The 56812-nt window shown below is 66.9% G+C and carries 51 protein-coding genes (2 of these 51 running past the window's edge); 14 read left to right on the top strand and 37 right to left on the bottom strand.

Going from position 1 to position 56812, the window contains the following annotated elements:
* The 3 genes from AC5P7S_RS02600 to AC5P7S_RS02590 all read left to right on the top strand — a co-directional run.
* Window positions 1–230: the 3' end of a glucokinase family protein gene (locus AC5P7S_RS02600; RefSeq protein ID WP_095378296.1), read on the top strand. It extends 787 nt beyond the left edge of the window; 230 of the gene's 1017 nt are visible here — the last part of the coding sequence; the start codon falls outside the window, past its left edge; the stop codon is at window positions 228–230.
* 143 nt (window positions 231–373) lie between these two features.
* Complete coding sequence (locus AC5P7S_RS02595; protein WP_095378295.1) at window positions 374–3037, top strand: TonB-dependent receptor; 2664 nt, start codon at window positions 374–376, stop codon at window positions 3035–3037.
* A 111-nt stretch (window positions 3038–3148) separates the two neighbouring features.
* Window positions 3149–5506 (top strand): family 20 glycosylhydrolase, encoded by a 2358-nt coding sequence (locus AC5P7S_RS02590; protein WP_095378294.1) that lies wholly within the window; start codon window positions 3149–3151, stop codon window positions 5504–5506.
* A 118-nt stretch (window positions 5507–5624) separates the two neighbouring features.
* Here AC5P7S_RS02590 and AC5P7S_RS02585 read toward each other — a convergent pair whose 3' ends face one another.
* Together AC5P7S_RS02585 and AC5P7S_RS02580 are read right to left on the bottom strand one after the other, a co-directional pair.
* Window positions 5625–6017 carry a VanZ family protein gene (locus AC5P7S_RS02585; RefSeq protein WP_069139177.1) on the bottom strand — a complete coding sequence of 131 codons (393 nt, stop codon included), beginning with the start codon at window positions 6015–6017 and terminating at the stop codon, window positions 5625–5627.
* Window positions 6014–7198, bottom strand: a complete 1185-nt coding sequence (locus AC5P7S_RS02580) for a class I SAM-dependent methyltransferase (RefSeq protein ID WP_005419345.1) — start codon at window positions 7196–7198, stop codon at window positions 6014–6016. Before AC5P7S_RS02580 ends, AC5P7S_RS02585 begins: the two co-directional genes overlap by 4 nt.
* Window positions 7199–7257: 59 nt before the next feature.
* On the opposite strand from AC5P7S_RS02580, the gene AC5P7S_RS02575 reads away from it, so the two are divergent.
* Entirely contained in the window at window positions 7258–7995 is a 738-nt protein-coding gene (locus AC5P7S_RS02575) for a pteridine reductase (protein ID WP_005419347.1), read from the top strand.
* A gap of 60 nt (window positions 7996–8055) precedes the next feature.
* On the opposite strand, the gene folK is transcribed toward AC5P7S_RS02575, so the two are convergent.
* Complete coding sequence (gene folK, locus AC5P7S_RS02570; protein WP_053498221.1) at window positions 8056–8541, bottom strand: 2-amino-4-hydroxy-6-hydroxymethyldihydropteridine diphosphokinase; 486 nt, start codon at window positions 8539–8541, stop codon at window positions 8056–8058.
* A gap of 89 nt (window positions 8542–8630) precedes the next feature.
* Between folK and AC5P7S_RS02565 the strand changes: the two genes are divergently transcribed.
* A complete protein-coding gene (locus AC5P7S_RS02565) occupies window positions 8631–9374 on the top strand; it encodes a proteasome-type protease (protein WP_065178043.1) in 744 nt (247 codons plus the stop codon).
* Between the two features lie 74 nt (window positions 9375–9448).
* Here the strand turns inward: AC5P7S_RS02565 and AC5P7S_RS02560 are convergent, their stop codons facing one another.
* The 4 genes from AC5P7S_RS02560 to AC5P7S_RS02545 form a co-directional block, all read right to left on the bottom strand.
* A complete protein-coding gene (locus tag AC5P7S_RS02560) occupies window positions 9449–10960 on the bottom strand; it encodes an ATP-binding response regulator (RefSeq protein ID WP_005419354.1) in 1512 nt (503 codons plus the stop codon).
* Between the two features lie 4 nt (window positions 10961–10964).
* Window positions 10965–11405: a response regulator gene (locus tag AC5P7S_RS02555; protein ID WP_005411057.1), complete on the bottom strand. Its 441-nt coding sequence runs from the start codon at window positions 11403–11405 to the stop codon at window positions 10965–10967.
* Window positions 11402–13225 carry a sensor histidine kinase gene (locus AC5P7S_RS02550; protein WP_095378293.1) on the bottom strand — a complete coding sequence of 608 codons (1824 nt, stop codon included), beginning with the start codon at window positions 13223–13225 and terminating at the stop codon, window positions 11402–11404. The genes AC5P7S_RS02555 and AC5P7S_RS02550 overlap by 4 nt, the downstream gene beginning before the upstream one ends.
* 230 nt (window positions 13226–13455) lie before the next feature.
* On the bottom strand, window positions 13456–13842 hold the full coding sequence (locus AC5P7S_RS02545) for a BON domain-containing protein (protein ID WP_053498227.1): 387 nt from the start codon (window positions 13840–13842) through the stop codon (window positions 13456–13458).
* 171 nt (window positions 13843–14013) lie between these two features.
* Here AC5P7S_RS02545 and AC5P7S_RS02540 point away from each other — a divergent pair, with 171 nt between their 5' ends.
* Window positions 14014–15057 (top strand): oxidoreductase, encoded by a 1044-nt coding sequence (locus AC5P7S_RS02540; RefSeq protein WP_197599270.1) that lies wholly within the window; start codon window positions 14014–14016, stop codon window positions 15055–15057.
* 184 nt (window positions 15058–15241) lie between these two features.
* Here AC5P7S_RS02540 and gnd read toward each other — a convergent pair whose 3' ends face one another.
* The 7 genes from gnd to AC5P7S_RS02505 form a co-directional block, all read right to left on the bottom strand.
* Window positions 15242–16147 carry a phosphogluconate dehydrogenase (NAD(+)-dependent, decarboxylating) gene (gene gnd / locus AC5P7S_RS02535; protein ID WP_095378291.1) on the bottom strand — a complete coding sequence of 302 codons (906 nt, stop codon included), beginning with the start codon at window positions 16145–16147 and terminating at the stop codon, window positions 15242–15244.
* Window positions 16148–16157: 10 nt separating this feature from the next.
* The gene (locus tag AC5P7S_RS02530) at window positions 16158–17396 is read right to left on the bottom strand and encodes a hypothetical protein (protein WP_095378300.1); all 1239 of its coding nucleotides are present in this window, start codon (window positions 17394–17396) and stop codon (window positions 16158–16160) included.
* A gap of 17 nt (window positions 17397–17413) precedes the next feature.
* Entirely contained in the window at window positions 17414–18004 is a 591-nt protein-coding gene (locus tag AC5P7S_RS02525; protein WP_005419366.1) for a DUF2242 domain-containing protein, read from the bottom strand.
* A 234-nt stretch (window positions 18005–18238) separates the two neighbouring features.
* Window positions 18239–20416 (bottom strand): carboxy terminal-processing peptidase, encoded by a 2178-nt coding sequence (locus AC5P7S_RS02520; RefSeq protein WP_005419368.1) that lies wholly within the window; start codon window positions 20414–20416, stop codon window positions 18239–18241.
* A 278-nt stretch (window positions 20417–20694) separates the two neighbouring features.
* On the bottom strand, window positions 20695–21705 hold the full coding sequence (gene lipA / locus AC5P7S_RS02515) for a lipoyl synthase (RefSeq protein WP_005419370.1): 1011 nt from the start codon (window positions 21703–21705) through the stop codon (window positions 20695–20697).
* Between the two features lie 18 nt (window positions 21706–21723).
* A complete protein-coding gene (gene lipB, locus AC5P7S_RS02510) occupies window positions 21724–22434 on the bottom strand; it encodes a lipoyl(octanoyl) transferase LipB (protein WP_095378290.1) in 711 nt (236 codons plus the stop codon).
* The gene (locus tag AC5P7S_RS02505) at window positions 22422–22700 is read right to left on the bottom strand and encodes a YbeD family protein (protein WP_005411067.1); all 279 of its coding nucleotides are present in this window, start codon (window positions 22698–22700) and stop codon (window positions 22422–22424) included. Before AC5P7S_RS02505 ends, lipB begins: the two co-directional genes overlap by 13 nt.
* 351 nt (window positions 22701–23051) lie before the next feature.
* Here AC5P7S_RS02505 and AC5P7S_RS02500 point away from each other — a divergent pair, with 351 nt between their 5' ends.
* A complete protein-coding gene (locus tag AC5P7S_RS02500) occupies window positions 23052–24110 on the top strand; it encodes a lipid A deacylase LpxR family protein (RefSeq protein WP_095378289.1) in 1059 nt (352 codons plus the stop codon).
* A 244-nt stretch (window positions 24111–24354) separates the two neighbouring features.
* On the opposite strand, the gene AC5P7S_RS02495 is transcribed toward AC5P7S_RS02500, so the two are convergent.
* The 9 genes from AC5P7S_RS02495 to AC5P7S_RS02455 form a co-directional block, all read right to left on the bottom strand.
* Window positions 24355–25572: a D-alanyl-D-alanine carboxypeptidase family protein gene (locus AC5P7S_RS02495; RefSeq protein ID WP_053498244.1), complete on the bottom strand. Its 1218-nt coding sequence runs from the start codon at window positions 25570–25572 to the stop codon at window positions 24355–24357.
* A gap of 100 nt (window positions 25573–25672) precedes the next feature.
* The gene (locus tag AC5P7S_RS02490) at window positions 25673–26944 is read right to left on the bottom strand and encodes a septal ring lytic transglycosylase RlpA family protein (RefSeq protein WP_065196486.1); all 1272 of its coding nucleotides are present in this window, start codon (window positions 26942–26944) and stop codon (window positions 25673–25675) included.
* A complete protein-coding gene (gene mltB, locus AC5P7S_RS02485) occupies window positions 26941–28086 on the bottom strand; it encodes a lytic murein transglycosylase B (RefSeq protein ID WP_095378288.1) in 1146 nt (381 codons plus the stop codon). Before mltB ends, AC5P7S_RS02490 begins: the two co-directional genes overlap by 4 nt.
* A 976-nt stretch (window positions 28087–29062) precedes the next feature.
* A complete protein-coding gene (gene rodA, locus AC5P7S_RS02480) occupies window positions 29063–30157 on the bottom strand; it encodes a rod shape-determining protein RodA (RefSeq protein ID WP_095378287.1) in 1095 nt (364 codons plus the stop codon).
* Window positions 30158–30279: 122 nt separating this feature from the next.
* Window positions 30280–31392 carry a rod shape-determining protein RodA gene (gene rodA / locus AC5P7S_RS02475; RefSeq protein WP_005419392.1) on the bottom strand — a complete coding sequence of 371 codons (1113 nt, stop codon included), beginning with the start codon at window positions 31390–31392 and terminating at the stop codon, window positions 30280–30282.
* A complete protein-coding gene (gene mrdA, locus AC5P7S_RS02470) occupies window positions 31389–33467 on the bottom strand; it encodes a penicillin-binding protein 2 (RefSeq protein WP_095378286.1) in 2079 nt (692 codons plus the stop codon). Before mrdA ends, rodA (AC5P7S_RS02475) begins: the two co-directional genes overlap by 4 nt.
* 3 nt (window positions 33468–33470) lie before the next feature.
* Window positions 33471–33956 (bottom strand): rod shape-determining protein MreD, encoded by a 486-nt coding sequence (mreD, locus tag AC5P7S_RS02465; RefSeq protein ID WP_005419400.1) that lies wholly within the window; start codon window positions 33954–33956, stop codon window positions 33471–33473.
* Complete coding sequence (gene mreC / locus AC5P7S_RS02460; protein ID WP_095378285.1) at window positions 33953–35098, bottom strand: rod shape-determining protein MreC; 1146 nt, start codon at window positions 35096–35098, stop codon at window positions 33953–33955. The genes mreD and mreC overlap by 4 nt, the downstream gene beginning before the upstream one ends.
* Window positions 35099–35219: 121 nt before the next feature.
* Window positions 35220–36266: a rod shape-determining protein gene (locus AC5P7S_RS02455; RefSeq protein WP_005419402.1), complete on the bottom strand. Its 1047-nt coding sequence runs from the start codon at window positions 36264–36266 to the stop codon at window positions 35220–35222.
* A gap of 283 nt (window positions 36267–36549) precedes the next feature.
* Between AC5P7S_RS02455 and AC5P7S_RS02450 the strand changes: the two genes are divergently transcribed.
* The gene (locus AC5P7S_RS02450) at window positions 36550–37488 is read left to right on the top strand and encodes a carbohydrate kinase family protein (RefSeq protein WP_005419403.1); all 939 of its coding nucleotides are present in this window, start codon (window positions 36550–36552) and stop codon (window positions 37486–37488) included.
* Between the two features lie 188 nt (window positions 37489–37676).
* Here AC5P7S_RS02450 and AC5P7S_RS02445 read toward each other — a convergent pair whose 3' ends face one another.
* The 4 genes from AC5P7S_RS02445 to ubiE all read right to left on the bottom strand — a co-directional run bounded on the left by AC5P7S_RS02445 (window position 37677) and on the right by ubiE (window position 42029).
* Entirely contained in the window at window positions 37677–38309 is a 633-nt protein-coding gene (locus tag AC5P7S_RS02445) for an HAD family hydrolase (protein WP_095378284.1), read from the bottom strand.
* Window positions 38297–39028 (bottom strand): lipoprotein, encoded by a 732-nt coding sequence (locus AC5P7S_RS02440; RefSeq protein ID WP_049415538.1) that lies wholly within the window; start codon window positions 39026–39028, stop codon window positions 38297–38299. The genes AC5P7S_RS02445 and AC5P7S_RS02440 overlap by 13 nt, the downstream gene beginning before the upstream one ends.
* Window positions 39029–39155: 127 nt before the next feature.
* Window positions 39156–41084, bottom strand: a complete 1929-nt coding sequence (locus AC5P7S_RS02435; RefSeq protein WP_095378283.1) for a M1 family metallopeptidase — start codon at window positions 41082–41084, stop codon at window positions 39156–39158.
* A gap of 183 nt (window positions 41085–41267) precedes the next feature.
* Window positions 41268–42029 carry a bifunctional demethylmenaquinone methyltransferase/2-methoxy-6-polyprenyl-1,4-benzoquinol methylase UbiE gene (gene ubiE / locus AC5P7S_RS02430; protein WP_005419407.1) on the bottom strand — a complete coding sequence of 254 codons (762 nt, stop codon included), beginning with the start codon at window positions 42027–42029 and terminating at the stop codon, window positions 41268–41270.
* 81 nt (window positions 42030–42110) lie between these two features.
* Between ubiE and AC5P7S_RS02425 the strand changes: the two genes are divergently transcribed.
* The 4 genes from AC5P7S_RS02425 to AC5P7S_RS02410 all read left to right on the top strand — a co-directional run bounded on the left by AC5P7S_RS02425 (window position 42111) and on the right by AC5P7S_RS02410 (window position 43927).
* Complete coding sequence (locus tag AC5P7S_RS02425; protein ID WP_005419409.1) at window positions 42111–42563, top strand: nucleoside deaminase; 453 nt, start codon at window positions 42111–42113, stop codon at window positions 42561–42563.
* A 199-nt stretch (window positions 42564–42762) separates the two neighbouring features.
* Window positions 42763–43023: a hypothetical protein gene (locus AC5P7S_RS02420; protein WP_095378282.1), complete on the top strand. Its 261-nt coding sequence runs from the start codon at window positions 42763–42765 to the stop codon at window positions 43021–43023.
* Between the two features lie 75 nt (window positions 43024–43098).
* A complete protein-coding gene (locus AC5P7S_RS02415) occupies window positions 43099–43434 on the top strand; it encodes a hypothetical protein (RefSeq protein ID WP_095378281.1) in 336 nt (111 codons plus the stop codon).
* Window positions 43435–43504: 70 nt separating this feature from the next.
* Window positions 43505–43927 carry a low affinity iron permease family protein gene (locus tag AC5P7S_RS02410; protein ID WP_069139167.1) on the top strand — a complete coding sequence of 141 codons (423 nt, stop codon included), beginning with the start codon at window positions 43505–43507 and terminating at the stop codon, window positions 43925–43927.
* Window positions 43928–44010: 83 nt separating this feature from the next.
* Here the strand turns inward: AC5P7S_RS02410 and smeF are convergent, their stop codons facing one another.
* From smeF to smeD, 3 genes are read right to left on the bottom strand one after another with little or no spacing between them, the layout of a single operon-like run.
* On the bottom strand, window positions 44011–45411 hold the full coding sequence (gene smeF / locus AC5P7S_RS02405) for a multidrug efflux RND transporter outer membrane subunit SmeF (RefSeq protein WP_119706120.1): 1401 nt from the start codon (window positions 45409–45411) through the stop codon (window positions 44011–44013).
* 57 nt (window positions 45412–45468) lie between these two features.
* Complete coding sequence (gene smeE / locus AC5P7S_RS02400; protein ID WP_095378279.1) at window positions 45469–48591, bottom strand: multidrug efflux RND transporter permease subunit SmeE; 3123 nt, start codon at window positions 48589–48591, stop codon at window positions 45469–45471.
* A gap of 12 nt (window positions 48592–48603) precedes the next feature.
* Window positions 48604–49788: a multidrug efflux RND transporter periplasmic adaptor subunit SmeD gene (gene smeD / locus AC5P7S_RS02395; RefSeq protein WP_005419428.1), complete on the bottom strand. Its 1185-nt coding sequence runs from the start codon at window positions 49786–49788 to the stop codon at window positions 48604–48606.
* A gap of 207 nt (window positions 49789–49995) precedes the next feature.
* Here smeD and smeT point away from each other — a divergent pair, with 207 nt between their 5' ends.
* Complete coding sequence (smeT, locus tag AC5P7S_RS02390) at window positions 49996–50655, top strand: efflux transporter SmeDEF transcriptional repressor SmeT (protein ID WP_095378278.1); 660 nt, start codon at window positions 49996–49998, stop codon at window positions 50653–50655.
* Between the two features lie 45 nt (window positions 50656–50700).
* Complete coding sequence (locus tag AC5P7S_RS02385; protein WP_095378277.1) at window positions 50701–51693, top strand: Gfo/Idh/MocA family protein; 993 nt, start codon at window positions 50701–50703, stop codon at window positions 51691–51693.
* A gap of 96 nt (window positions 51694–51789) precedes the next feature.
* Here AC5P7S_RS02385 and hslU read toward each other — a convergent pair whose 3' ends face one another.
* From hslU to AC5P7S_RS02350, 7 genes are all read right to left on the bottom strand, one after another.
* On the bottom strand, window positions 51790–53163 hold the full coding sequence (gene hslU / locus AC5P7S_RS02380; RefSeq protein ID WP_095378276.1) for an ATP-dependent protease ATPase subunit HslU: 1374 nt from the start codon (window positions 53161–53163) through the stop codon (window positions 51790–51792).
* A gap of 102 nt (window positions 53164–53265) precedes the next feature.
* The gene (hslV, locus tag AC5P7S_RS02375; protein WP_005411093.1) at window positions 53266–53817 is read right to left on the bottom strand and encodes an ATP-dependent protease subunit HslV; all 552 of its coding nucleotides are present in this window, start codon (window positions 53815–53817) and stop codon (window positions 53266–53268) included.
* A gap of 85 nt (window positions 53818–53902) precedes the next feature.
* Complete coding sequence (xerC, locus tag AC5P7S_RS02370) at window positions 53903–54799, bottom strand: tyrosine recombinase XerC (protein ID WP_005419436.1); 897 nt, start codon at window positions 54797–54799, stop codon at window positions 53903–53905.
* Between the two features lie 16 nt (window positions 54800–54815).
* Window positions 54816–55490 (bottom strand): DUF484 family protein, encoded by a 675-nt coding sequence (locus AC5P7S_RS02365; protein ID WP_005419445.1) that lies wholly within the window; start codon window positions 55488–55490, stop codon window positions 54816–54818.
* Window positions 55487–56338: a diaminopimelate epimerase gene (gene dapF, locus AC5P7S_RS02360; RefSeq protein ID WP_095378275.1), complete on the bottom strand. Its 852-nt coding sequence runs from the start codon at window positions 56336–56338 to the stop codon at window positions 55487–55489. Before dapF ends, AC5P7S_RS02365 begins: the two co-directional genes overlap by 4 nt.
* The gene (gene lptM / locus AC5P7S_RS02355; protein WP_019337667.1) at window positions 56331–56603 is read right to left on the bottom strand and encodes an LPS translocon maturation chaperone LptM; all 273 of its coding nucleotides are present in this window, start codon (window positions 56601–56603) and stop codon (window positions 56331–56333) included. Before lptM ends, dapF begins: the two co-directional genes overlap by 8 nt.
* Before the next feature lie 82 nt (window positions 56604–56685).
* On the bottom strand, window positions 56686–56812 hold the 3' portion of the coding sequence (locus AC5P7S_RS02350) for a YbaN family protein (RefSeq protein ID WP_095378274.1). It continues 299 nt past the right edge of the window; 127 of the gene's 426 nt are visible here — the last part of the coding sequence; its start codon lies off the right edge, out of view — the gene reads right to left on this strand; it ends in the stop codon at window positions 56686–56688.

Here is a 56812-nt window from a genome sequence, read left to right as displayed (position 1 = left end):
CCATCGGCGACATGGCGCTGTTCTACGGCGCCCACGGTGGTGTCTACCTGGCCGGCGGCATCCTGCCGCAGATCCGCGAATACCTGCACGCCAGCACCTTCGTCGAACGCTACCTGCAGAAGGGGCCGATGGGCGAAGCGCTGGCACGCATCCCGGTAAAGGTCGTCGAGCACGGCCAGCTGGGCGTGGTTGGCGCTGCCAGCTGGTACCTGCAGCAGTCGGCCGCCTGACACCGCAACAGGCTTCAACGCAATCGCAGCACGCAGTACGTGGCACGCCAACGCACGGGACTTCGCCGCCGCCCCGCGCATGTCATCGCAACCGTAACCGAACACCGCCGCCGGCACCCAATCGAGTGATGAGGAGAGACATCATGAACACCCGCAAGACCCTGCTTTCGGCCGCCATCGTCAGCTGCATCGCCTTCGGTGCGCACGCGCAGCAGGCGGCCCCGACCGCCACCGATCTGGACACCGTGACCGTTACCGGCATCCGTGGCTCGATGGAGAAGTCGCTGGACACCAAGCGCGAAGCCAATGCGCGCGTGGAAGTGGTCACCGCCGAAGACGTGGGCAAGCTGCCCGCGCACAACGTTGCCGATACCCTGCAGCGCCTGCCCGGCGTGAACATCAGCTCGTCCAGCGCCGACGAAGGTGGCTTCGATGAAGCCGACCGTGTCAGCCTGCGCGGCACCAGCCCGAGCCTGACCCAGACCCTGATCAACGGCCACACCGTCGGCTCGGCCGACTGGTTCGTGCTCAGCCAGGGCAACAACGTCGGCCGCAGCGTCAGCTACTCGCTGCTGCCGTCGGAACTGGTCAGCTCGGTGGAAGTGAACAAGTCCTCGCAGGCCAAGCTGCAGGACGGCGGTACCACCGGTACCGTCAACATCATCACCCGCAAGCCGCTGGAGTTCTCCAAGCCGTTCACCGCGGAAGGCTCGATCGGCATGGTGCGCTCGGACCAGGCCAAGTCGAACGACCCGCAGTACTCGGCACTGTTCAACTACAAGAACGAGGAAGGCACCTTCGGCGTGATGGTGCAGGGCTTCAGCCAGAAGCGCGAGCTGCGCCGTGAAGCACAGGAAATCCCGGGCGGCTTCTTCAAGATCGGCGCAAACGATCCGGTCGCCAAGACCAATCCGGACCTGATCGGCGTCAACGTTCCGGGCCTGCTGGGTTCGACCCTGTTCGAACAGACCCGCGAGCGCAAGGGCGGCCTGGTCTCGCTGCAGTTCAAGCCGAGCGACAGCCTCACCCTCGGCCTCAATGGTTTCAGCTCCGAGCTGAAGGCGAACAACTACAACCGCAACTTCATGATGTTCGGCAACAGCTTCGCCAAGTCGCAGGCGCCGGATCCGGGCTATGTGGTCAAGGACGGCGTGCTGACCAACGCCAACTACAAGGGCGTGCCCGGCACCGACTATGCGGTGTACGACATGATCTACCGCGAGTCGAAGGCCAAGTCGAGCTATGTCACCTTCGATGCCGACTGGCAGATCAGCGACAGCCTGACCGCCAAGTTCCAGGCCGGCAGCACCAAGGGTACCGGCGAGACGCCGCGCCAGTACATCGCCGAGGTCACCCTGGCCAACGGCGGCGGCGCCAGCTGGGCTACCCACGGCAATGGCTCGCCGATCGACTGGAACGTCGGCGGCGACATCTCGCCCAACGGCGTGACCAGCTTCGGCACCTGGGGCAACCAGCAGGTCACCGCTGAAGACAAGGAGAAGTGGGCCACGCTCGATTTCAACCAGTACTTCAACGATGGCGGCGTGCTGAGCTCGATCGACTTCGGCCTGCGTTTCGCCGACCACAAGCGCGAAGCGCTGTCGCCGGAAGGTGCAACCCCGGGTGACATCTGGAGCGCGCTGAAGAACGGCGCGACGGCCAACTATCCCAGCGGCTTTGCCGGTGACATCGGCGGCACCTTCCCGCGCAACCTCTGGTACTTCACCCCGGGCGCGCTGAAGGACGCGGTGACCAACAACTCCACCTGGCTGGCCGGCAATGATGGCCCGACCGGTCGCCACAACTATGGCGCCGAGTGGAAGGTGAAGGAAAAGAACTTCGCCGGCTACGTGCAGGCCAACTTCCGCGGCGACTGGTGGAGCGGCAACGTCGGCCTGCGCTACGTCAACATCAAGCAGGACATCGACACCTACAACGCCGTCAGCAAGGCCGCCGATGCCGATGTCAGCAGCCTGTTCGGCATGTGGGAGCGCCTGGCCTTCCAGAACAAGCGCAACCGCGTATTGCCCAGCGCCAACATCAAGTTCGACCTGGACGACTCGCTGGTGCTGCGCGTCGCCGCCTCGCAGACCCAGACCCTGCCGGACTACTCGGCACTGGGTGCCTCCTCGTACGGTTCGGACCTGAACCGCACCGGCGGCGGTGGCAATCCGAACCTCAAGCCGACCCTGTCGACCAACCTGGACGCCAACCTGGAGTGGTACTTCATGCCGCGCGGCCTGCTGTCGGTGGGCGCGTACCACATGAACCTGAAGGACTACATCGCCTTCGACGTGGTCTCGCGCCAGCTGTACAGCGAACTGACCAACCAGCTTGAGACCTACCAGATCTCCACCCCGATCAATGCCGACGGCAAGGTCACCGGCGTGGAAGTGGCCTACGAACAGCCGATCGGCGAGTACTTCGGCGTCAATGCCAATTACACCTACGCCAACGGCACCACCTCGCACACCTGGTCGGACGGCTCGCACAATCTGCTGGGCACCTCGAAGAACACCTACAACGTGGGTGCCTACTTCGAGAACGAGCGCTTTGGCGCCCGCGTCAGCTATACCCGCCGTTCCTCGTTCCTGATCAGCCTGTCGGGCACCAATCCGTACTACCAGGATGACTTCGGCACGCTGTCGGCGTCGCTGAGCTACAAGGCCACCGACTGGCTGAGCATCACCCTGGATGGCCTGAACCTCAACAACCCGACCTACAAGTACTACCAGACCGCGGCCATCCCGACCTCGTTCTACAGCAACGGTCGCCAGTACTACCTCAACTTCCGCTTCAAGTACTGATCCAGCGGCGGCAACATCGCCGAGTCGTGCACGCACGCCGGGCCTGGGTCATTCCGGGCCCGGCGTTTTTCATGTATAGCGTTCATCGCACCGTTCCAAGGAGTCGTTCCGATGGTCAAGCCTTCCCGCGCCCGGATGCGCAGCGCAGTGCTGCTGGGCAGCCTGCTCGCCCTGTTGCCGGCACTGCCCGCACTCGCCGCTGATCCCACGCCGGCCGCTGAAGCACCGGGTCCGCAGCTGCGTGCCGGCAGCCTGATGCTGATTCCCGCCCCGGCCACGGTGCAGCCCGGCCAGGGTAGCGGCATCACCGTACGCGCCGATACCGCGCTGCAGGCCGAAGGCGAGGCCGCACAGCGGGTCGCCACCCAGTTCGCCGATCTGCTGGCCCGCAGTGGTGGCCCGCGCCTGGCGCTGGCCAAGGGCAAGACGGCGGCCAGGACCGGTGGCATCCGCTTCCAGATCGTGCCCACCTTCCGCGACAGCGGTGAGAGCTACACGCTGGAAAGCACCGCACAGGGCGTGCTGGTGCAGGCCGGCAACGAAACCGGCCTGTTCTATGGCGCGACCACGCTCGCCCAGCTCGCCACCGGCGGCAGCAACGGCGTGCTGCCGGCGGTGCAGATCCAGGACGCGCCGCGCTTCAGCTGGCGCGGCTTCATGCTCGACTCGGCGCGGCACTTCCAGAGCCTGGATGAGATCAAGCGCGTGCTCGATGCGATGGCCGCGCACAAGCTCAATACCTTCCATTGGCACCTCACCGATGACCAGGGCTGGCGCATGGAGATCAAGCGCTACCCGAAGCTGACCGAGGTGGGCAGCTGCCGCCTGCCGGCCGGCGACGGCGGCATCGACCCGGCCAGTGGCCAGCAGCATCCGTACTGCGGCTTCTACACGCAGGAGCAGATCCGCGAAGTGATCGCCTATGCCGCCAGGCTGCATATCCAGGTGATTCCAGAAATCGATGTGCCCGGCCATGCCACCGCGGCGATCGCCGCGTACCCGGAACTGGGTTCGATCAACACCCCGCTGAAGCCGATCAGCGAATGGGGCGTGTTCCCGAACCTGTTCAACGTGGAAGACAGCACCGTCACCTTCCTCGAGAACGTGCTGGAAGAAGTGATCGCGCTGTTCCCGGCCAAGTACGTGCACGTGGGCGGCGACGAGGCGGTCAAGGACCAGTGGGAAGCCTCGAAACAGGTGCAGCAGCGCATGCGTGCACTGGGCATCAAGAATGAAATGGCCATGCAGAGCCACATCATCAAGCGCCTGGAGACGTTCCTGGAGGAACACGACCGGCGCCTGATCGGCTGGGATGAGATCCTCGAAGGTGGGTTGCCGCCACAGGCCACGGTGATGTCGTGGCAGGGCACCGAAGGTGGCCTGGCCGCTGCCAGTGCCGGCCATGACGTGGTCATGTCGCCGGTGGGATACCTGTACCTGGATTACCTGCAGACCGCCTCGCCGAACGAGCCACCGGGTCGCCCGGCCCAGGTCAACCTCGGCAAGCTGTACAACTTCGAGCCGGTGCCGGCCGAGCTGGCGGCCGACAAGCGCCAGCACATTCTCGGCCTGCAGGCCAACATGTTTACCGAGCACACGCGCACCTACGCGCGCCTGCAGCACAACCTGTTCCCGCGCCTGGCCGCCGTGGCCGAGACCGGCTGGAGTACGCCGGAACATCGCGACTTCCGCGATTTCCTCGCGCGCCTGCCCGCGCAGCTGCAGCGCTACCGTGCCTGGGGCCTGGCCTACGCTCAGACCCCGTTCGAAGTGGGCGTGGACTACACCGATGATCGCGCGAAAAACTCCGTGACCCTATCGCTGGCCAATCCGCTGGGTTATGAAGTGCGCTACAGCACCGATGGCCAGCCGGTGACCGCGCAGTCGCCGCTGTACCAGCAGCCGCTGACCGGGACGCTGCCGACCACCGTGCAGGCCGCCGCGTTCTACCAGGGCCAGATGCTGGCCGCGAAGCCGACCATCGCCACGTTCACCGCGCAGTCGCTGCTCAGCCGCCGCAGCGATGCGCTGCTCAGCTGTGTGGGCAACAAGGGGCTGGTGCTGCGCCTGGAAGACGATGGCCCGCGCGAGGGAGCGCGTGCGGTGTTCAACGTCGACATCTTCCAGCCGTGCTGGCGCTGGCCGCAGGCACAGCTGGACGGCATCGGCAGTGTGGAGGTCCGCGCGGGCCGCATTCCGTACTACTTCCAGCTGGCCCACGATGAACCCAAGCGTCGCTTCGAAAAGGCCCGGAGCGCACACGGCGAAATGCTGATCCGCCGCGGTGATTGCACGGGCAAGGTGCTGGCTCAGGTACCGCTGCCGGCCACGCCCGATGCCGATGGCTTCGTGACCCTGCGTGCGGCGCTGCCGAAGGGCACGCAGGGCACGGGTGACCTGTGCATCAACTTCACCGGCGATACGCGCCCGGCGATGTGGGTGCTGGATGAGGTCACGCTGAAGAAGTAACCGCAGGCCTGTCCTGGCGCAATCCATCCACGCATGGCGTGGATCTACTGTAGAGCCGAGCCCATGCTCGGCTGCCTTTCGGGAGGGAGCCGAGCACGGGCTCGGCTCTACAGGAACCTCAGCCCCGCCAGCGCATCAGCAGATCGCGCAACGGGGTCAGCGCCGTGGCCATGCCGGCCAGCACGCCGATCGTGTTGGCAATGGCGTCCATCGGGTCGGCAGTGCGGTTGCTGGTCAGCGCGCCCTGCGCGAACTCGATGCCGACGCCCATCAGCACCAGCCCCACGCCCACCCACAGCAGCGGGCGCCCCGGCCGGAACAGCTGCACCGCGCTGCCGGCCAGGATAAAGTAGGCGAGGAAGTGCTCGCCCTTGTCGCTGTTTTCCGGCAGTGGAATCGGCGGCGGTGGGATCAGGCAGACCACGACCACCAGCAGTACCGCCAGCACCCACAGCACAGTCCACAGCCGCGGCCGCCGCAGCGGCTTGATCAGCGGCAACGCACTGCTCACAAGCGCCAGCTCAGGTCGCCCAGTTCGAACGCCGGCTCGAAATCGACACCACGCTGCAGGCCGATGGCCTGGAAGCGCTCACCCATCTCGGTCGGTAGGGTCAGCTTCTTCACCTGGTCACGCAGCTGGATACGGCCGACCTCATCCGTGCGCTCTTCGGCCAGCAGCAGCACCTGGTCCAGGCCGTTGCCGAGCAGGAAACTGGCCTGGCTGCAGTACCCCGCCAGTTCGAAACCACCGTGCATGCCCGCCTCGGCCATCGCAGTGAAATCCACCGACGCGGTGATGTCCTGCAGGCCCGGCCAACGATGCACGTCGTTGTGCACGTGGTGGCGGTAGAACGCGCGGACCGTACCATCGTCGCGGTCGTGCTGGTAGAACTCGCTGCGGCTGTAACCGTAATCGACAAACAGCATCGCACCACGCTGCAGGCCGCCAGCCACTGCCTGCAGCCAGTACGGCAGCTGCGGCAGCACCTCGGAGCGGTAACCGTCGGCAAAGGGCTTTTCCAGGTAACGCTCGATGTGGCGCACCGCACCGTTGAGCAGGATGTCAGCGGGCTGCGCGCCACGGATGAAGTTGCCTTCGCCATCAAGCTCGACGGTTTCCTCGTAGACCTCGCCGTCCCGGATCAGGAAGCGCGGGGTCGGCAGCGCGTCGATCACCTCGTTGGCGAACACCACGCCCTCCCACTCCTCCTCGAACGGGCGGTCGATCCAGTCCACGCGCGCGGCCAACTCGGCCGGCAGGTTCTGCTGCAGGCGCTGCTGCTGGCGCTCGCGCAGGTCGGCGCTGGGTTCGAGGATGGCGTAGCGCGACGGCAGCGCGTCCAGTTCGGCCAGGCGCAGCAGCACGGCCTCGGCGAATGCGCCGGTACCGCCCCCCAGTTCCAGCATGCGGGCCTGCGCGCCCAGCTGCGCGAACACCGGCGCCAGCGCATTGGCCACGCTGCCGGCGAACAGGCTGCCGAGCTCGGGTGCGGTGGTGAAGTCGCCGCTGCCACCGAACTTGCTGGCGCCGGCGCTGTAGTAGCCCCAGCCGGGGGTGTACAGGCACAGCTCCATGAAGCGCGAGAACGGCATCGCCCCGCCCTGCGCAAGGATTTCGGCACGCAGGGCGGCCGCCAGCTGGTCGCTGTGGGCCAGGGCATCGGCTTCGGGCAGGGGGAAGGTGGGCTGCATGGCGTCTTCGAATGCGGTGACAATGGTGCACAGGATAGCCGAGCCTTGGAGGACCCTCGATGAGCGATACCCACCCCGTGGTCCTGATCACCGGCAGCGCGCGCCGGATCGGTGCGGCCATCGCCCGCCAGTTCCACGCCTGTGGCTGGTCGGTGGTACTGCATGCCAACACCTCCAGCGCCGAACTGCAGCAGGCCGCGTTCGATTTCGACAATGTGCGGCCGGGCAGCGTGCTTGCGCTGCAGGCCGACCTGCGTGACGCCGACGCCCTGCCCGACCTGGTGGAACAGGCCGTTACCCACTTCGGCCGCCTGGACGCGCTGGTCAACAACGCCTCCAACTTCTATGCCACCCCGCTCGGCCAGGTCACGGCCGAGGCGATGGACGAGCTGTATGCGGTCAACGCGCGCGCGCCGCTGCTGCTGTCACAGGCCGCCGCGCCCTACCTGCGCCGCCAGCAGGGCTGCATCGTCAACCTGACCGACCTGCACGGCACCGATCCGATGCGCGACCACATCGCCTACACGATGGCCAAGGCCGCGCTGGAGATGGCCACCCGTTCGTTGGCGCTGGAGCTGGCGCCGAAAGTGCGGGTCAATGCGGTGGCGCCCGGCGCGATCCTGTGGCCCGAACAGGGCAAGGACGATTTCGCCCGCGAGGCGCTGCTGGCGCGCACGCCTTTGGCGCGGATCGGTACGGTCGAGGAGATTGCCGAAGCGGTGTACTGGCTGGTGGCCGAAGCCAGCTTCGTCACCGGCCACACATTGCGCGTGGATGGCGGGCGCACGGTCAGCTGAGAGGCTGCCGGCCAGCGGCCGGCACTGCCGGTAGTGCCGGCCGCTGGCCGGCAACCTCCATCAATCCAGGTCAACCACCTCGAACGCCTCGCCAAACTGCGCGTGCGCGCGCCACAGCGTGGCCAGGTCCAGCCCGCTGACCGGATCGATGAAGTCGGGCGCGATATCGGCCAGCGGCTTCAGCACGAAGGCATGCTTCAGTTCGGGACGGGGAATGCGCAGGTGGCCGGGACCTTCCACCACCAGGTCGCCGTAGAACACCACGTCGATATCCAGGGTCCGGTCGGAGAAGCGCGGCCCGCTGCGGTCGCGGCCGTGCGCGTCTTCCAGCGCATGCAGCCAGTCGTCCAGTTCCTGCAGCGGCAAGTCCGTCTCGATCGCCACCGCGTTGTTGAGGAAGGCCGGGCCGTCGAAGCCGACCGCGGCGGTACGGTAGGCCGGCGAGACCTGCAGCGCGCCGAAGCGCTCGCGCAGGGCCGCCACCGCGGCGTGGAGGTAGCGGCGGGGCTGGACATTGCTGCCCAGGCTCAGGAGCACGGTCGTCATGCGGTTCAGGTGGCAGCGATGGGGGCGTGGACATGCCGTCGTCACGGCGGCCTGCCTACAATCCGGGACGCACATGATAGGGCACCGACATGACCTATTGCGTTGGAATCGAGGTGGACGAGGGCCTGGTCTTCGCTGCCGACACCCGGACCAATGCCTCGCTGGACGATGTACGCGTGCATCGCAAGCTGCACGTGTTCGAATATCCCGGCCAGGCAGCCTACGTGCTGATGGCGGCTGGCAACCTGGCCACCACCCAGTTGCTGGTGTCGCGCCTGGGGCGCGATGCCGACGAACGGCGCTCACCCAACCTGCGCGACATGACTCACCTTTTCGAGGCCGCCGCGTACGTTGGCCAGTTGCTGGTGGACAGCCAGGTGCACAGCAGCCACAGTGAACATGGCCACGATGGGGTCAATACCCAGGCCACGCTGATCTTCGGCGGCCAGATTGCCGGTGAGCGGCCTGGGCTGTACATGATCTACCCGCTCGGCAACGCCATCGCCGCCTCACCGGAGACGCCCTACCTGCAGATCGGTGAATCCAAGTACGGCAAGCCGATCCTCGACCGCATCCTCAGCCCCGCCACGCGCCTGGAGGATGCCGCCCGCACGGCGATCGTCTCGTTGGACTCCACCATCCGTTCCAATCTGTCGGTAGGCCTGCCGATCGACCTGGCGCTGCTGCGCGACGGTGAACTGCGCATCGGCCAGCAACTGCGGCTGGGCGCGGATTCAGCGCTGTACGCCGATATCCACCAGAACTGGTCACGGCGCCTGGAACAGGCGGTGGACGCCCTGCCGCGGTTCCCCTGGGAAACGCTGGACCGGTAGTGCCGGCCGCTGGCCGGCAACCGCAATGATCCCACCGCACGGGGATGCCGGCCAGCGGCCGGCACTACCCTTTGTCAGCCCAGCGCCTCGGCCACTGCGCGGAACACCTGTTGCATCTGCAGCGGCTTGCGCAGTACATGGACGTCCACGCCGGCCGGGAAGGCATCGGCAGGCACCGCCACCGCCGCGTCCTCCAGCACCAGCGCCGGGCCGCGATAGCCCAGCGCAGCCATCTCGCCCAGCAGCTGGCTGGCCGGCAGCAGCTTTGAGCCGGCGTCTGCAATCACCAGCGCCGGCATCGCCTCCTGCTGCATCCAGCGCAGCGCCGCCGGGCCATCGGAGGCCAGCTGCAGCTGATACCCCTGGCTGGACAGCGCGTTGCCGAGCAGCGACAGGCGCGTAGCTTCGCCGTCGACCACCAGGATCGACTGGCCACTGCCCAGGGCCACCAGCTGCTCGATCGGCTCGCTGCCGTCGCTGGCTTCGTGCATCGGCAAGCGCAGCTCGAAGCAGGTGCCCTGCCCCGGCTGGCTGCTGACATGGATGCTGCCGCCGGCGCCTTCGACGATGCGCTTGCAGGAAATCAGACCCAGGCCGGTGCCATCGGCCTTGGTGGTGAAGAACGGATTGAACAGGTGCGACAGCGTGTCCGCATCCATGCCGATGCCTTCGTCGGACACGCAGATCTGCATCCAGTCCACGCCATCGCGCTGCCCGGCATGGCTGGCGGTCAGGCTCAGGCGGCCACCGTTGGGCATCGCCTGGATCGCGTTGAGCGCCAGGTTCAGCATTACCTGCTGCAGTTCGGTGTAGTTGGCGTCGACCACCAGGCCTTCGTCCAGCACCTGCAGTTCCAGGCGCACGGCATCGGGCACGTTGCTGCGCAACAGCAGCGCCACCGCGTCGAACAGGCCGTCGATCTCGATGCGCTCGCTCGGCTTGCGCGAACCACGCACGAACGACAGCATCGACTCGGCCATCTCATGGCCGCGGCGGCCACACTCGGCGATGACGTCGGCCAGGTGGTGCAGCTGCGGATCCTCGGTGCGGGCCTTCAGCAGGTCCGGCATGATCAGCAACGGCTGCAGGATGTTGCGCAGGTCGTGGCTGAGCCCGGCGGCAAGCAGGGACAGGCTTTCCAGGCGCTGCGCACGCATCAGTTCGGTTTCCACGCGTGCGCGCTCGACCGCACTGCGTGCATCGCGGATCGCACGCGCGACCGCCGAAGGCAGGCGCGCAGGCTGGTGCTTGATGATGTAGTCGTTGGCGCCCTTCTGCAGCGCCGCTACCGCATTCTCCTCACCCATCGTGCCGGAGACGAAGATGAAGGGCACCTCCGGTGAGGTCTCGCGCACGATGCGCAGCGCGTCGTCACCGGAGAACCCCGGCATGCTCAGGTCGGACAGCACGATGTCCGGCTGGAACACAGCCAGTGCCTGGCGCAGTTCCGCCTCGCTCTCCACACGCTCGAAGCGGGCCTCCAGGCCCGCGTCGAGCATCTGTTCGGACATCAGCTCGGCATCTTCCGGTGAGTCTTCCACCAGCAGGATGCGCAGCGCCCCCAGGGCGGGACCGGTCAGGGGCATGGGCTCACTCGAGTTCCGGTGCCTGGTTGATCAATGCCCAGAACTTGCCCAGGGTCTGCACCGCGCCGAAGAACTGGTCCACGTCCACCGGCTTGACCACGTAGGCGTTCACGCCCATGTCCCAGCTGCGGGCCAGGTCACTTTCCTCGCGCGAAGACGACAGGATCACCACCGGCAGGCGCTTGAGTTCTTCGTGCTCGCGGATCTGCCGCAGCACTTCCAGGCCATCCATGCGCGGCATCTTGATGTCCAGCAGCAGCACCGCCGGCAAGCCTTCCTCGCGGTTGGCGAAGGCGCCGCGGCGCAGCAGGTAGTCCATCACTTCCACGCCGTCCTCGACGTGCACGATGGGATTGGCCAGACGCGCTTCTTCCAGGGCGTCGATCGCCATTTCGGCATCCGCCGGGCTGTCTTCGGCGAGAAGAATGGTGCGCAGAGTCGTCATGCAGAGGGACCTTGTTTGTCCGCGTCGGTCGCGGGGGGCAGGTAGAAGTGGAAAGCAGCGCCGACGTCCGGTTCGGCCTCGGCCCAGATACGGCCACCATGGCGGGTCAGCACGCGGCGCACGCTGGCCAGGCCGATGCCGGTCCCCGGGTAGTCACTGGCCTTGTGCAGGCGCTGGAACACACCGAACAGCTTGCCGGCGTAGGCCATGTCAAAGCCTGCACCATTGTCGCTGACCGTGAACTGATGGCCGCCGTCGGGCTGCTGCTGGTAGTCAACGCGGATCTTCGCCGGTTCGCGGTTGCCCGAGTACTTCACTGCGTTGCCGAGCAGGTTGAGCCAGACCTGGCGGATCATGTTTTCGTCGCCCACCACGATCGGCAGCGGCGCGATGCTCCACTCCACCTGGTGCGCATGGCCGCCGTTCTCGGCCTCGGCCTCGGCCTGCAGGTTGGAATCGAGCATGGCGCGGGTGTCGGCCACCAGCGACTGCATGTCCACCGCCTGCTGCCGCATCGCCGCGCGGCCAAGTCGCGAGTAGACCAGCAGGTCGTCAATCAACGCTGCCATGCGCCGGGCCGAACTGGAAATCACGTCCAGATAGTGGCGGCTCTTGTCATCAGCCTGGTCGCCGAGGTGGCGCGACAGCTTGTCGGAGAATCCTGCCACGTGGCGCAGCGGTGCACGCAGGTCATGCGAGACCGAATAGCTGAAGGCCTCCAGCTCGCGGTTGACCTCGGACACCTGCGCAACCTTTCCTTCCAGCTGGCGGTTCAGCTCTTCCACGCGCAGCTGCACTGCGCGCTGCATGGTGACGTCGCTGATGGTCAGCAGCACCACCTCGTCATCGCTGTCGGGCAGCGGCATGCGCCGCGCGTTGAGCAGCATGTAGCGCACCATGCCGTCGGCGGTGCGCTGCTCGTGCTCGAAGTCCCACAGTTCGCGACCGCGCGACAGTACGTCGGCCAGGCGCTGCCGGACCACCGGGTCCTGCCATGCGTTGTCGCCAACGTTTTCCAGCAGCAGGCCGTCGGCGCGCTCGTCTTGCAGGCCGTACAGTTCAGCGAATGCTGGATTGTGCAGCTGCACGCGCAGGTCGCGGTCGAGCAGCACGATCGGTTCGCGCACGGTCTGCAGCACCGACGCCGCACGTGCAGCCGAGCGCAGCGATTGCCGCTCCGCATGCAGGCGACGGCCGATCTGCCGCTGCAGCAGCCACAGCACCAGGCCGAGCAGCGCCAGCTGGATCACCAGCGAACTCCACGACACCAGTTCGGTCTGCTTGCGCTGGCGTGCCGCCTGCTCGGCGCGCAGCGCCAGCAGCTTCTGCTCGCTGGCCTGCAGTTCTTCCACCAGCCCGCGGATGGGATAGCGCGTACTCAGGTCCTGCACCAGCTCGCGCTGGTCGCTGTTCGGTTCGGACCTGGCCAACTCGCGGGCAAGTGCCATGCGGCCTTCCAGCATCGATTCGATCCGACCGATGCGGATCAGCTGCTCGGGATTGTCGCGGGTCATCCGGCCCAGTTCGGCCAGGCGCCCGGGAATTTCATCGGCCCGGGCCATGCGTTCGCGCAGGCCGGGGGCATCCACGCCCTTGGACAGGGTCAACGCGGCCGATTCAACATCGCGCACATCGGCCTGCAGTTGCTGCAGTGCCACGCCCACAGCCTGGGTGTGGTTGACCCAGGCCATCGCTTGTTCGCTGTCCTGCTGCAGTTTACGCAGGGTCAACCACGGCACCACGATGATCGCGGCGGCGGCCAGCGCCAAGGCCGGCAACCGCCAGCGGTCCCAGATGTCGTCACTGAAAACCAGCGCCATAGTTCCTCGTCAGCTCTGCCGCGACGCGTTGGCCGGGCCGAACCCGGTTGCGGCGGAACCGGCAATATAGCGCAGGCGGTCACAACTCTGGAATTTCCAGCGCGGTCGGCTGAACGGGTTGGCAATCAGACCTGTAGGGCCAAGCCCATGCTCGGCTGCCTTGGAGTGCCAGCCGAGCATGGCTCGGGTCTACAGGTCAGCGTGCGCCCCACGCGGGGCGCCCAACCGGTTCAGCGCTTGGCGGCAGCGCTGACCTTCAATGCGGCGGCATCGACGCGGGTCACGCCCTTGATGCCCTTGGCGGTGGTGACCGCCTTGTCCTTCTCGGCCTGGGTGGCCACGGTGCCGCTCAGGCTGACCACGCCGTTCACCGTTTCCACCTTGATCTCGGTGCCCGGGACGTTGCTGCTGGTCAGCAGGTCCGCCTTCACCTTGGTGGTGATCCAGCTGTCGGTCACCGGTTCGTTGGAATCATGGCGATCCGCGTGGGTAGCCGGATGTGCGCTGGTGGTCGGCGGGCTCTTCGCGGCCGGGTCCTTGGCGAATGCGGCCGAGGAGGACAGTGCCAGGCCCAGCGTCAGGGCAGAAGCAATCAGCGTGCGAGTGGTATTGCTCATCGTGTCGTTCTCCTTCGGGATGTGCTGCCAGTCTGGACAAGCGCACGTGGAGCAGGCGTGGCGTCGTGGTCATGCCGCCGTGAATCGAAGCGTTTCCAACGGCAACGGTTCAGTTTTGGGCTGTCCGCATCTGTCGTTTACCCTGCCCTTCCCCCCTGCCGGAGCTCTGCCATGCGCCCCGACCTGCACCTGGCCCTGATCGGCTACGGCCTCGCCGGCCGCGTCTTCCATGCGCCGCTGATCCAGCACACGCCCGGCCTGGCCCTGCACAGCATCGTCAGCTCGCAGCGCGACACGTTGCTGCGCACGTTCAGCAACGTACACGTGCGTGCAACGCCACAGGACGTGTTCGACGATCCAGCGGTGGATGCGGTGGTGATCGCCACGCCGAACGAACAGCACGCGCCGCTGGCGATGGCCGCGCTGGCCGCCGGCAAGCACGTGCTGGTCGACAAACCCTTTGCGCTGGATGTGGCCGAAGCGGAAACGGTACTGGCCACGGCACGCGACGCCGGCCGCATCGCCACCGTGTTCCAGAACCGGCGCTTCGATGCCGACTTCCTCACGCTGCAGGCGCTGCTGTCCGAAGGCACGCTGGGCGAGGTGGCCGAATGCCATGCGCATTTCGACCGCTACCGGCCGCAGGTGCGCGACCGTTGGCGCGAACAGGACGGGCCAGGCAGTGGCCTGTGGTACGACCTCGGCCCGCACCTGCTGGACCAGATGCTGGTGCTGTTCGGCTGGCCGTACGCCATCGATGCGGATCTGGCCGTGCAGCGCCAAGGTGGCGCCGGCATCGACTACTTCCACGCCGTACTGCACTACCCGCGGCATCGCGCCATCGTGCATGCCGGTTCGCTGGTGGCTGCCCCTGCCCCGCACTTCAGCGTGCATGGCAGCAAGGCCAGCTGGATCAAGTACGGCCTGGATGTGCAGGAGGCCCAGCTGCGCCGCGGCGTAGCGCCGGGTGCGCCCGGATGGGGCATCGATCCCCGGCATGGCGAACTGGTGCACTGTGATGCAGAAGACAATGTTCTGCGCAGCACCGTCGACAACCTGCCCGGCGACTATCGTCGGTTGTATGCGCAGTTCGCAGCGGCGATGCACGGCGACGGCGAAGCGACGGTCAGCCCGATGCAGGCATTGCAGTTGATGCGGCTGCTGCAGGCCGGCATGGACAGCGCGCGCGAAGGGCGGCGGATCGCGTTGGACTGACCAGTAGATCCACGCCATGCGTGGATGACGTGGCAACGATCGGAGACGGCTTTTGTAGAGTCGAGCCATGCTCGACTGGCTGCATGGGGTCAGAACCCTTTCCTACGGAAAGGGATCCGACCCTGATCTGCCCGGGGTCGGATCCCTTCGGCAACGCCGAAGGGCTCTGACCCCACCGCAGTGCTTACGACTTCCTGATGGCGTGGCCGCCGAATTCATTGCGCATCGCCGACAGCAGGCGGTCGGTGAACGAATTCGATTCCCGCGAACGCAGGCGTTCCAGCAGCGACAACGTGATCACCGGTGCCGGCACGTCCAGCGCGATGGCTTCGGCCACGGTCCAGCGGCCTTCGCCGGAATCCTCCACGTATGGCGCGATGCCATCCAGCGACGGATTGCGCTTGAGTGCTTCGGTGCTCAGGTCCAGCAGCCACGAGCGCACCACGCTGCCGTGACGCCACACCTCGGCTACCTGGGCCAGGTCCAGCGCCATCTCCTGCTTGCGCTCCATCAGCGCGAAGCCTTCGGCATAGGCCTGCATCATTCCGTATTCGATGCCGTTGTGGACCATCTTGGTGAAATGGCCGGCGCCGGATGGACCAACACGCGCCCAGCCACGATCTTCAGCCGGTGCCAGCGTGCGCAGCAGCGGTGCGATCTGCTCCACCACCGATGCTTCGCCACCGACCATCAGGCTGTAGCCTTCCTGCAGGCCCCACACGCCGCCGCTGGTGCCACAGTCGACGTAGCCCAGATCGTCCTCCGCCAGCGCCTTGGCGCGACGGATCGAGTCCTGGTAGTTGGAGTTGCCGCCGTCGATGACGATGTCACCCTCAGCCAGGTGCGGGGTCAGCTGTCCCAGCGTCTGGTCGACGGTTTCACCCGCCGGCACCATCAGCCACACCACGCGCGGCACCGGCAGCGCGGCCACGGCGGCGGCCAGCGAATCAACCACCTCCAGGCCGGCCTCTGCAGCACGCTGGCGCGCACTTTCGCCCGGGTCGTAGCCGACCACGCGGTGGCCGCCGCGATGCAGGCGCTGGGCCATGTTGGCGCCCATGCGGCCGAGGCCGATCATTGCAATATCCATTGTTTCACCTTCACTTGGGGTCTAGGGTCAGGCTGCCTGGCCTGCCGGTAGCCGCGCAGTGGCGCAGCTGCGCCTCGCGCCAACGCCGGTAGAGCGTGGTATGCAGATTGTGCACCGCCAGGTCGATCGAAAACGGCGTTCTCGGGTTCCGATCGAGCAGGCGGACGATGTGGTAGCCGATAGGACGTATACCGCGCGGATGCACGTAGATCACGAACTGCTGGTAGAACGGATCGTCCAGCAGCTGATCCATGCGCACCAGAGCCGCGTGGTAGCGCGGTGCCAGGCGCGCGCGCAGCTGTGGATCGCGCTCGAACAGCAGGCGCTCGAAATAGCGCTGGCCGATGCGCGGGATGTCCTGCGCCAGTTTCCAGAGCTCGGCATTGCGCTGGTCGTACCAGGCCAGGCCAGCGTGCAGTGCCAGCGCCTGCGCAGCGCCCTCGCCCACCTCGACCACCACGAAGTTCTCGGCCTGGTTACTCAGGTCGTCCAGCGTGCCTTTGTCGTACACATGTTCGATGAAACCGGGCACGCCCACGAACGCCTGCCGCCCCATCGCCGAGGTGCGCACCGCCTTGCCATCGGCGAAGAAGTCACCCGCATGCGCGCCGAGCAGGATGCTGTCGGTGTCGTGCAGCGCGAGGAAGGTGCCGATCGACAGCTCCTCCGCTGCGAACCCAGTGTCGAACGCAGCATCGCCATACAGCTCGCGCTGGGTGGCCAGCTGTGCGACCTGGCGGCCGACACCGCATTCGGCACGCACGGCACCGCTGTAGAACGCCTGCAGCGCATGGCTGTTGCCCGCGCGGGGCACGAAGCCACGACCGAAACTGCGTGTACGCTGCCAACCCTGTGCCGGTGCGCCCTGCAATCCGAAGCCGATCCATCCCAGCTGCGGGCCGGAGAAGCGGAACGTGGGATTGCCCTGCAATGCCGAAGTCGCGCGCCGCGTGGCCGCCCCCAGCTCAAAGGCATAGGCGCAGACGGTGGCGGGGTCATCCAGCAGCTGCTGCAGCAGTGCCTGCCGAGCGGCAGCGGGCAGCGCCGCCGGCCACCGCACCTGCAGGTCGCCGGCCGCTTGTGAATCAGCCAGCGAGGCACGCGTACATACGGGACCACCGCGCACCTGCGGCGCGGTGAGGGACGCTTCTTCGAAGCGCCACCCCAACCGCTGCAGCAGGCCCTGCGTACAGTCCGGGGATGGCGCTGCCACGACCCACGCGGGCGCCAGCAGCAGGGCTGCAATCAGCCACCTGCCGCGCACTCTCAGCCCTGGTCCGTAACCGCCGGTGCGGGTTCCGGCGCCGCGGCCGGCGATGGCGATGGCGTGCCCGCCGCGGCCGGCAAATACTGCTGCAGGCGCTGGAAGAAGCGACGATAGAACTCGGCATCCGTGACCGTGCTGCTGGCCACCTTCACCAGCGAGTCGTCGTTGCTGCCGAACGGCAGCGACACCGAGCCCAGCGCACCCACACCGACACTGGCCGAGGTCGGACTCTTCTTCAGCGCGTAGCGGTCCTGCACGGCACTGACGAACACCAGCGTCTGGCTGCCGCGCGGGGCGCAGGAGATGCGCAGCACCAGCTGCTCATGGTCATCCTCGCGCGGCTGGAAGTTCTTGTTGCCCTCCACCTGCGCATCATCGGAACGGGCGATGGCATAGCCTTGGCTGAGCAGCGTGCGGCGCGCGGCCTCGCAGGCTTCGCCGGGGCGTCCCTCAACGGTGCGCGAGAAGGTATCGCCGGAATCGAAAGACTCGCGCAGCACGGTGCTGTCGGCGGCGCGGCCACCACAGGCCGAAAGGATCAAGGCGCTGGCGCACGCCACGGCAGCGCTGGAAAGACGGGAGGCCCGCATGGGTACTCCTGCGAGAACGGAAGCACCAAGGGTAGTCCCGCCCCCGTGTGCGGCAGGTCGATATGGCCCCCCACGTTGCTCCCGGTTCATGCACGTAAAAGGGGACGGAGGGGATTAAGTCGTTTGCGGCACTTCACTGGCCCGGGCATGGCCCGGCGCGACCGGGAGTGGGCTTCCCAAACAAGAAGGGGCCGGCAATGCCGGCCCCTGCGAATGTCGCGCGCCGTCTCCGGCTCAGTCCGCCCAACGCCCCGCGCCGGTGGACTGCGGCAGCACCTGGGCCGACAGCGGACGGTCATTGGCCAGCAGGTTCACCGCGTCGGCCAGGATCGAGGCCGACTCGCGCAGCAGCGGGTCCGGACGCTTTTCGGCGGCCTTTTCGCGGGCGGCATCCTTCACGATGTCGCGCTCGTTGCCGGTCAGGCCATCATCACTGCTGTCATCGGCCAGCGGGTCCAAGGCCAGGCCCAGCTCCTTGCGCTGCAGCTGGCGTTCCTTGCGCTGGGCGTCCTGGCGCTCGCGTTCGGCGCGACGGGTGGCCTCGTTGAGCGAGATGTACTTCTTCGCCGCCTCGGTTCGGAACTGCTGCACGTCCTCGTTCCACCACTGGAATTCCTTGTCGGTAGCGATTCGCGCGTCGTGGCGGGCCTCCAGCTTCGGCAGCAGCGGCGCGAAGTTGCCGTACTGGGTGTGCGGCACGGCGGCGATGCGGGTCCACGGCAGGGCGTTATCGTAGGTGCTCTCGCCGAACTCGGTGGCATCGACGCTGGCCGGGAAGGCCAGGTCCGGCACCACGCCCTTGTGCTGGGTGCTGCTGCCGCTGATGCGGAAGAACTGGGCGATGGTCAGCTTGACCTGGCCGAAGCGCTGGGTCTCGCCACTCGGCCAGCGGTCGAGGTCGACGATGTTCTGCACGGTGCCCTTGCCGAAGCTGGTTTCACCGATCACCAGGCCACGACCGTAATCCTGGATCGCACCGGCGAAGATCTCCGAGGCCGAGGCCGAACCGCGGTTGATCAGCACCGCCAGCGGGCCATCCCACGCCACACCCTGGTTGCGGTCGCTGTTGACGGTGACGCGGCCACCGGACTCACGCACCTGCACCACCGGGCCCTGCTCGATGAACAGGCCGGTCAGTTCGATGGCTTCATCCAGCGAACCGCCGCCGTTGTTGCGCAGGTCCAGCACCACGCCGTCCAGCTTGTCGTTCTTGAAACCAGCCAGCAGCTTGGCCACGTCGCGGGTGGCCGAGGCATAGTCGGCGGCGTTGCGGCGGCGGCCTTCGAAATCCTGGTAGAAGGTCGGCAGCTTGATCACACCAATCTTCCGTGCCGGCTCGCCGTTGGCGGCCGGAATGGTCATGGTCTCGCCCTTGGCGGCCTGTTCGGCCAGGCGCACCTTCTGCCGGGTCAGCACCAGGGTGTGGTGCTTGCCATCGGCACCTTCGGCAGCCGGAATGAACTCCAGCTTGACCTGGGTGTCCTTGGCGCCGCGGATCTTGGCCACCACATCGTCGATGCGCCAGCCGATCACGTCCTCGACCTGGCCAGACTTGCCCTGGCCAACGCCGACGATGCGGTCACCCGGCTTCAGCGTGCCGTCCACCGCAGCCGGGCCGCCGGCGATGATCTCGCGGATCACTACCACGTCGTCCTGGCGCTGCAGCTGCGCACCGATGCCTTCCAGCGACAGCGACATCGCCTGGTTGAAGTTCTCGGCCGTGCGCGGGGTGAAGTAATCGGTGTGCGGATCAACCGCGCTGGTGTACGAATTCATGAAGAACTGGAAGACGTCTTCGCCCTTGAGCTCATTGACCGACTTCTCCAGCGTCGCGTAGCGCTTGTCCAGCGTCTTGCGGATATCGTCCGGCTTCTTGCCCGCCAGCTTCAGGCGCAGCCAGTCGTTCTTCACCGACTTGCGCCACAGCTCATCCAGCTCGGCGCTGCTGGCCGCCCACGGCACCTTCTTGCGGTCGTACTCGAAGCGCTCGTCGGTGGTGAAGTCCGGCTCCTGCTTGAGCAGCTTGCGCGCAAAGGCCACACGTTCGCCGACACGCTGCTTGTAGACCGCGAACACCTGGAACGCCGGCTCCAGTTCGCCGCCACGGATTGCCGAGGAGATGTTGGCTTCGAAGGGCGCGAAGCGCGCCACGTCGGCCTGGGTGAAGTACTGCTTGGCGCCGTCCAGCGTCTCCAGATAGCGCTTGAACACGTCCTTGGAGGTGGCCTCGTCCAGCGCACGCGGGCGGTAGGCGTAACGACTGTCGGACAACAGGCCATACACCAGCTTGGAGGTGGTCACCTGATCGGCGGTTGCCGCAGCGGGCAAGGCAGGCGAGTCGGCCTTGGCCGCCAGCGCCAGCGGCGCGACCAGCGCCAGGGCCATCAGGAATGCGGGGGCTTTGAATTTCATTGACGTGCTCGAAGGCGCCTTGCCAAGGGGGAGACTGCAGGGTGTTCAGACACCCCGACAGTGCCGAAAGTTGCCGGGTTTGTCACCCGGCCGCGCTCGGTGGAAAACCAGCCTAGCGGGGCCGGTGTAGCAAATTGTGAATGCATGTAGAGCCGAGCCCATGCTCGGCTGGCCGGCAGCAAGCAGCCGAGCATGGGCTCGGCTCTACCGCAGGCAGAGGTGTGCGGACCAACGGTCCGCACCCACGGGAGAAGCAACTCCCACCCACCGGGAGGGTGTCAGGAAACCCCTGCGCCCTTGGCCTGAACGTCGGCGTGGTACGACGAGCGCACCATCGGGCCGGACGCCACGTGGCTGAAGCCCAGCTCGTAACCGTAGTCTTCCAGTGCCTTGTAGTCGTCGGGGGTCCAGTACTTCAGCACCGGGTGATGGTGCGCGGTCGGCTGCAGGTACTGTCCGATGGTGATCATGTCCACATCGTGCGCGCGCAGGTCACGCATCGTGGCCTTGATCTGTTCGAAGTCTTCGCCCAGGCCCAGCATGATGCCGCTCTTGGTCGGCACGTCCGGGTGCTGCGCCTTGAAGTTCTTCAGCAGGTTCAGCGACCACTGGTAGTCCGCACCCGGGCGCACGTTGCGGTACAGGTCCGGCACGGTCTCGATGTTGTGGTTGAACACATCCGGCGGGTTCTGCGCCAGGATCTCCAGCGCACGTTCCATGCGGCCCTTGCCGCGGAAGTCCGGGGTCAGCACTTCGATGCGGGTACCCGGCGACTTTTCGCGGATGGCGGTGATGCAGTCGACGAAGTGCTGGGCACCGCCGTCGCGCAGGTCATCGCGGTCGACGCTGGTCACCACCACGTACTTCAGGCCCATGTCGGCCACGGTCTGGCCGAGGCTGGCCGGCTCGTTGGCATCCGGCGGCTTCGGGCGGCCATGGGCCACGTCGCAGAACGAGCAGCGCCGGGTGCAGACCTCACCGAGGATCATGAAGGTGGCGGTGCCATGACCGAAGCACTCGTGGATGTTCGGGCAGCTGGCTTCCTCGCATACCGTCACCAGGCGGTTCTCGCGCAGCTTGGCCTTCAGGTTCTGCACGGCATTGCCCGAAGGAATGCGCACGCGGATCCAGGACGGCTTGCGCAGTACCGGCGCGTCGGCGAACTGCACCGGCGAACGGTTGATCTTGTCACCGCCCAGCTGCTTGACCCCGGCCTGCAACGGCGCGGTGGACGGAGAATCGCCCTGCACGATCTGCAGGGGAATGGAACGGGCGGTGGTTTCAGTCATGGCAGTTCCGGGGGGCGGTCAGGCGGCCGCAGAAAGATCGGGCAGTTCGGGCGTGTGCTGCAGCAGCAGGCCAAACTGGCGGGCCAGGTGGTCCAGCAGCACCGGCTTGACGGCCTCCATCCCGGAGGGGCCGCCCAAGTCCAGCACCGAGGTCACCTGCAACCCCTGATAGCCACAGGGATTGATGCGGTGGAAGGGTTCCAGGTCCATGGCCACGTTGAAGGCCAGCCCATGGAAGGTGCAGCCCCGGCGCACGCGGATGCCGAGTGCGGCGATCTTGGCACCACCGACGTAGACGCCCGGGGCGCCCTCGCGGCGTTCGGCGCCGATGTTCCACTCGGCCAGGGTATCGATGAGCGCCTGCTCGATGCGGCACACGTAGTCGCGCACGCCGATACCCAGTCGTGGCAGGCGCAGCAACGGATAGATCACGATCTGGCCGGGACCGTGATAGGTCACCTGGCCGCCGCGGTCCACGTGCAGCACGGGGATGTCGCCCGGCGCCAGCACATGCTCGTCCTTGCCGGCCTGGCCCAGGGTGAACACCGGATCGTGCTCGACCACCCACAGCTCGTCGGCATCGGCGTCGCTGCGCTGGTCGGTGAAGCGCTGCATGGCGCGCCACACCGGTTCATACGGCTGGCGGCCGAGGTCACGGACCAGCGCCGGACGCGGCGAACGCTCCTCCGGGGCGGCTTCGGCCGGGCAGGAGTCGGCTACAGCGTCCACTTCACTTCCGGGTGGTCACGCAGCGCCTGGTGCGCCAGGTCGTACTGTTCGCGGCTCTCGGCCTTGAACACGATGCGGACGGACACGTACTTGCCGTTGGAGGAGTGCTTCCAGCTGATGCGTTCGTTCACCACATCGATGCCGGCGGCCAGCAACAGGCGGGGAAGCTCATGCTCCAGGCCGCGGTTGGCCGGGCCCATGGCGCTGAGCTCGAACTGGCCGGGGAACTGGAAGCCGTGGTCGGGGTTGTCGGACTTGATTTCCATGGCCCCATTATCGGGCCGCAGGGCAACAAACCCAAGAGTATTCATCAACGCCAGGACCGCACCGGCGGTCTGCTGCGTTGCAGGCGGCCCAAAGGGACGGGCCTGAGGCCCAACGGCAGCTGACTGCAATCTCCTGACCATCACCAGCGCGAACATCGTACGGGCGGCCCGCGACCGCCTTCACGCCCGGCCTGCGGCGCGTACGCGGGTAACAAATTGTGCCCGCCGGACAATGTTGTTTTCGGAACAGACAAGTGATCTGGACGTGCTCGTTCCGACGCGCGGGCACGAGTACCGTAGCGTTGCAGAAAACGACTGAAAACCGCCCCCTTCCCCATGAGCATTCCATCCATGCGTAGTGTCGCAGCTCTCGGGCTCGCCGGCCTGCTGGCCTCTGCCCTCCCCCTTGCCGCCCAGGCGGCCGAACAATGTGGCCCGGACGCCATGCGCGACCACCCGCCGCAGGTCAATTTCCGCGTCGACAACGACCTGTTCGGCGGCCGCCACCAGGACCAGGGCTATACCAACGGTGCGCTGTTGACCCTGGTCTCCCCCAATCTGGTCGATTACACCGACGACCCCTGCCTGCCGCGCATGGCGCGCTGGGTGAACCGGTACCTGGAAGGGCTGCATCCGGGCAAGTTCGAACAGCAGAACATGATCTTCAGCATCGGCCAGGGGATCTTCACCCCGACCGATTTCACTCGCAAGGACCTGATCGAGGACGACCGCCCTTACGCCGGCGTGCTGATCGCGAACTTCGGTTTCAATGCGCGCAGCGGCGACCGCCTGCAGACCACCCAGCTGACACTGGGCGTGGTCGGCCCCTGGGCACAGGGCAAGCAGGTGCAGAATGCCGTGCACGACGTGCTGGGCGACGAAAAATTCAAGGGTTGGGACAACCAGCTGCACAACGAACCACTGTTCATGCTGACCCATGAGCGCATGCGCCGCTGGCCGGGCGATGCCAGTGTCAATGCCGACGGTTGGGGCTGGGACGCGATCAGCCACTACGGCGGGTCGATCGGCAACCTGGAAACCAAGGCCAATTTCGGCGGTGAAGTGCGCTTTGGCTGGAAGCTGCCGGACGACTTCGGCAGCACGCCGTTGCGCCCGGCCGGTGAGAACACGGCGCCGACCCGCAGCGGCCGCCCCGGTGGGTGGTCCTGGCACCTGTTCGCGACCTCGGACGCTGCCTGGGTGATCCGCGATATCACCCTGGATGGCAACACCTTCCGCAACAGTCACAGCGTGGACAAGCGCCATGTGGTGGCCTACGGCGGGTACGGCGTGGCGGTGATGTACGGCCGCTGGAAGTTCGCTGCCGCGCGCTACCACAGCACGCGCGAATTCAACGGCCAGCGCGAGGCGCCGGTGTTCGGCAGCTTCACCATCAGTCGTGCGCTGTAGGCGAGGGGCTGATGGTGAAGCGGGTAGGTGCCGACCGTTGGTCGGCACACCGGTTATTGCATCGCTCGCTGTAAGCGAGCGGCTGAGGGTAGTGCCGGCCGCTGGCCGGCTGTTGGCACATCCGGATGGGTTCAAGCGGAGCCGGCCAGCGGCCGGCACTACCCGCATCCGCACGCAACCGGCATCCCGAAACAGAAAAGGCCGGCATTTGCCGGCCTTTTCGTTCACCACGCCGGGGCGTGGATCATTCCGATTCCCACCACATCCAGAAGCTGTCCCACAGGCGCTTGAAGAAGCCGGCCTGCTCAACGGCGGCCACGGCCACCAGCGGCGCTTCGGCGACGACCTTGCCATCCAGGGTGACCTTCACGGTGCCGATCTGCTGGCCGGCGGTGAACGGTGCTTCCAGGGTCTTGGGCACATCGATGCTCGGCTTCAGGTCGTTGTAGCGGCCGCGCGGCACGCTCACCAGCATCGGCTGGGCCACGCCCAGCTGCACCTTGTCGGTGGTGCCCTTCCAGACCTTGTGCTCGGCCACGGCCTTGCCCGGCTCGTACAGGCGGTGGGTCTCGAAGAAGCGGAAGCCCCAGTTCAGCAGGGCCAGGCTGTCATCGGCACGCTGCTTTTCCGACGCACCGCCCAACACCACGGCGATCAGGCGCTGGTCGCCACGCTGCGCCGAACTCATCAGGCAGTAGCCCGCTTCGGAGGTGTGGCCGGTCTTGATGCCGTCCACGCTGCCGTCGCGCCACAACAGCAGGTTGCGGTTCGGTTGCTTGATGTTGCCGACCTGGAATTCCTTGATCTTGTTGTACGCGTAGGTTTCCGGGTAATCACGCACCATCGCGCGGCCCAGCAGCGCCAGGTCGTAGGCGGTGCTGTGGTGGCCTTCGGCGGTCAGGCCGTGGGCGTTGACGAAGTGGGAGTTCTTCATGCCGATCTTGGCGGCGTAGCTGTTCATCAGCGACGCAAAGGCTTCTTCGCTGCCGGCCACGTGCTCGGCCAGGGCGATCGCGGCGTCATTGCCGGACTGGATCGCCATGCCCTTTTCCATGTCTTCCAGGCGTGCGGTCTGGTTGACCGGGAAGCCGCTGTAGCTGCCGTCGGTACCCGCGCCGCCTTCGCGCCAGGCGCGTTCGCTCATCATCACCTGGTCATCCGCACGGACCTTGCCGTTCTTGACCTCGGCGGCGATCACGTAGGACGTCATCACCTTGGTGATGCTGGCCGGGGCCAGCTGCTCGTGGATGTTCTCGCCGGCCAGCACCTGGCCGGTGGCGTAGTCCATCAGCACCCAGGCCTTGGATACGCTCGGCACCGGCGCCGGCGGGGTGGCAACGGTGGCCGGGGCGGCAGCGGCGGCGGGCGCCGGCGTGGCCGGGGTCGGCAGCGGGGTCTGGGCGGAAGCCAGGCCCACCACCAGGGTGGCGGCCAGGGCGGTGGCGGCGGAACGGAAATTCATTGGACAGCAGGCTCCAGGGGACGGCCAGGAATGGAGGGTGGAACGTAGTGGCCATTGTAAGGCCGGGGCAGCATGGGCCGGCAGCACCGGCCCGGGTGGGTCAATCCTTGACGATCTGCGGCGAACCCAGGCCCAGACCGGCAATGCGGCCGACAAGTTCCGCGGCACTGGCATGGTCGCTGGCGGGAACGCGCAGGCGGAACAGGGTGCGGCCACCGGCGGCGATGTCGCTGATGGTCGCGCCGACGATGCCGGCGGCGTTGAGCTGGCCCATTGCGCGGTTGGCATTGTCGCGGCTGGAGAAGCTGGCGACCTGCACCATCACCGCGCCCACTACCTGCTGCGACAGGCTGGGGGCGGTCGGTGTGGCCGGCGTCGTACGCGCCGGCGCCGGCGTGACCGCGCGCGGCGCGGCGCTGGCGACGGCAACCGGTGCCACAGGGGCGCTGCGCGCCGGCGGTGCGCTCGGCGGCAGGCTGCTGACCGCCACGTCCGGCACGGCGCTGGCCACGCCCTGGGTGGTGGCCGGCTGGCCACGCGCAGGCATGGCGTCGGCCGGCAGGCGCTTGACCAGGCGATCAATGTCGCTGTCGGCGGTGGCACGCGCAGCCGTTACCGGGCGCGTACTGGCCGCCGCGACAGCCGTTTCGGCGGCACGGCGCTCGCGGCGCGACGGCTTTTGGGCCAGCAGGTTGCTCTCGCCCGGTTGCAGCGCACGCACTTCCACGTTGCCGGTACCGCGCTGGGTGATGCCCAGCCGCACCGCGGCGGCATAACTGAGGTCGACCACGCGGCCATCATGGAACGGGCCACGGTCGTTGACGCGCACGATCACCGACTCGCCGTTGTCCAGGTTGGTGACGCGGGCGAAGCTGGGCAGCGGCAGCGTCTTGTGCGCGGCGGTGAACTGGTACATGTCGTAGACCTCGCGGTTGGAGGTCAGGCGGCCGTGGAACTTGGCGCCGTAGTACGAGGCCGTACCGCGCTCGACATAGTTGCGGGTGTCGTCGAGCACCTTGTACGACTTGCCCAGCACCACGTACGGCGACTTGTTGCCGATGGCCGAACGCTCTTCGGCGGTCACTTCCGGCTCGGGAATGCAGGCGACGTTGGGAATGTAGTCCGGGGTGCTGTCACGCACGCCTGGCTTGTACAGCCCCCCGGCGGTGTAGTTGCCGCGCGTGTTCGGGTCTTCCTTGGCCGCAGCATAGGGCGAGCCCTCCGGGCAATGCGCCGGGCGCGAACCGCGACCCTGCACCACCGTGCCGCTGGGCTTGCCACCGTGGCCGGTCGTGGCCGGCTTCTTCGGCGCACTGCTGCAGGCAGCCAGCGCGAGGACGATCAAGCTCGGGACCAGCCATCTGATGTTCATGCCGGGGGCAGCTCCTGTCCGGCGATGGCCTGCGACAACTGGAACACGGCCATCGCGTACATCTTCGAGAGGTTGTAGCGGGTGATCGCGTAGTAATTCTGGAAGCCCAGCCAGTACTGCTTGCCGGTGCTGCCCTCAAGCGTGATCGGCGTTGCGGTGGCGCCCGGCTGCACCGCAGCGCTGGGCTGGTAGCCGCGCTGCGCCAGGTCGGCCAGCGACCAGGTCGGCATCCATTCGGTCGGGTTGAACTCCTCGCGACCCGGCGCCAGCGTGGCCGGTACGGCCACCTGGCCACCACGGACCCAGCCGCCCTTCTTCACGAAATAATTGGCGATGGACGAGAACACATCGTCGTAGCTGGTGAACAGGTCGCGACGGCCATCGCCATTACCGTCCACGGCGTAATCGAGATAGCTGGACGGCATGAACTGGCCCATGCCCATCGCACCGGCATAGCTGCCCTTGAGCGTGGTGATGTCCAGCTTTTCCTCACGGCCCAGCTCGAACAGCTTGGCCAGCTCATCGCGGAAGAACAGCTCGCGGCGCACTTCGCGTTCCAGCTTGGCCGGGTCGCCACTGCGCGGGTAGTAGAACGCCAGCGTGTACAGCGCATCGAGCACGCGGTGGTTGCCGGCATTTTTCCCGTAACTGGTCTCCACGCCGATGATCGCCACGATCACTTCGGCCGGCACGCCGGTGCGCTGCTGCACGCGATCCAGTTCGGCACGATGCTGGGCCAGGAACGCGCGGCCGCCATCAATGCGTGCCTTGCTGATGAACATCGGCCGGTATTCGTTCCACGGTTTGACCCGTTCGGCCGGGCGCGACATGGCGGCGATGATCGGCTGGCGCACCTGCGCCTGATCGAGCACGCTGCTGATCTGCTCCGGCTTCAGCCGATAGCGCTTGGCCGTATCGGCAACAAAGCGGGCCCGTGCGACCTCGAACGGCACCGGAGTGAGATCGACCGGCGGCGCTGTAGCAGCGGCCGCTTCGGGCGCGGCTTCGGCCGGGCCGTGGGCCTTGGTGGCGGGCTGGCGCGGCGTACTGCTGGCCTGGGGCGAAGACGGTGGGGACTTCGGCTGGGTCGCGCAGGCGACCAGGCCGAGGGTGAGCATGCAGGCCAGAGTGCGTCGAATCATCGTCGCAGGTTAGCAGGTCATGGATGAATTAAAACCCCTAACACCATGAATCACAACGATTTGCCCGCGTTCAGCGGGAAATGTGAAGACGTCGTGATCGAGCTTCCCCATTCAGATAGAGGTGGCCGGTTGCGTCCCCATCCCCGCAGACGCAACCGGCGACCGGATCCGGTCGGTACCTGCGCGGCTGCCGCTCCCCAGTGGCAGTTCCCCGCGCTCCCTGTACCCGTTGGATCAGTACTGCTCCCGCCCGACGCCCCCTCGCGCTGCATCGATTGACGGCGCGCCGTGCCGAACGGGCCGCCATTGTGCAGGCCGATTACGACAAGTCCATTGATCAAGATCAACGCGGTGTAAAAATGTGAACCAGATAACGTTTTTTGCGGACTTTGGTCGGAGAGCGTGTTGCGTCGCATTGTTGTGAGAACGCTTCCACAACGGGCATTGCGCAGCGCCAGGAAGTCTCCGGCCAACGGCGCAGCCCCTCGTGGGTCGCCGCGAAAAGCAGTTCACGGGTGAGGCCAGGTAGATGGGCTGCGCAGGGGCCGCTGCAAGTACGTCCATGTAAGCTCGGTCGCCGCATCCATGCGGCTCACGCCCCTGCGCAGCCCATCTACCCGGCCACGGACAGGTTCCGTGCGCGTCTACCCACGGAGAAGAAAGAGAAGATCAAAAGCGGGTCGCGGCGCTGCGCTTGCTCATAAGCCGAGCACGGCTCGGCTCTACACAAGGCAATGAAGCGACCCGCCAGGCTGCATTTGCTTTTGCTCTTCTCTTTCTTCTCCGTGGGTAGACGCGCCCGAAAACTATCAGGGGGCGGGCGCGGTGGGTTCGCGGGACCGTTGGCGCCATGGATGGCGCCATCGAGCCCCCAGGGACGGGTTTACGGCGTGTCCCGCGAACCCACCGCACCCGCCCCACACATGAGCCGCGTTGCGCGACCACCCACGAGGGGCTGCGCCGTTGGCTGGAAACGCTATCCCCCGTGCACGGGCCGATGCCCGCGTACCGCCATCACCAGCCCGATGCCGGCCAACAGCGATACCGCCGAGGTCCCGCCATAACTGATCAGCGGCATCGGAATGCCCACCACCGGCAGCAGGCCGGAAATCATTCCGCCGTTCACCAGCACGTAGACGAAGAACGCCAGCCCCAGGCTACCGGCCAGCAATCGCGCGTGCGTGTCGCGCGCGTGCACCGCAATCCACAGGCAACGCCCCACCACGAACAGGTACAGCGCAAACAGCGTCGCCACGCCGATCCAGCCAAACTCTTCGGCCAGCACCGAGAACGCAAAGTCGGTGGTGTACTCGGGCAGGAAATCGAGCGTGGCCTGTGTGCCCTGCCCCCAGCCACGTCCTTGCCAGCCCCCGGAACCGATCGCGATGCGCGATTGCAGGATGTTCCAGCCGGTACCAAGCGGGTCGGCCGCCGGGTCGAGGAAGGTCAGCACACGATCCTTCTGGTATTGCCGCAGCAAGCCGAACCACGCCAGGGGTGCAGCCACTGCCAGCCCTGCCGCCCCGGTCGCCAACCAGCCCCAGTGCAAGCCAGCCAGCAACAACGCGAACACGCCACTGGCAGTGACCAACGTGGCGGTGCCGAGGTTGGGCTGCATGAGGATCAACACCGCCGGCACGCCGATCAGCAGCGCGGCGGTCAATACCGTGCGCGGCGAGGGCGGCAGTGGTTGCCGATGCAGGTACCACGCCATCATCAGCGGCAGGCTGAGCTTGAGCAGCTCGGACGGCTGCAGGTAGAACACGCCGAGGTTCAGCCAGCGCTGCCCGTACTTGCCGGTGCCGATGACGTACACCGCCATCAGCGGCAGCATCGACAGCGCGTAGATCGCAGGGGTCCACGCACGCAATCGCAGCAGCGAAACACGCGACAGCAGCCACATCGCCAACAGCCCACCGCCAAAGCGTGCCGCCTGCCCGGCCACCGGGCCGGACACGCTGTGCAGCACCGCCAGGCCGGCGCCCATCAGGATCAACAACGCGCCCAGCAACGGCAGATCGATCGTGCGCAGCGCCTCACGGCAGCCGCCAAGCAGTCGTTTCCATTTCACGCGGACACGGTAGCAACGGGTGCTTGCGTGAAGCTGTCAGGGTGCTCCTGCTCTCCGTAGCCGAGTTGCGGGGTCAGATCCCTTTTTCCTGTGGAAAAAGGGATCTGACCCCGACGCCGGACTCAACCGTAGCCGCCGTGCACCGGGTTGTGGCTGCGCACCGCCATTACCAGGCCGAAACCGGCCAGCAGCGACACCGCCGAAGTACCACCGTAGCTGATCAGCGGCATCGGCACGCCTACCACCGGCAGCAGGCCGGAAATCATCCCGCCATTCACCAGCACGTAGACGAAGAACGCCAGGCCGGTGGCACCCGCCAGCAGGCGCGAATAGGAATCGCGTGACTGGCTGGCGATCCACAGGCAACGCCCGATCACCACCAGGTACAGCGCCAGCACGGTGGCCACGCCGATCCAGCCGAATTCCTCGCTCAGCACCGAGAACGCGAAGTCGGTGGTCTGCTCGGGAATGAAGTTCAGGTGCGACTGCGAGCCTTCGCCCCAGCCCTTGCCATCGAAGCCGCCGGAACCGATGGCGATCTTCGACTGGATGATGTTCCAGCCGGCGCCAAGCGCGTCCATCTCCGGGTCCAGGAACATCATGATGCGGTCCTTCTGGTACGGCCGCAGCAACCAGAACCACGCCACCGGCGCGACCGCAGCCACGCCGCCCACGCCCAGCCCAACCCACCACCACGGCAGGCCCGCCAGCAGCAGCACGAACACGCCGCTGGCGGCGATCAGCACGCCAGTACCGAAGTCCGGCTGCAGCATCACCAGGCCGGTGGGTACGCCGATGATGATCAAGGCCACGAGCACGGTATTGAAGCGCGGCGGCAGCGGCATCTTGTGCAGGTACCACGCCACCATCATCGGCAGGCTCACCTTCAGCAGCTCGGCCGGCTGCAGGTAGAAGAATTTCAGGTCCAGCCACTGCCGGCCATATTTGCCGGTGCCCAGCACGAACACCGCCAGCAGCGGGATCATCGAGATCGCGTAGATCATCGGCGTGGCCGAGCGGATGCGCAGGATCGGCACCCGCGAGATGCCCCACAGTGCGGCCATGCCCACCGCGAAACGCGCGCCCTGCGCCATCACCAGGCTGTCGCCACCAGCGCTCTTCAGGGTCGCCAGGCCAATCACCATCAGCGCGCCCAGGGCCAGGCACAGCACCCAGTCCAGCGTGCTGAAAAAGCGGCGCAGCATGTCGCCGGCCCAGCGCAGGAATACTCTCATCGTGCAGGCTCCGCAGGGGCCGGGCGCGGCGTGGCTGGCAGCGCGGCGGCCTGCGCACCCGGCTGCGGCGCAGGCGCAGGCGCGGGCTCCGGCGTGGGTGCACCGATCAGCACCGGGTGCTCTCCCACCTGTGCAGCGGCGAGGTCACCGGCCTGGCGCGCGCCCGCGTCCTCGTTGTCGAACGCGGTGGCGCCGATGGCGGTGGTGCCGCGCTCGCTGTCCAGCGGCTGCATGCCTTCGGGCATCTTGCCCAACAGGTAAGCGTCGAACACCTTGCGTGCGATCGGCGCCGCGGCCGAACCACCATAGCCACCACCTTCCACTGCCACCGCAATTGCGATGACCGGGTTGTCCGCCGGCGCAAAGCCGACGAACAGTGCGCGGTGACGCAGATGCATCGGCAGGCTCTTCGGATTCATGGCGGCGGTGCCCTTGCGGCTGATGACCTGTGCGGTACCGGTCTTGCCGGCCATCACGTACGGCGCACCGACGGCCACGCGCCAGCCGCTGCCGCCGGGCCGCATGGTTGCCATCATGCCCTCGCGCACGGCCTGCACGTTGTTGGGATTGGGGCTGACCGGCTTGCTCTCGCCGGGCGGCATCGCCGTCCAGTCGCTGTCGAAGCCTTCGCGCTGCTGGATCACCAGGTGCGGGGTGCGCAGCTGGCCGTCGGCCAGGCCGCTGACGCCGCGCGCCAGCTGCAGCGGGGTGACCTTCCAGTCACCCTGGCCGATGCTGATGTTGACCGTATCGCCGGGATACCAGGCTTCCTTGCGGCTCTTCCGCTTGTAGGCGGGCGACGGCAGGATGCCGCCGATCTCGCCGGTGAGGTCGATGCCGGTCGGCTGGCCGAAGCCGTAGTACTCCATGTAATGGTCGAAGCGCTCGATGCCCAGGTCCAGCGCCAGCTTGTAGTAATAGGTGTTGACCGACTCGGCGATGGACTTGCGCAGATCAGTCCAGCCGTGGCCGCCACGGTGGGCGTCACCCCAGCCGCGCGAGGTGCCCGGCAGGTAGAACATGCCGGTGGAGAGCACCTTGTCTTCCGGGCGGCGCACGCCGGAGTCCAGTCCCGCCAGGCCGATCAGCGGCTTCAGCGTGGAACCGGGAGCGACGCCACCGAGCACCAGGCGGTTGAACTGTGGCCGCGACGGGTTTTCGTTCAAGGCCTTGAAGTCGGCATGGGAAATGCCGTTGACGAACAGGTTGGGGTCGTAGGACGGCAGGCTGACCATCGCCAGCACTTCGCCAGTGCGCGGATCCATCGCCACCGCCGACCCCTCCTGGTCGCCGAACGCGGCCACCATCGCGCGCTGCAGGTCGGCGTCGATCGACAGCCGCAGGTCGGCGCCGGACTGCGCGGCGACGCGGCCGATGGTGCGGATCGCGCGGCCCTGCACGTTGGTCTCGACCTGCTCGTAGCCGACCTTGCCGCGCAGCTGCTGCTCGTAATAGCGTTCCAGGCCGGACTTGCCGATGTGGGTCAGCGCGGCATTGCCTTCGCCGAGGACCTCCAGATCCTTGTCATCAACGCGGCCGACGTAGCCGATGATGTGCGCGAACAGATCGCCATAGGGATAGCGCCGGGTCAGGTAGGGTTCCAGCTCGACCCCCGGGAAACGCCAGCGGTCGACGGCAAAGCGCGCCATCTCCTCGTCGCTCATGCGCAGCTTCAGCGTGACCGGCAGGAACTTGCGGCGCGCCTTGCGCGACCTGTTGAATGCTTCCAGCTCTTCCGGGCTGATGCTGATGATCTTCGCCAGCCCTTCCAGGGTGGCATCCATGTCCTTGACCTTGTCCGGAGTGACGTCCAGGCGGAAGGCCGGCACGTTTTCGGCCAGCAGGCGGCCGTTGCGGTCGTAGATCATGCCGCGCCCTGGCACCACCGGCCGCGGCTTGATGCGGTTGGCTTCCGAGCGCGTGGCGTAGACGTCGTGGTCCAGCACCTGCAGCTTGAAGTACCAGCCGCCCAGGCCCAGCAGGCAGACCAGCACGCCCAGGAAACCCAGCGCCGCACGGCGGCGGAACTGTTCGGCTTCGGCGTGCGGGTTCTTGACCTGGCGGCGCGGGATCATGGCTCAGCGCCCGCGCTTGCCGAAGCGCACCGCGTCCAGCAGCACGAACACCAGCGGCCACAGGCCCATGCCCAGCAGAGGCGCCCACCAGTACGACCAGGGCAACGTTGGCTCATCCACCACGATGTGGACCAGCGCGCTGACGATGCGATCGTTGAACAGCAGGCCGCCAATGGCCAGCATCTGCTGGGACATCGGGAAAAAGCGGATGCGGGCACGGAAGCGCTGCAGGATGAAGGCCAGCATCACCAGCCGCAGTGCCTGTTCGCCCAGCACGCCGCCGTACAGCAGGTCGGCCACCACGCCGCTGGCGAAAGCGATGCCCAGGCCGACGCGCTCGGGGGCTTCGATCACCCAGTACGCCAGCACCAGCGCCAGCCAGTACGGGCGCAGCGGCTGCAGCAGCGCCGGCAGCGGCAGCAGGCCCAGCAGCAGCGCCACCACCAGGCTGGCCGGCAGCACCCACGGGTTGTCGCGCAGGCGGCTCATCGCTGGGCCTCCGGCGTGGTCGGTTGCCGACCAGCGGCCGGCACTACCGTGGATCCAGCTAGGGGAGAGCCCCCCTCTTGTTGAGTGGGGGGCGCCGAAGGCGCGGGGGTAAGGGAGGATGCGGGGGCAACAGTCCTCGTCTGCGACGAGGGCTGTTGCCGGCCAGCGACCGGCGCTACCGGGGAGCTGACCGGAGCTGGCGTCGTTGCCGCTGGCGCGGCTCCCGCAGACACGCTGGCGCCGGTGGCCGGCCCCCCCGGGGCGGTTTCTTCCAGCTGCAGGCGCAGCTCCGGCGGAATGCGGATCGCCGCGCCCGGGCGCAGCAGCAGCACGTCGCGGCCGCGGTCGAGCTGGGCCGCCGGCTTCAGTTCACCGACCAGGAAGGCGTGGGTGTCGTCCGGGCGCAGGCCGGTGATAGTGCCGACCGGGAAGCCGGCCGGGAAGCGCCCGCCGAGGCCGGAGGTGACGATCTCATCGCCCACTTCCACGCCGGCGCTGAGCGGGATGTCGCGCAGTTCCAGCGTGTCGCCGCGGCCATAGACGATCAGGCGCACGCCGTTGCGGGCCACGGTGACCGGCACCGCGTGGTCGGGATCGGTCAGCAGCAGCACGGTGGAGGTGCCACCGGTGACGCTGATCACCTGCCCCATCAAGCCGCCGGCGTCGATCACCGCCTGGCCGACGTGCACGCCCTCGCGGCTGCCTGCGTCGAGCACCAGGCGCTGCTTAACCGGGTCCAGGTCGATGTCCAGGATCGGCGCCAGCTGCACGTCCAGGCCACTGCGCTCGGCCACGTTCAGCAGTTCGCGCAGCTGGGCGTTGTCCAGCGCGGCGGTCTGCAGGCGAGTCAGGCGCGCGTTGGCCAGCAGCAGCTGGTTGCGCAGTTCACGGTTTTCGGTGACCAGCTGGGTATGGCTGGCGGCGGAATCCTTGACCTGGTTGCCGAGCTTGCCGGGCAGGCCAGCCAGTGCCCACACCGGCTGTACCAGGCTGTTGGCCTGCTCGCGCAGGCGTGCCAGCCAGCCAGCCTGGTCATCGAGCACGATCAGGGTGATGGCCAACGCGAGATAGGCCAGCAACCGCAGGGGGCTGGCGGCATCACCGGATCGGGAGGCGACGGGAGGACCGGCGTAGGGCGGCACGGCAACGATTCAACTGGCAGAAGGCGGAAGGGAAACACGCGGGCGCCCCGCCGGTGCCGGCCCGCCATCACGGCGGGCCGCACCCCGGAAGGGCGCGGCGGGCAGGAACGGCCGGGACGGCTTATTCCGGCGCAAAGAACTCGTTGCCGTGCATGTCCACCAGCTCCAGCGCACGACCGCCACCGCGCGCCACGCAGGTCAGCGGGTCGTCGGCCACCTGCACGTGCAGGCCGGTCTCCTCGGAGATCAGGCGGTCCAGGTCGCGCAGCAGGGCGCCACCGCCGGTCAGCACGATGCCGCGCTCGGCGACGTCGGCGCACAGTTCCGGCGGCGTCTGCTCCAGCGCCAGCTTGACCGCGCTGACGATGCCCGACAGCGGTTCGTGCAGGGCCTCGAGCACTTCGTTGGAGCTGATCTTGATCATCTTCGGCACGCCCTCGGCGAGGTTGCGGCCGGAGATTTCCATCTCGATCACTTCCGCCTGCGGGTAGGCGCAGCCCAGCTCGACCTTGATGCGCTCGGCGGTGGCTTCACCGATCAGCATGCCGTGGTTGCGGCGCACGTAGTTGGTGATGGACTCGTCGAAGCGGTCGCCGCCGATGCGGACCGAGGCCGAATAGACGATGCCGTTGAGCGAGATGACCGCCACTTCGGTGGTGCCACCGCCGATGTCGATGACCATCGAGCCACGGGCTTCGGTGACCGGCATGCCGGCGCCGATCGCGGCGGCCATCGGTTCTTCGATCAGGAACACGTCACGGGCACCGGCTTCCTCGGCCGATTCCTTGATCGCGCGGCGCTCGACCTGGGTCGAGCCGGCCGGCACGCAGACCAGGACGCGCGGGCTCGGGCGCAGCACGCGCGACTTGTGCACCTTCTTGATGAAGTGCTTGAGCATCGCCTCGGTATAGGTGAAGTCGGCAATGACGCCGTCCTTCATCGGGCGGATGGTGGTGATGTGGCCCGGGGTACGGCCCAGCATCTGCTTGGCTTCGGCGCCAACGGCTGCCACCGAGCGGGTGCCACCGATGGCACGGTCCTGGCGCACGGCCACGACCGACGGCTCGTTCAGCACGATCCCCTGCCCGCGCACGTAGATGAGGGTGTTGGCCGTGCCCAGGTCGATGGACAGGTCGTTGGAGAACATGCCACGGAGTTTCTTGAACATCTGAGGAAGGAGTCCTGAGGGGTGTCGTGCCCGCCGCGGGATGGCGAAAAAATGGGCAGAAATCGAGGCCGACAAGCCTAGCAACCCGCCTGCCGCCGAGCAAGGAAAAAACTAGCTGAACCCGCGTCTTCACAGGCTTTCGGCCTGATCGGGTCTCACCCGGTTCTGGCCCTGAGCGGCACCAGCGGGTAACCTTTGCGCCGTCGGGCGCCCAAGGGCGCCGTTTGCTTGCCCGCTGAACCGGGCCGGCCCACCCCAAAATTCACCGCATAGGCTTACATCGATGTCCGCTCTGATCTGTGGTTCTCTTGCCTTCGACACCATCATGGTGTTCCCGGACCAGTTCAAGAATCACATCCTGCCGGACAAGGTGCACATCCTGAACGTGTCCTTCCTGGTGCCGCGCATGCGCCGCGAGTTCGGCGGCTGCGCAGGCAACATCGCCTACAACCTGCACCTGCTGGGCGGCCAGCCGATCCCGATGGGCACCGTGGGCTCGGACTTCGGCCCGTACCGCGAATACTTCGAAGGCCTGGGCATCGACCTGTCGCGCGTGCGCGTGATCGATGAGCTGTTCACCCCGCAGGCATTCATCACCACCGACCACGACAACAACCAGATCACCGCCTTCCACCCGGGCGCGATGATGCGTTCCTACGAGAACCACGTGCGTGGGGTGCCGGGCGTCACCCTGGGCCTGGTCGGCCCGGACGGCCGCGAAGGCATGATCCAGAACGCGCAGGAATTCCACGAAGACGGCATCCCGTTCATCTTCGACCCGGGCCAGGCCATGCCGCTGTTCAACGGCCCGGAACTGCGCGCCTTCATCGAGCAGGCCGACTACGTGGTGGTGAACGACTACGAGTCGAACCTGCTGCAGGAGCGCACCGGCTGGGACGAGAAGGAGATCGTCAGCCGGGTCAAGGCCTACATCACCACCCGTGGCCCGAAGGGCGCGGTCATCCACACTCCGGAAAAGAGCTACGACATCCCGCCGGCGCACGAGCGCCGCGTGGTCGACCCGACCGGCTGTGGCGACGCCTTCCGCGCAGGCCTGATCTACGGCATCCAGAAGGGCTACGACTGGCTGACCATCGGCCGCATGGGCAACCTGATGGGCGCACTGAAGGTCGAGCATCCGGGCACGCAGAACCAGCGTTTCACCTTCGATGAGTTCAACGAGCAGTTCAAGCAGCAGTTCGGTTACGCGCTGGGCGCGTAAGCCGAACTGCCCGCACATCTGATCGGTGGGTGTCGACCTTGGTCGACACTGCCGGCCAGCAGCCGGCACTACCGGAACTTCCGACCGACACGTTGCCTGCTCTCTGTAGAGCCGAGCCCATGCTCGGCTTGCGCGCGCCAGCACGATCTGACCGCAGAGCAGCCGAGCGTGGGCTCGGCTCTACACGGTCATGCGGCCTGCCAGGCGGCCAACAGCGCGCTGCAATCGGCGAAATGCCAGTCGGCACGGCCCGGCCAAAGGTTCTCTGGCAGGTTGACCAGCACGGTATGCGTGCCGGCCGCACGGCCGCACTCCAGGTCGTAGGCGTGGTCACCCACCATCACCGCCTGCGCAGGCCCGATGCCCCATCGCCGCAGATGCTGCTGCAGGCCCTCCGGCGAGGGCTTGGGCACCGCTTCATCGCGACCAATGATGTCGGCATCGTCGAACAACGCCCCGACCCCGATCGCCTCCAGCGTCAGCTTCGCCAGCGCATGATCATTGCGGGTCAGGATGCCCAGCCGGCAGCCTGCCGCCGCCAGCGCGCGCAGCAGCTTCACCGCACCCGGCGCGGGCAGCGCGTCCTCGGCCAGCGCGCGTTCGTGATCCAGCAACCACTCACGCTTGGCCTGCGCCGGTGCGTCGGGCAACGCCGCGATATGGTCGAGGATGTCTTCCTCGGCGGCGATCTGCAGCGCGCGGCGGATTGCGGCGAAATCATGCACGGCGACGGTCAGCGTGCCGTCCATGTCGAACACCCAGTGCCGGATCGCGGACAACGCGTGCACCGCGCTGCCCGCCGCACCCGTCACTGCCACCACTGCGGCATGCGGCTGGCGTCGACGCCGCCGGTTTCGAACACCGCCGTGCGGGTGCCGCCGGCCTTGACCGGGAACTCGATGCTGATCGACCTGCCCTTGCGCGCCAGCTTCCACAGTGCCTTCTGGTCGGTGATGAACAGGGCGATGGCCTCATCGGTCTTCGGGCGCCAGGCGGCCATCGACACCGGCTTGCCGTCGTCCACGGTCACTTTCACCGTGCACTGCGGGCAGCGGAAATCACCGGCCTGCAGCACCAGGTAAGCGTGCCGCTTCCACTCCGGGTGATCGCGGAACACCAGCTGCACCGGCTTGGCACCGCTGCCATCCACGTCCACCCGTTCCTTGCTGTAGATCTGCGCCGAAACCTGGTTGCCCTTGTTGCCCACCGGGATCTGGTTGTACTGCCACAGCGCCTGCATGCGGCGCAGGTCGCGCGCGGCATCGCCCTTGGCCTTGACCTCGTCGAAGCCTGCGGCGATGCGCTCGGCGGCGGCGGTGTCCTTGTACTGGTCCAGCAGCGAGGCGCCATGCAGGCGCGCGCGTTCCCAGTCCTGCGCGGCCACGGCCATGTCGTACTGCTTGGCCACGTCTTCGGCCTTAGCCTCCTTCTGCGCCTGCACGGCGGCTGCGGCGGCTTCCTGCGCCTTGCGTTCTTCCTCGGGGTTGCTGCAGGCGGCCAGCGCCAGGGTGCAGGCGGTGAGCAGGATCAGTCGTTTCATGGCGGAGGTCCTTTGCGAGTGCATCCCGATTCTATCGGCAGCGAAAAGCGGATACACCAACGGCGGGTTTCCCCGCCGTTGGTGGTGAAGCAGTGACCGGTTGCCGGCCAGCAGCCGGCCCTACCGCTTACTTGGCTTCAGCCTTGGCCAGCATGTCCTGCACCGAGGCAGTGGTGATCGGGTGGTAGCCCGGCTTGGCCTTTTCGAAGGCCTGCTTGGCCAGCTCCAGTCCCTTCGGGGTCTTCACCAGTTCGGCGTAGATCGGCAGGATCAGCTTGCGACGGCCGACGCGCTCGATGAATGCCGCCGCGCCTTCATTGGCCTGCTCGTAGCCGCTGCGGATCGCCAGCGGGTACCAGCGCATGGCGATCTCGCCATTCGGGGTGCCGGTGAAGTGGAAGGCCTTGTCCAGCGTGGCCAGCTTGTCCAGCGGCTGGGTCGCGCCCAGGCCATCGATGAAGCGCACCCATTCCTGCGTGCTCCAGTCGGCGATGACCTGGCTGCTCGGCACGGTGCCGGCGCTGGCGAAGGCGATGCGCGCGGTATCGACGCTGCTGAAGTTGCGCGACTGCGCCTTGGCCGCGAACGCCGGGATACCCGGCTCGTCCAGCCATGCCTTCAGTTCGGCCTCGGTCACTGCCGACGGATTCTTCGGCAGCAGGTTCTTCTTCATGTAGTCGACGAACTGGTCGGTGTTCGCGCTCTGGAAGGCATGGTCATCGAACCAGCCACGCAGGAACGGATCGAAGGTCTCGCGGCCGAAGCGCTGTTCCAGGAACTCCAGGAACCACGAACCCTTGACGTAGGCCACCTGGCTGAGGGCTTCGTCGGGATCACGCTCGTTCAGCGGCGGCAGCGCCAGCGCCTGGTCGGCCGGGCTCATGTCCTTCACTTCGGCCAGCAGGTCGGTCTGGTCGATCTGCTTCTCCATCTCGGCCATTTCCTTGCCGTACAGAGCTTCGGTGATGCGGCCCTGGACGTAGGTGGTGAAGCCTTCATTGAGCCAGATGTCCTTCCAGCTGGCGTTGGTCACCAGGTTGCCCGACCAGCTGTGCGCCAGTTCGTGGGCGACCAGCGAGACCAGCGACTTGTCGCCGACGATCACGGTCGGGGTGGCGAAGGTCAGGCGCGGGTTCTCCATTCCACCGAACGGGAACGACGGCGGCAGCACCAGCATGTCGTAGCGGCCCCAGCGGTATTCGCCGTACAGCTTCTCGGCGGCACCGATCATCTTCTCGGTGTCTTCGAATTCCTTGGCGGCCTTGTTGACCATGGTCGGCTCGGCCCAGACGCCGGAGCGGCCGGAGATCGGCTCGAACACCAGGTCGCCGGCGGCGATGGCCAGCAGGTAGGACGGAATCGGCTGCGGCATCTTGAAGGTGTAGTCACCATCACGCGCGGCCTTCGGATCGTTGTCGGCGCTCATCAGCACCATCACGTCCGGGCGCGAGACCACGTGCGCGCTGTAGGTGAAGCGCACGCTCGGGGTATCCTGCAGCGGCACCCAGGAACGGGCATGGATGGCCTGCGACTGGCTGAACATGAAGGGCAGCTTCTTGCCCTCGGTCATCGACGGCGCCAGCCACTGCAGGCCCGAGGCGGTCGGTGCGGTGTGGTAGGTCACTTCCACCTTGGCCGGCTGCTCCGCAGCCTCGATGGTCAGCTTGCTGCCGAACACCTTGTCGGCCGGGGCCAGTTCGAACTTCAGCGGGCTGCGCGCGCCGTCGGCGGCAACGGCCTCGACCTTGGACACGGTCAGCTCGCGGGTGTCGAGCACCAGCTGCCTGGCGTCCTTCTGTTTCCATTCCAGGGTGTAGGTGGCGGTACCGCCGATCTGCTTCTGGTCGAAGTCCAGCTTCAGATCCAGCGAGATGTCCTTGATGACGACCTTGTCCGGCTCGGCGTACGAGCTCTCGTCGTGGCTGCGGTTCTCGGCGTTCACGGGGGCGGCAGGGGCCTTTGCGGCAGTCGGGGCGGCGGCGGGCGCGGCCGCCTCCTGGGAGCAGCCGGCGGCCAGGGCCACGGCCAGCGGAAGGAGCATCAGCGGATTACGCATGAATCGGGACCGTTACGGGGATCAAACCCCAATGGTACCTCCCTCGGGCCCGGCAGGCGTTGCGCGGTGCGGGGTAATGGCAGGCACAGCGCCGGTAGTGCCGGCCGCTGGCCGGCAACCCCGTCGCCCGGTGGTTGCCCGCGCAGGTGCCGGCCAGCGGCCGGCACTACCGGAACACCGGGCTTACAGCTTGTAGCCGGAGTGGATCGAGACGATGCCGCCGGTCAGGTTCTTGTAGTGGCAGCGCTCGAAGCCGGCCTGCCCCATCATCGCCTTCAGTTCGTCCTGCGGCGGATGCTTGCGGATGCTCTCGGCCAGGTACTGGTAGCTGTCCGAATCGTTGGCGAACAACTTGCCCAGCCTGGGCAGGATCTTGAACGAGTGGAAGTCGTAGATCGGCTTGAACCAGTCGGCAGTGACTTCGGAGAACTCCAGCACGCGGGCCTGGCCGCCCACCTTCAGCACGCGGTACATCTCGCGCAGGCCGGCGTCCTTGTCGGTCACGTTGCGCAGGCCGAAGGCAATGGTGACCAGGTCGAAGCTGTTGTCCGGGAACGGCAGGGCTTCGGCGTTGCACTGCACGTAGTCCAGGCCAAGCACCAGGCCGCGGTTGGTCAGGCGGTCGCGGCCGACCGACAGCATGCCGGCGTTGATGTCGCCCAGCACCACCGAGCCCTCGGCGCCGACGCGTTCCTTCAGCAGGGCGGCGATGTCGCCGGTGCCGCCGGCCAGATCGAGCACGCGGTCGCCCGGCTTCACCTGCGCGGTCGCCACGTAGTAGCGCTTCCACGCCCGGTGCACGCCCAGGCTCATCAGGTCGTTCATCAGGTCGTAGTTGCGCGCGACCGAGGTGAACACCTGGCCGACCAGCTTCTGCTTGTCCTTGGCGGCGACGTCGCGGAACCCGAAATGGGTGGTACCGGCTTTGTAGGGGGATTCGCTCATGGCCCCGATTATCGCACCGCCGGGGGCCAGCGGCACCCCCTGCCCGTATCATGGCGGGCCACGACTGACCGGAGCCCCCGCATGATCACCACGCCCGACTACCAGGCCCTGCTGCAGACCGCCATCGCCGAAGCCCGCCAGGGCCTGGCCGAGGGCGGCGTGCCGATCGGCGCGGCGCTGTACCACAACGACGGCCGCCTGCTCGGCTGCGGCCACAACCGCCGTGTGCAGGAAGGCGACCCGTCGGTGCACGGCGAAACCGACGCCTTCCGCAAGGCCGGCCGCCAGCGCCGCTACCAGGACACCATCATGGTCACCACCCTGGCCCCGTGCTGGTACTGCTCGGGCCTGGTGCGCCAGTTCAACATCGGCACCGTGGTGGTGGGCGAATCGCGCACGTTCCAGGGCGGCATCGACTGGCTGCGCGAAAACGGCGTCAACGTGATCGACCTCGACAATCAGGAATGCGTGGACCTGCTGGGCGATTTCATCAGCCGTCATCCCGACATCTGGAACGAGGACATCGGCGAATGAGCCACACGCACTCGTCTCTGCAACACATTTAATGAACGCTTCAGCGCCGGTGCGCCCTTGTGCCAGCGGCCTTTGCGGGCAACGGCGTGACCCCGTGCACAGTCAGCCAGGTCACGCGCACACGCTGCGGTAACACCCCACGCGGCTGACACGCCTACGGTGGGGTCACCGGGGCACCCTTTCCCCGGCGGAGCCAGCCATGTGCGCGCACGCCGTACGCCCTACGACAGACCCGATCCTCGATCCGATCCGCGAACGCTTGCAGCAGCAATATGCACTGCACCGGCGCGGCGCGCTGTTCTGGACTGCCTATCAGCACATGCAACTGGAGCTGGTCCGCCGCCACCCGCTCGACCAGGAGCGCCTGTGCAATGCGATGGCCGACATGGCCGAGGACCTCGGTGCGGTCGAGCATGCGCAATTGATCGGCAATCGCCACGCCGGCTCCACATCCCGCTGACGCTGCATGCACCGCCACATACGCCACACTCCGATGAACCCCCACTCCCTTTCCACTCAACCGAACTGGATTGTCATGCACGCTGAAGTCCCCACCATTCCTCCGGTCATCAACGTAGACGCCGAGCTTGACCACTGGCGCCGCCAACATGCCGAAGGCGCACTGCCGCACAACTCGTTCGGCTCGTACGTGCCGTGGATCAAGTTCGCCTGTGATTCGCTGATCACCCAGCCGCGCGCCAGCGAGGCCGAACGTGATGAGATGTTCCAGACCCAGTACGCCCTGCAGATCATGCCGCGGCTGAGCGAAGCCCAGGCCCGTGAGTTCGTCGACCGTTGCTGGCAGCACGTCTACCAGAGCAGCCCGGTGCGCAGCCTGCAGGCGCCACGACTGCAGCGCCTGCGCGCCTGACCGGCGCTGCACGGCGCCTGCACGGGTCACTGCCGATCATCCTCGTCACCTGAGTGGGAACACGACGACGATGAAAGCGCGCAACCTGTTCAATACGATCGCCAAGAAGGCCGCGACAGCCACCGGCTCACCGTGGACCTTCCTGGCCGCGGTAGGGATCGTGGTGATCTGGGGCATCAGTGGTCCGGTGTTCGGTTTCAACGACACCTGGCAGCTGGTGATCAACACCGGCACCACCATCATCACCTTCCTGATGGTGTTCCTGATCCAGCACACGCAGAACGCGGACACCGCCGCGATGCAGATCAAGCTGGACGAGCTGATCCGGGCGACGGCCGAAGCCAACAACGAACTGCTGGATCTGGAAGAACTGGACGAAGCGCGCCTGGAAGAGATCCGTGCCGAGTACGAGCAGATGGCCCGCGAAGCAGGCGATGCGTTGGCGCGCGTTCGCGCCTGCCATGCGGCGCGGCGCGACGATGAAGCGGTGTAGCGGGCCCCGGAATGACAATGCCGGCCAGCGGCCGGCACTACCAACGATCGTCCAGGTAGAGTCGGCCGCTGGCCGGCTTTCTCTCAGCCGCGCTCGTGCCAGCCACCACCCAGCACCTTGTACAGGGTGATGCGGTTGGCCTGCTGGGCCAACTGCGCCTGCAACTGGGTCTGCTGCGCGTTGTAGGCAGTACGTCGTGCGTCCAGCAGGGTCACGAAGCTGTCCAGGCCGGCGTCGTAGCGTGCCTGCGACAGGCGGTTGGCCTGTTCGGCCGCTTCCACCAGGCGCTGCTGTGAACTCACCTGTTCATCCAGGCTGACATTCAACGCCAGCGCATCGGCGGTTTCGCGGAAGCCCACCTGGATCGACTTCTCGTACTGCGCCAGTGCGACATCACGATCAGCGTTGGCGACGGCCAGGTTGGCGCGCAGCTTGCCGCCCTGGAAGATCGGCAGGGTGATCTTCGGCAGGAAACTCCATACGCGAGTGCCGCTGTCGAACAGGCTGGACAATTCGCTGGAGCCACTGCCAATGCTGCCGGTCAGCGAGATGCTCGGGAAGAACGCAGCACGTGCCGCGCCGATGTTGGCATTGGCGGCCAGCAGCTGGTGTTCGGCGGCCATGATGTCCGGGCGCTGCAGCAGCACATCGCTGGGCAGGCCGGCCGGCGGAGGCGCCAGTGCCAGCAACTGCGGTTCGATGCTGTCCGGCAGCAGTGCCGGGTCCAGCTGGCCACCGGCCAGCAGGGCCAGCGCGTTGCGGTCCTGGGCCAGCTGGCCGCGCAGGCGCGCGGCGTCGGTACGCGCGGTTTCCACCAGCGTGCGGGTCTGGGTCAGTTCCAGTGCCGAGCTGCCACCGCGCTCGTGGCGGGCCTCGGCCAGGCGCAGCGAATCCTCGTAGGTCCTCAGCGTGGCCTCGGCAATCTTCAGCCGCTGGGCATCGGCACCGTAGGTCAGCCACGCCGTCGCTGTCTCGGCCACCAGGCTCAGCTGCGCGTTGCGACGATTGGCAGCTACGGCAAAGTACTGCTGCAGTGCCGCTTCGCTCAGGTTGCGCACGCGGCCGAACAGGTCCAGCTCGAACTCGGCCACGCCGACACCGGCGGTGAACTGCTCGGTGACGCCAGCGTCGGTGCCTTGGCGCTGCATCTGGCCGGTGACGGCCACGCCGGGCACGCGGTCGGCGCGCTGTACGCGGTACTGGCCGCGCGCGCGTTCAACGTTGAGCACGGCCACGCGCAGGTCGCGGTTGTTCTGCAGCGACTGCTCGATCACCTGCTGCAGGCGCGCATCGGTGAAGAAGTCGCGCCAGCCGACGGCGGCGACATCGGCCACCTGGCCCTGTACAGCCTCGGCCGGCCACTGCGCCGGAATTGCCGGAGCGACGGCGGTGTTCTTCGGCACCAGAGTGGAGCAGCCGGCCAGCGCGAGCGCGGCGGCAATGGAAAGGAACAGGGATGCACTTTTCATGGGAATGACTTCCATCGGTACTGCCGGATGGCAGGAGGCAGTGCCGGCCGGCGGCCGGCACTACCGTTTCGATCACGTCGTGGATTTGCGCTTGAACACGCGCTGCACCACTACGAAGAACAGCGGTACGAAGAACACGCCGAGCACGGTGCCGACGATCATGCCGCCGAGCACGCCGGTGCCGATCGCCTGCTTGGCGCCGGAGCCGGCACCGGTGGAGATCGCCAGCGGTACCACGCCCATGCCGAAGGCCAGCGAGGTCATCACGATCGGGCGCAGGCGGTCGCGCACCGCATGCATGATCGCCTCGATCAGGCCCGCGCCCTTCTCCAGGTTTTCCTTGGCGAACTCGACGATCAGGATCGCGTTCTTGCTGGTCAGGCCTACCGTGGTCAGCATCGCCACCTGGAAATAGATGTCGCGCTCCAGGCCCTTGAAGGTATTGGCCAGCACTGCGCCGAGGATACCCAGCGGGGCCGCCAGCAGCACCGCCGTCGGCACGCTCCAGCTTTCGTACATCGCGGCCAGGCACAGGAACACGATCATCAGCGACAGCGTGTACAGCAACGGCGTCTGCGAGCCCGCCTGACGTTCCTGGTAGGACATCGCCGTCCACTCGATGCCGAAGCCCGCAGGCAGCTGCTTGGCCAGTTGCTCGATCTCGGCCATGGCATCGCCAGAGGCAATACCCGGGGCCGGTTCGCCCTGGATTTCCATCGCCGACACACCGTTGTAGCGCTCCAGGCGCGGCGAACCGTAATCCCAGTGCTTGGTGGCGAACGCGCTGAACGGCACCATCTCGCCCTTGTCGTTCTTCACGGACCAGAGGTCGAAGTCCTCCGGGACCATGCGGAACGGCTGGTCGGCCTGCACGAACACGCGCTTGACGCGGCCACGATCGACGAAATCGTCGATGTACGAGCTGCCCCAGGCAGCGGCCAGCGTGCCGTTGATCTGGTCGATCGACAGCCCCAGCGAGGTCGCCTTGGCCGCGTCGATGTCGATGCGGAACTGCGGCGTGTCTTCCTGGCCGTTCGGGCGCACGTTGGCCAGCTTCTTGCTGCCGGCTGCCAGGCCGAGCAGCTGGTTGCGCGCGGCCACCAGTGCCTCGTGGCCCTGGCCACTGTTGTCCTTGAGGAAGAAGGTGTAGCCCGAGGCGGTACCCAGTTCCGGAATGGCCGGCGGCGGGAAGGCGAAGATGAAAGCATCCTTGATCTGGCCCAGGGCTGCCATCGCACGACCGGTGATCGGCATCACGCCATTGTTGGCGTCACGCTCGCTCCAGTCCTTCAGCTTGACGAACGCCATGCCGGCGTTCTGGCCCATGCCGGCGAAGCTGAAGCCCTGCACGGAGAACACCGAATCCACCGCATCCTTCTCGTTCTGCAGGAAGTGATTCTCCAATGCCGCGATCGATTCCAGCGTGCGCTCCTGGGTGGCGCCGACCGGGGCCTGCACCAGCGCCATCAGCACGCCCTGGTCTTCGTTGGGCAGGAACGAGCTGGGCAGGCGCACGAACAGCACGCCCATCAGCACGAACAGTGCCGCCACGATGCCCATGAAGCGCCACGGACGATGGATGATGCCGCGCACACCACGCTGGTAACTTTCGCTGGTGCGGTCGAAGCCACGGTTGAAACCGTTGAAGAAGCGACCGGCCAGGCCGCGGTGGGCAACATGATGCTCGCCCTTCTTCAGCGGCTTGAGCATGGTCGCGCACAGTGCCGGGGTCAGCACGATCGCCACCAGTACGGACAACGCCATTGCAGAGACAATCGTGGCCGAGAACTGCCGGTAGATCACGCCGGTGGATCCGCTCATGAAGGCCATCGGCACGAACACCGCCGACAGCACCAGGCCGATACCCACCAGCGCACCGGTGATCTGGCCCATCGACTTGCGGGTCGCTTCAAGCGGCGACAGTCCTTCCTCGGACATGATGCGCTCGACGTTCTCCACCACCACGATGGCATCGTCCACCAGCAGGCCGATCGCCAGCACCATCGCGAACATGGTCAGCATGTTCACCGAGAAGCCCAGCATCGCCAGCACGCCGAAGGTACCCAGCAGCACCACCGGCACGGCGATGGTCGGGATCAGGGTGGCACGGAAGTTCTGCAGGAACAGGTACATCACCACGAACACCAGCACGATCGCTTCGAGCAGGGTCTGCACCACGCCCTTGATCGACACGCGCACGAACGGCGTGGTGTCGTACGGGATCTCGGCCTTCAGCCCGGCCGGGAAGAAGCTCTTCATGTCGTCCAGCGCAGCATCCACGCCGGCAGCGGTATCCAGCGCATTGGCGCCGGTGGCCAGGGTGACCGCCAGGCCGCTGGCCGGCTGGCCGTTGTAGCGGGTGACGAAGTCGTAGGACTCGGCACCCAGTTCGACGCGGGCGACATCCCCCAGGCGCAGCTCGGCACCGTCCTGCGCGCCGCGCACGATGATGTTGCGGAACTGTTCCGGGGTCTGCAGGCGCGACTGCGCGTTGATGGTGGCGTTGAGCTGCTGGCCCTTCACCGACGGCGCACCGCCGAGCTGGCCGATCGCCACCTGGGCATTCTGCGCCTTGATCGCCGCAGTCACTTCCGCGACGGACAGGCCATAGGTATGCAGCTTGTTCGGGTCCAGCCAGATGCGCATGGCGTACTTGCCACCGAATACCTGGATGTTGCCCACGCCCGGCACGCGGCTGAGGCGGTCGACGACATTGGAACCGACGTAGTCGGCGATGTCGTTGGCGTCCATGCTGCCGTTCTCGGACACGAACGCGATGACGTTCAGGAAGCCCGAGCTGGACTTGGCCACGTTGATGCCCTGCCGCTGCACTTCCTGCGGCAGCAGCGGCATGGCCAGCTGCAGCTTGTTCTGCACCTGCACCTGGGCGATGTCCGGGTTGGTGCCGCTCTCGAAGGTCAGGGTGATGGTGGCCTGGCCGTTGGACGAGCTGTTGGAGGAGAAGTAGATCAGGCCATCAAGGCCCTTCATGTTCTGCTCGATGATCTGCGTCACCGAGTCTTCGACCACCTTGGCCGATGCACCCGGGTAAGTGGCGCTGATTTCCACCGCCGGCGGTGCGACGTTGGGGTACATCGAGACCGGCAGCTTGAACAGGGCCAGGCCGCCGGCGAGCATGATGATGATGGCGATCACCCACGCGAAGATGGGTCGATCGATGAAAAAGCGTGCCATGGGGTTCTCCGCTTACTTCGCGTCGCCGGCCGGGGCGGCAGGCTGGGCATCGGCCGCCGGCTTGGCCGGTGCGTCGCCCTTTTCGGTGGCCTTGACTGGCATGCCGGGGCCGATCTTCTGCAGGCCTTCGACGATGACCTTGTCACCGGCCTTCAGGCCGTCCTCGACCAGCCACTTGTCGCCGACCGTGCGACTGACCTTGACCGGGCGCACTTCGACCTTGTTGTCCTTGCCGACCACCATCGCCGTGGTGTCGCCCTTCGGATCGCGGGCGATGCCCTGCATCGGCACCAGCACTGCATCACTGCGCACGCCGCCGCCGATCACCGCACGCACGTACATGCCCGGCATCAGCAGGCCGTCCGGGTTGTCCACCTTCACGCGCAGGCCGAAGCTGCCGGTGGTCGGATCGACGCTGACTTCGGAGAACTCCAGCGTACCCTTGTGCTCGAAGGTGCTGCCGTCTTCCATCAGGATGCTGACCGGCAGGGTCTGGTTGTCCTGCAGGCGGCCGGCGGCCAGTTCGCGGCGCAGCTGCAGCAGCTCGGCCGAAGACTGGGTCAGGTCGACATAGATCGGGTCCAGCTGCTGCACGGTAGCCAGTGCATTGGCCTGGCCGGCGCTGACCAGCGCACCCTGGGTGACGCTGGACTTGCCGATGCGGCCGCTGATCGGCGCGGTGATGCGGGCGTATCCCAGGGTGACGTTGGCCGCATCCAACGATGCCTTCGCGGCGCCGACATCCGCCTCGGCCTGCTTCTGCGCGGCCACGGCATTTTCCAGGTCCTGCTGGCTGACCGCATCGACCTTGGCCAGCTCGGTGATGCGCTTGGCGCTCAGCCGGGCGGCGTTGGCGGTGGCCTCGGCGCGGGCCAGCTGGGCGCGGGCACTGTTGGCCTGGGCGCGGTAGCTGGCGTCTTCGATCTGGTACAGCGGCTCGCCGGCCTTGACCATGCCACCTTCGGTGAACAGGCGCTTGGCAACGATGCCATTGACCTGCGGGCGCACTTCGGCGACCAGGTAGGCGTTGGTACGGCCCGGCAGTTCGCGGGTCAGGCCCACGGTCTCGGACTTCAGCGTGACCACAGTGACGTCACCCGGGCCCTGCTCGGGGGCCTGGGGTTGGCCGCCGCAGGCAGCCACGGTCGCGGCGATCGCCAGCGACAGTGCAAAGGGTCGGATTCGGCTCAGCAACATGACGGAAAGGCTCTTAGGGGAAGGAATCTCAAATCGCGCTGATACAGGCCGAAAGCGCCCGCAGGCAACGCTCACCAGCGGGGAGTGGTAACCGGACCGGCCTGCCACGCACACGACGGGAATGATGGGAGGGAAATATACATACATGCTTGTTTGTTTGTAAACCGGTACAATTCAGCCACGTTTCACCCGCACTCGTACCCACCCATGGCCCGCAAGACCAAAGAGGACACCCAGGCAACCCGGGAAGGCATCCTTGACGCCGCCGAAGCCTGCTTCCATGAACACGGCGTGGCCCGTACCACGCTGGAGATGATCGGTGCCCGCGCCGGCTATACCCGCGGTGCGGTCTACTGGCACTTCAAGAACAAGAGCGAGGTGCTGGCCGCGATCGTCGAACGCGTGCATCTGCCTTTCATGCAGGAGCTGGAGCGCACCTCGACCGACCAGCGCGACACGCCGGTGCACGACCTGCGCGCGGTGATGATCCACTCGTTCATCGAACTGTCCGAGGACGAGCGACTGCGCAAGACCATGGAGATCATGCTGCGCAGCGATGCCTCGGCCGACACCAAGGTGCTGACCGAACTGCAGCAGGCCGGTTTCCGCGATGGACTGGACCGGATGGAACGTGCCCTGCGCCGGGCAAAGGACCTGGGCCAGCTGCGCGAGGGTGCAGACCCGAAGATCGCCGCACGCATGCTGCACGCCACCGTGCTGGGCGTACTGCACGGTGCGATGGTCGAACCGGAACTGATGGACCTCAAGCGCGATGGCATGCTCGCACTGGACATGACCCTGGCCGCCTACGTAAAGGACGGCGTGTTCGTTCCCGGCACCGTGCCCGAGCCGCTGCCCGAGGCATGAGCGGATTCACTGCCGCCACCGCAGCCCCACTGTGAGGACAGACCCATGATCCTGGACAACGTGGTGTGGGGCTTCATCGGCTGCGGCAGCGTCACCGAGAAGAAGAGCGGCCCCGCCCTGGCCAGCACACCGGGCTCACGGGTGGCGGCGGTCATGCGCCGCAATGCCGCATTGGCCGAAGACTATGCGCGGCGCCACGCGGTGCCACGCTGGTACACGGATGCCGACGCGCTGATCGGCGATTCGGACGTGAACGCGGTGTACGTTGCAACACCGCCCTCCACGCACATGCAGTACGCATTGCAGGCGATTGCGGCGGGCAAGCCGGTCTATATCGAGAAACCCATGGCCCTGGACCTCGCCGAATGCGAGCGCATCCTGGAAGCCAGTGCACGCCGTGGCGTGCCCGTGTTCGTCGCCTACTACCGCCGCGCCCTGCCCCGATTCGCGCAGGTGAAGCAGCTGCTGGACAGCGGCGCGATCGGTACACCGCGCAGCGTTCGCGCCACCCTGCATCGGCCGCATTCGGTGAACGCCGCATCGCCGGACTTCTGGCGGACCAATCCCGCAATCTCCGGCGGCGGGCTGTTCGTCGATCTGGGCTCGCACACCCTGGACCTGCTCGATCATCTACTGGGGCCGCTGAGCGATGTGCGCGGCCTGGCCAGTTCATTGGCCGGCGCTTATGCCGCCGAGGACAGCGTTTCGATGTGCTTCCGCACTGGAGCGGGCGCGCACGGCATCGCGCAATGGAGCTTCTGCGCGTTCCGCCGCCAGGATGAGGTCGAGATCACCGGCGACCGCGGCCAGCTGCGCTTTGCGACCTTCGAGGATGTTCCGGTGGTGCTGGAGACCGGAGCCGGTGTGCAGGCCTTCGACATTCCCAACCCGTCGTCGATCCAGCAACCGTTGATTGCCTCTCTCGTGGATGAACTGCGCGGCAACGGGCACTCGCCCTCGGACGGCATCAGCGCCGCCCGCACCAGTGCGGTGATCGATCAGGTACTGCAGGCCTACCGCACGCGGCAATCGCGCTGACCGCCAACGCAAAAAGCCGCCTTTCGGCGGCCTTTTCTGTTGCAGCGGATGGCGTCAGGGCCCTCGCCGTGGCGAGGGATCCGACCGGATCGGGCGTTACAGGATGTAGCGGCTCAGGTCCGGGTCCTGCACCAGCTCACCCAGGTGTGCATCGACGTAGGCGCTGTCGATGGCCAGGGTTTCGCCATCGCGGTCCGGTGCCTCGTAGCTGAGCGAATCCAGCAGGCGCTCCAGCACCGTATGCAGGCGGCGCGCGCCGATGTTTTCCTGGCGCTCGTTCACCTGGAAGGCGATCTCGGCCAGGCGTTCGATGGCATCGGCGGTGAAACTGACCTTGACGCCCTCGGTGGCCAGCAACGCTTCGTACTGCTTGGTCAGCGCAGCCTTCGGCTCGGTCAGGATACGCACGAAATCACCCTTGCTCAGCGCACCCAGTTCGACGCGGATCGGGAAGCGGCCCTGCAGCTCCGGAATGAGGTCGCTGGGCTTGGCCAGGTGGAACGCGCCCGACGCGATGAACAGGATATGGTCGGTCTTGATCGTGCCGTACTTGGTGGACACGTTCGAGCCTTCCACCAGCGGCAGCAGGTCGCGCTGCACGCCTTCGCGGGAGACATCGCCACCGCCCACGTTGTCGCCGCGCTTGGCAACCTTGTCGATCTCGTCGATGAAGACGATGCCGTGCTGCTCGCAGGCCTCGATTGCGGCGGTACGGATGTCATCCTCGTTGACCAGCTTGCCAGCTTCTTCCTCGATCAGCAGCGGGCGCGCAGCCTTGATGGTCAGCGTGCGCTTGTGCGCCTTCGCGCCGCCGCCGAGGTTGGCGAACATCGACTTCAGCTGCTGGCCCATTTCCTCCATGCCCGGCGGGGTCATGATGTCCATGCTGACGTTGGCGGCCAGGTCGAGCTCGATCTCACGCTCGTCCAGCTCACCGTTGCGCAGCATCTTGCGGAACTTGATGCGGGTCTCGTTGTCCTGCGCCGACGGTTCGTTGCGGGCGACTTCAGGATCGAAACCGATGCCGCCGCTACGACGCGGCAGCAGCGCATCGAGGATGCGGTCTTCGGCGCGTTCTTCGGCCTGGGTACGCACGCGCACCTTGGCCTGTTCGCGATAGAGCTTGACCGCGGTGTCGGCCAGGTCGCGGATGATCTGCTCGACGTCCTTGCCGACGTAGCCCACTTCGGTGAAGCGCGTGGCTTCGACCTTCACGAACGGCGCGTTGGCCAACGTAGCCAGGCGGCGCGCGATCTCGGTCTTGCCGACGCCGGTCGGGCCGATCATCAGGATGTTCTTGGGCATCACTTCATTGCGAAGCTCCGGCGCCAGCTGCATGCGGCGCCAGCGATTGCGCAGGGCGATGGCCACGGCACGCTTGGCGTCGTGCTGGCCCACGATATGCCGGTCCAGTTCCTGCACGATCTCGCGCGGGGTCATGGTGGCGGAGGAAACTTCGATCTTCGGCATGGTTGTGCTCACGGATTCATTGTCGGTAGTGCCGGCCGCTGGCCGGCAACCAGGCACGCGTGCGGGGGACATGAGGTTGCCGGCCAGCAGCCGGCACGACCCTCACAGCTCCTCGACCACCACGTTGCGGTTGGTGTAGATGCAGATGTCGCCGGCAATGCCGATCGCTTCACTGGCGATGGTGCGTGCATCCAGCTCGGTGTGCGCCATCAGCGCCCGCGCAGCCGAAAGGGCGTACGAACCACCGGAGCCGATGGCGATGATGCCGTCCTCCGGCTCGATCACATCACCGGTGCCGCTGATGATCAGCGAGGTTTCCTTGTCAGCCACTGCCAGCAGGGCTTCGAGCTTGCCCAGGCGGCGCTCGGTGCGCCAATCCTTGGCCAGCTCGACCGCGGCGCGCTGCAGCTGGCCGTGCTTTTCCAGCTTGGCTTCGAACAGCTCGAACAGGGTGAAGGCATCGGCGGCGGCACCGGCGAAACCGGCCAGCACCTGGCCGTCGCGGCCAAGGCGGCGCACCTTGCGCGCGTTGCCCTTCATCACGGTGTGGCCCAGCGTGACCTGGCCGTCGCCGGCAATGGCCACGTGCTCGCCACGACGGACGCAGACGATGGTGGTGGCGTGGAAAACGTTGGGGTTCTGACTGGGGTCCATGATGCCTCCGGGGTGACAGAACCAGAGGTGGGGACTGCGCTGCGCCCTTCAAGCCACCCGCGACCGGCTGACGCAGGGCCAACGTTCAGCTTTCTCCGCTGCCCTCGGTGCTGCGTCGACGCTTGGCGCGCGGATGCGCAGCGTCATAGACCTTGGCCAGGTGCTGGAAATCGAGGTGGGTATAGATCTGCGTGGTGGCGATGTCGGCATGGCCCAGCAGCTCCTGCACACCACGCAGGTCGCCGGACGATTCCAGGATGTGGCTGGCGAAACTGTGCCGCAGCATGTGCGGGTGCACCTGCTTGAACAGGCCCTGGCGCTGCGCCAGCTGGCGGATGCGGATCTGCACCGCACGCTGGCTGATTGGCCCGTTGCGACCGGGGAACACCGGCGATGCCGGACCACCGCCACTTTCCGCGCGCCACGCCTGCAGTGCTTCGCGTGCCGGCCGCCCGAACGGCACGCGGCGCTGGCGGTTGCCCTTGCCCAGCACGTTGACCAGCCCGCTGTCGAAATCCAGGTCGCGCCAGGTCAGCGCACAGACTTCGCTCAGACGCAGGCCGGAGGAATAGAACAGTTCCAGCAGCGCGCGGTCACGGCGGCCGAGCTCACCTTCCGGCTCCAGCTCGACCAGCTGCACCGCCTCATCGGCGTCGAGGACCTGTGGCAACCGGCGTGGCGCGCGCGGTGCCTTCAGCGTCGCTGCCGGACTGACCTCGATGTGCGCGTGCTTGAGCAGCCAGGCATAGAAGCTGCGGCAGGCCGACAGGCGGCGTTGCAGGCTCTTGGCCGACAGGCCGCGGCGATGCTCGTCGGCGACGAACTGGCGCAACGCATCGGCATCGAGCGCCTCCACCGCTACGCCACGCGGTTCGGCCCAGACCGCTAGCGCGTCCAGGTCGCGGCGGTAGGCGTCAAGCGTATGCGCCGACATCCGCCGCTCCACCTGCAGATGCTGCAGGAAGGCCTGTACCGCGCTCATCGTCGTCCGGTCCTGCTTAGTCGTGGAAGCGCTTCAGGCCAGTGGCCAGGGCGTCGCCCATCATGCGCAGGAACAGCGTACCCATGCCCGGGTAGAAGCGGTTCGGGTCGTGGCTGCCGACTGCGATCAGGCCGACGCCCGGCAACGGCAGCAGCGCGGTGGTCTGCACTTCCTCGCTGCGCACGCCGTACAGGACGGCATTCTTTTCCGGCTGCAGGCGGCCGCAGATCGGCTCGCCGTCGTTCAGGCAATCGCGGAACGGGCCCAGTTGCGGATCATCGGCAGCAATCACCTGCAGCCAGTCGGCCTGTTCCAGCCCGGCCACCGGCGCATGCACCACCAGCCGCACCAGGTCGCCGGCGAAGTCTTCCTGCAGCGATGCGGCCATCGCGCGCAGGGTATCGGCCGCGTTGTCCTGCTTCATCAGTGCCAGGGTCAGCTGGTGCGTGCGCACCGCAAGGCGTTCATTGACCTGGGCGGTGGCGCCCAGATCGGCCAACCGTCGTGCCAGCTCGCGGTTCTTCTCGCGCAGCACTTCCAGCTGGTAGCTGGCCAGCGATGCGGTCGGGCCGTCATCGCGCGGCACCACCAGGGTCAGGGCCAGGTCCGGGAACTGCTTGAGGAAGCCCGGATGTCGCCGCAACCAGGCGGCGACTTCATGGGCCCCGAGCTTGTCGACGGTTTCGGTCATGCCATCCACTCCCCTTCGAAGACGAATGCGGTCGGGCCCGCCATCACCACCGGCTGGCCATCGCCCGGCCACTGGATGCGCAGGTCACCTCCGGGCAGGCTGATGCGCGCATCGCGCTGCAGGCGGCCGCGCTGCATCAGGGTCACGGCGGCGGCGCAGGCGCCACTGCCGCAGGCCAGGGTCTCGCCGACACCGCGCTCGAACACGCGCAGGCGGGCGTGGGCCGGGCTCATCACCTGGGCGAAGCCCACGTTCACCGAGCGCGGGAACGACGCGTGCTGCTGCAGCAGCGAACCCACGCGTTCAACCGGAGCGGCATCGATCAAGCCCACTTCGATCACCGCATGCGGGTTGCCCATCGACACCGCAGCAAAGCGGACGCTCTCGCCCTGCAGCGGCAGCAGGTATTCCTCGCGCGGGTGGGCGAAGCCCATCAGCGGCACGTTGGCCGGCTCGAACGCAGGCACCCCCATGGTCACCGCGAACTGGCCCTCGCCCAGCATCTTCACTTCGTGGCTGGCCAACGGGCTGTCGATGACGAATGCACCGCCCTGCGCACTGCCCTCGCGCACCAGCCAGGCCGCGATGCAGCGCGCGCCGTTGCCGCACTGCTCGGAGTTGGAACCGTCGGCATTCCAGATGCGGTAGGACGCCACCGAGCCTTCCGCGCGCGGTGCTTCGATGGTCAGGATCTGATCGCAGCCGACGCCGGTGTGGCGGTCGGCCAGGCGCGCGGCCAGTTCAGGCGTGGGCGGCGCAGTGCCGTCACGCAGGTCGATCACTACGAAATCATTGCCCGCGCCATGCATCTTGCTGAAGCGCAGCGCCTTGGAACCGGCCTTACTCATTCCCGCCGCCCACCTTCTTCGCAGGCGCAGGCGCCGGTTGGGTGGTCGGTGCAGCCGGGTCCACGGTCGTGGCCGGCGTGCCGCTGCCCTGGGTCTCGGTCGGGGTCGCTTCGGTCGCGGGCTCGGCAACCGGTTCGACGGTTTCTTCCACCGGCACCGGCTTCTGCGGCAGTACCAGCGGGCCCTTGTTGCCGCAGGCGGCGAGGAACAGCAGCGAAGCCGCTGCCAGCGGAATCAGGATGGCGTTTCGATGGGGGGTCTTCATGCCCCGAGTATAGCCACTGGCGGCTGAGCGGTTGGTGCAGGGGATCGGGTTGCCGGCCAGCGGCCGGCACCACCACAAGGGTTCAATCCGCGGGCGGCGGCAGCGGCCGGGTCCACAGCCAGATCGCCACCACGGTCATGCTGCCGATCGAGAACCACTTCACCCAGGCGATCGGCACGCACCACAGCATGATGCCGGCGCATACCGCC

The sequence above is a fragment of the Stenotrophomonas sp. YJH_SMC_32 genome (genome assembly GCF_059369975.1).
Note: the sequence above shows the minus strand (reverse complement) of the source record. Positions and strands in the feature narration are given on the sequence as shown.

What these genes read in the sequence shown, in the direction of transcription:
- AC5P7S_RS02595 (WP_095378295.1), top strand. Translation starts at nt 374, where the DNA reads ATGAACACCCGCAAGACCCTGCTTTCGGCCGCCATCGTCAGCTGCATC.
- AC5P7S_RS02590 (WP_095378294.1), top strand. Translation starts at nt 3,149, where the DNA reads ATGGTCAAGCCTTCCCGCGCCCGGATGCGCAGCGCAGTGCTGCTGGGC.
- AC5P7S_RS02580 (WP_005419345.1), bottom strand. Translation starts at nt 7,198, where the DNA reads ATGCAGCCCACCTTCCCCCTGCCCGAAGCCGATGCCCTGGCCCACAGC.
- AC5P7S_RS02575 (WP_005419347.1), top strand. Translation starts at nt 7,258, where the DNA reads ATGAGCGATACCCACCCCGTGGTCCTGATCACCGGCAGCGCGCGCCGG.
- folK (WP_053498221.1), bottom strand. Translation starts at nt 8,541, where the DNA reads ATGACGACCGTGCTCCTGAGCCTGGGCAGCAATGTCCAGCCCCGCCGC.
- AC5P7S_RS02565 (WP_065178043.1), top strand. Translation starts at nt 8,631, where the DNA reads ATGACCTATTGCGTTGGAATCGAGGTGGACGAGGGCCTGGTCTTCGCT.
- AC5P7S_RS02560 (WP_005419354.1), bottom strand. Translation starts at nt 10,960, where the DNA reads ATGCCCCTGACCGGTCCCGCCCTGGGGGCGCTGCGCATCCTGCTGGTG.
- AC5P7S_RS02555 (WP_005411057.1), bottom strand. Translation starts at nt 11,405, where the DNA reads ATGACGACTCTGCGCACCATTCTTCTCGCCGAAGACAGCCCGGCGGAT.
- AC5P7S_RS02550 (WP_095378293.1), bottom strand. Translation starts at nt 13,225, where the DNA reads ATGGCGCTGGTTTTCAGTGACGACATCTGGGACCGCTGGCGGTTGCCG.
- AC5P7S_RS02545 (WP_053498227.1), bottom strand. Translation starts at nt 13,842, where the DNA reads ATGAGCAATACCACTCGCACGCTGATTGCTTCTGCCCTGACGCTGGGC.
- AC5P7S_RS02540 (WP_197599270.1), top strand. Translation starts at nt 14,014, where the DNA reads ATGCGCCCCGACCTGCACCTGGCCCTGATCGGCTACGGCCTCGCCGGC.
- gnd (WP_095378291.1), bottom strand. Translation starts at nt 16,147, where the DNA reads ATGGATATTGCAATGATCGGCCTCGGCCGCATGGGCGCCAACATGGCC.
- AC5P7S_RS02525 (WP_005419366.1), bottom strand. Translation starts at nt 18,004, where the DNA reads ATGCGGGCCTCCCGTCTTTCCAGCGCTGCCGTGGCGTGCGCCAGCGCC.
- AC5P7S_RS02520 (WP_005419368.1), bottom strand. Translation starts at nt 20,416, where the DNA reads ATGAAATTCAAAGCCCCCGCATTCCTGATGGCCCTGGCGCTGGTCGCG.
- lipA (WP_005419370.1), bottom strand. Translation starts at nt 21,705, where the DNA reads ATGACTGAAACCACCGCCCGTTCCATTCCCCTGCAGATCGTGCAGGGC.
- AC5P7S_RS02505 (WP_005411067.1), bottom strand. Translation starts at nt 22,700, where the DNA reads ATGGAAATCAAGTCCGACAACCCCGACCACGGCTTCCAGTTCCCCGGC.
- AC5P7S_RS02500 (WP_095378289.1), top strand. Translation starts at nt 23,052, where the DNA reads ATGCGTAGTGTCGCAGCTCTCGGGCTCGCCGGCCTGCTGGCCTCTGCC.
- AC5P7S_RS02495 (WP_053498244.1), bottom strand. Translation starts at nt 25,572, where the DNA reads ATGAATTTCCGTTCCGCCGCCACCGCCCTGGCCGCCACCCTGGTGGTG.
- AC5P7S_RS02490 (WP_065196486.1), bottom strand. Translation starts at nt 26,944, where the DNA reads ATGAACATCAGATGGCTGGTCCCGAGCTTGATCGTCCTCGCGCTGGCT.
- mltB (WP_095378288.1), bottom strand. Translation starts at nt 28,086, where the DNA reads ATGATTCGACGCACTCTGGCCTGCATGCTCACCCTCGGCCTGGTCGCC.
- rodA (WP_005419392.1), bottom strand. Translation starts at nt 31,392, where the DNA reads ATGAGAGTATTCCTGCGCTGGGCCGGCGACATGCTGCGCCGCTTTTTC.
- mrdA (WP_095378286.1), bottom strand. Translation starts at nt 33,467, where the DNA reads ATGATCCCGCGCCGCCAGGTCAAGAACCCGCACGCCGAAGCCGAACAG.
- mreD (WP_005419400.1), bottom strand. Translation starts at nt 33,956, where the DNA reads ATGAGCCGCCTGCGCGACAACCCGTGGGTGCTGCCGGCCAGCCTGGTG.
- AC5P7S_RS02455 (WP_005419402.1), bottom strand. Translation starts at nt 36,266, where the DNA reads ATGTTCAAGAAACTCCGTGGCATGTTCTCCAACGACCTGTCCATCGAC.
- AC5P7S_RS02450 (WP_005419403.1), top strand. Translation starts at nt 36,550, where the DNA reads ATGTCCGCTCTGATCTGTGGTTCTCTTGCCTTCGACACCATCATGGTG.
- AC5P7S_RS02440 (WP_049415538.1), bottom strand. Translation starts at nt 39,028, where the DNA reads ATGAAACGACTGATCCTGCTCACCGCCTGCACCCTGGCGCTGGCCGCC.
- AC5P7S_RS02435 (WP_095378283.1), bottom strand. Translation starts at nt 41,084, where the DNA reads ATGCGTAATCCGCTGATGCTCCTTCCGCTGGCCGTGGCCCTGGCCGCC.
- ubiE (WP_005419407.1), bottom strand. Translation starts at nt 42,029, where the DNA reads ATGAGCGAATCCCCCTACAAAGCCGGTACCACCCATTTCGGGTTCCGC.
- AC5P7S_RS02425 (WP_005419409.1), top strand. Translation starts at nt 42,111, where the DNA reads ATGATCACCACGCCCGACTACCAGGCCCTGCTGCAGACCGCCATCGCC.
- AC5P7S_RS02420 (WP_095378282.1), top strand. Translation starts at nt 42,763, where the DNA reads ATGTGCGCGCACGCCGTACGCCCTACGACAGACCCGATCCTCGATCCG.
- AC5P7S_RS02415 (WP_095378281.1), top strand. Translation starts at nt 43,099, where the DNA reads ATGCACGCTGAAGTCCCCACCATTCCTCCGGTCATCAACGTAGACGCC.
- AC5P7S_RS02410 (WP_069139167.1), top strand. Translation starts at nt 43,505, where the DNA reads ATGAAAGCGCGCAACCTGTTCAATACGATCGCCAAGAAGGCCGCGACA.
- smeF (WP_119706120.1), bottom strand. Translation starts at nt 45,411, where the DNA reads ATGGAAGTCATTCCCATGAAAAGTGCATCCCTGTTCCTTTCCATTGCC.
- smeE (WP_095378279.1), bottom strand. Translation starts at nt 48,591, where the DNA reads ATGGCACGCTTTTTCATCGATCGACCCATCTTCGCGTGGGTGATCGCC.
- smeD (WP_005419428.1), bottom strand. Translation starts at nt 49,788, where the DNA reads ATGTTGCTGAGCCGAATCCGACCCTTTGCACTGTCGCTGGCGATCGCC.
- smeT (WP_095378278.1), top strand. Translation starts at nt 49,996, where the DNA reads ATGGCCCGCAAGACCAAAGAGGACACCCAGGCAACCCGGGAAGGCATC.
- AC5P7S_RS02385 (WP_095378277.1), top strand. Translation starts at nt 50,701, where the DNA reads ATGATCCTGGACAACGTGGTGTGGGGCTTCATCGGCTGCGGCAGCGTC.
- hslU (WP_095378276.1), bottom strand. Translation starts at nt 53,163, where the DNA reads ATGCCGAAGATCGAAGTTTCCTCCGCCACCATGACCCCGCGCGAGATC.
- hslV (WP_005411093.1), bottom strand. Translation starts at nt 53,817, where the DNA reads ATGGACCCCAGTCAGAACCCCAACGTTTTCCACGCCACCACCATCGTC.
- xerC (WP_005419436.1), bottom strand. Translation starts at nt 54,799, where the DNA reads ATGAGCGCGGTACAGGCCTTCCTGCAGCATCTGCAGGTGGAGCGGCGG.
- AC5P7S_RS02365 (WP_005419445.1), bottom strand. Translation starts at nt 55,490, where the DNA reads ATGACCGAAACCGTCGACAAGCTCGGGGCCCATGAAGTCGCCGCCTGG.
- dapF (WP_095378275.1), bottom strand. Translation starts at nt 56,338, where the DNA reads ATGAGTAAGGCCGGTTCCAAGGCGCTGCGCTTCAGCAAGATGCATGGC.
- lptM (WP_019337667.1), bottom strand. Translation starts at nt 56,603, where the DNA reads ATGAAGACCCCCCATCGAAACGCCATCCTGATTCCGCTGGCAGCGGCT.